General features: G+C 68.1%; 57 protein-coding genes (2 of these 57 running past the window's edge). 26 read left to right on the top strand and 31 right to left on the bottom strand.

Going from position 1 to position 54,534, the window contains the following annotated elements; genetic code table 11:
- From pabB to AB4Y92_RS13025, 11 genes are all read right to left on the bottom strand, one after another.
- Window positions 1–1,690, bottom strand: partial view of an aminodeoxychorismate synthase component I gene (gene pabB, locus AB4Y92_RS13075; RefSeq protein WP_441820041.1) — the 5' portion only. 419 nt of this gene lie to the left of the window's left edge; the window shows 1,690 of its 2,109 coding nt (coding positions 1–1,690); its start codon is at window positions 1,688–1,690; the stop codon falls past the left edge of the window.
- A gap of 40 nt (window positions 1,691–1,730) precedes the next feature.
- On the bottom strand, window positions 1,731–2,465 hold the full coding sequence (locus AB4Y92_RS13070) for a 4'-phosphopantetheinyl transferase family protein (protein WP_441820040.1): 735 nt from the start codon (window positions 2,463–2,465) through the stop codon (window positions 1,731–1,733).
- 203 nt (window positions 2,466–2,668) lie between these two features.
- A complete protein-coding gene (locus AB4Y92_RS13065) occupies window positions 2,669–4,312 on the bottom strand; it encodes a M4 family metallopeptidase (protein ID WP_441820039.1) in 1,644 nt (547 codons plus the stop codon).
- A complete protein-coding gene (locus tag AB4Y92_RS13060) occupies window positions 4,273–4,554 on the bottom strand; it encodes a hypothetical protein (protein WP_441820038.1) in 282 nt (93 codons plus the stop codon). Before AB4Y92_RS13060 ends, AB4Y92_RS13065 begins: the two co-directional genes overlap by 40 nt.
- 139 nt (window positions 4,555–4,693) lie before the next feature.
- A complete protein-coding gene (locus AB4Y92_RS13055; protein WP_441820037.1) occupies window positions 4,694–5,881 on the bottom strand; it encodes a glutathionylspermidine synthase family protein in 1,188 nt (395 codons plus the stop codon).
- Between the two features lie 70 nt (window positions 5,882–5,951).
- Window positions 5,952–6,590: a DUF1190 domain-containing protein gene (locus AB4Y92_RS13050; protein WP_441820036.1), complete on the bottom strand. Its 639-nt coding sequence runs from the start codon at window positions 6,588–6,590 to the stop codon at window positions 5,952–5,954.
- 8 nt (window positions 6,591–6,598) lie between these two features.
- Window positions 6,599–7,006, bottom strand: coding sequence for a DUF350 domain-containing protein (locus tag AB4Y92_RS13045; protein WP_441820035.1), 408 nt, complete (start codon window positions 7,004–7,006; stop codon window positions 6,599–6,601).
- Between the two features lie 44 nt (window positions 7,007–7,050).
- Entirely contained in the window at window positions 7,051–7,716 is a 666-nt protein-coding gene (locus AB4Y92_RS13040) for a DUF2491 family protein (RefSeq protein ID WP_441820034.1), read from the bottom strand.
- A gap of 34 nt (window positions 7,717–7,750) precedes the next feature.
- Entirely contained in the window at window positions 7,751–8,800 is a 1,050-nt protein-coding gene (locus AB4Y92_RS13035; protein WP_441820033.1) for a potassium channel family protein, read from the bottom strand.
- 283 nt (window positions 8,801–9,083) lie between these two features.
- The gene (locus tag AB4Y92_RS13030; protein WP_441820032.1) at window positions 9,084–9,851 is read right to left on the bottom strand and encodes a PspA/IM30 family protein; all 768 of its coding nucleotides are present in this window, start codon (window positions 9,849–9,851) and stop codon (window positions 9,084–9,086) included.
- Window positions 9,848–10,264 carry a YjfI family protein gene (locus tag AB4Y92_RS13025; protein WP_057945106.1) on the bottom strand — a complete coding sequence of 139 codons (417 nt, stop codon included), beginning with the start codon at window positions 10,262–10,264 and terminating at the stop codon, window positions 9,848–9,850. The genes AB4Y92_RS13030 and AB4Y92_RS13025 overlap by 4 nt, the downstream gene beginning before the upstream one ends.
- A gap of 472 nt (window positions 10,265–10,736) precedes the next feature.
- Between AB4Y92_RS13025 and AB4Y92_RS13020 the strand changes: the two genes are divergently transcribed.
- Together AB4Y92_RS13020 and AB4Y92_RS13015 are read left to right on the top strand one after the other, a co-directional pair.
- On the top strand, window positions 10,737–11,252 hold the full coding sequence (locus AB4Y92_RS13020) for a c-type cytochrome (protein WP_441820031.1): 516 nt from the start codon (window positions 10,737–10,739) through the stop codon (window positions 11,250–11,252).
- A gap of 323 nt (window positions 11,253–11,575) precedes the next feature.
- Entirely contained in the window at window positions 11,576–13,420 is a 1,845-nt protein-coding gene (locus AB4Y92_RS13015) for an ExeM/NucH family extracellular endonuclease (RefSeq protein WP_441820030.1), read from the top strand.
- Here the strand turns inward: AB4Y92_RS13015 and AB4Y92_RS13010 are convergent.
- The 4 genes from AB4Y92_RS13010 to AB4Y92_RS12995 are packed head-to-tail and all read right to left on the bottom strand — an operon-like array spanning window position 13,378 to window position 13,941.
- Complete coding sequence (locus AB4Y92_RS13010; RefSeq protein WP_441820029.1) at window positions 13,378–13,569, bottom strand: DUF6053 domain-containing protein; 192 nt, start codon at window positions 13,567–13,569, stop codon at window positions 13,378–13,380. The two genes, AB4Y92_RS13015 and AB4Y92_RS13010, sit on opposite strands and share 43 nt — an antisense overlap.
- Before the next feature lie 17 nt (window positions 13,570–13,586).
- Window positions 13,587–13,694, bottom strand: coding sequence for a DUF6053 domain-containing protein (locus AB4Y92_RS13005; protein ID WP_441820028.1), 108 nt, complete (start codon window positions 13,692–13,694; stop codon window positions 13,587–13,589).
- Between the two features lie 17 nt (window positions 13,695–13,711).
- Entirely contained in the window at window positions 13,712–13,819 is a 108-nt protein-coding gene (locus AB4Y92_RS13000) for a DUF6053 domain-containing protein (RefSeq protein ID WP_441820027.1), read from the bottom strand.
- Complete coding sequence (locus tag AB4Y92_RS12995; protein ID WP_441820026.1) at window positions 13,771–13,941, bottom strand: DUF6053 domain-containing protein; 171 nt, start codon at window positions 13,939–13,941, stop codon at window positions 13,771–13,773. The genes AB4Y92_RS13000 and AB4Y92_RS12995 overlap by 49 nt, the downstream gene beginning before the upstream one ends.
- On the opposite strand from AB4Y92_RS12995, the gene AB4Y92_RS12990 reads away from it, so the two are divergent.
- The 7 genes from AB4Y92_RS12990 to AB4Y92_RS12960 all read left to right on the top strand — a co-directional run bounded on the left by AB4Y92_RS12990 (window position 13,868) and on the right by AB4Y92_RS12960 (window position 19,309).
- A complete protein-coding gene (locus AB4Y92_RS12990; protein ID WP_441820025.1) occupies window positions 13,868–14,041 on the top strand; it encodes a DUF6053 domain-containing protein in 174 nt (57 codons plus the stop codon). The genes AB4Y92_RS12995 and AB4Y92_RS12990 overlap by 74 nt on opposite strands.
- On the top strand, window positions 14,038–14,712 hold the full coding sequence (locus AB4Y92_RS12985; RefSeq protein ID WP_057945108.1) for an alpha/beta hydrolase: 675 nt from the start codon (window positions 14,038–14,040) through the stop codon (window positions 14,710–14,712). The genes AB4Y92_RS12990 and AB4Y92_RS12985 overlap by 4 nt, the downstream gene beginning before the upstream one ends.
- 13 nt (window positions 14,713–14,725) lie before the next feature.
- A complete protein-coding gene (locus AB4Y92_RS12980) occupies window positions 14,726–15,790 on the top strand; it encodes a lysozyme inhibitor LprI family protein (RefSeq protein ID WP_441820024.1) in 1,065 nt (354 codons plus the stop codon).
- A 23-nt stretch (window positions 15,791–15,813) separates the two neighbouring features.
- Window positions 15,814–16,896, top strand: a complete 1,083-nt coding sequence (zapE, locus tag AB4Y92_RS12975; protein ID WP_441820104.1) for a cell division protein ZapE — start codon at window positions 15,814–15,816, stop codon at window positions 16,894–16,896.
- Window positions 16,897–17,429: 533 nt separating this feature from the next.
- Window positions 17,430–17,813: an HU family DNA-binding protein gene (locus AB4Y92_RS12970; protein ID WP_057945111.1), complete on the top strand. Its 384-nt coding sequence runs from the start codon at window positions 17,430–17,432 to the stop codon at window positions 17,811–17,813.
- A 289-nt stretch (window positions 17,814–18,102) separates the two neighbouring features.
- Complete coding sequence (locus tag AB4Y92_RS12965; protein WP_441820023.1) at window positions 18,103–18,381, top strand: hypothetical protein; 279 nt, start codon at window positions 18,103–18,105, stop codon at window positions 18,379–18,381.
- Between the two features lie 118 nt (window positions 18,382–18,499).
- Window positions 18,500–19,309, top strand: coding sequence for an aminoglycoside phosphotransferase family protein (locus tag AB4Y92_RS12960; RefSeq protein ID WP_441820022.1), 810 nt, complete (start codon window positions 18,500–18,502; stop codon window positions 19,307–19,309).
- A gap of 289 nt (window positions 19,310–19,598) precedes the next feature.
- Here AB4Y92_RS12960 and AB4Y92_RS12955 read toward each other — a convergent pair whose 3' ends face one another.
- The 3 genes from AB4Y92_RS12955 to AB4Y92_RS12945 are packed head-to-tail and all read right to left on the bottom strand — an operon-like array spanning window position 19,599 to window position 23,987.
- Entirely contained in the window at window positions 19,599–20,993 is a 1,395-nt protein-coding gene (locus AB4Y92_RS12955; protein ID WP_441820021.1) for an efflux transporter outer membrane subunit, read from the bottom strand.
- Window positions 20,990–22,207 (bottom strand): HlyD family secretion protein, encoded by a 1,218-nt coding sequence (locus tag AB4Y92_RS12950; protein WP_441820020.1) that lies wholly within the window; start codon window positions 22,205–22,207, stop codon window positions 20,990–20,992. The genes AB4Y92_RS12955 and AB4Y92_RS12950 overlap by 4 nt, the downstream gene beginning before the upstream one ends.
- 16 nt (window positions 22,208–22,223) lie before the next feature.
- On the bottom strand, window positions 22,224–23,987 hold the full coding sequence (locus AB4Y92_RS12945) for an MFS transporter (protein ID WP_441820019.1): 1,764 nt from the start codon (window positions 23,985–23,987) through the stop codon (window positions 22,224–22,226).
- 235 nt (window positions 23,988–24,222) lie between these two features.
- Between AB4Y92_RS12945 and AB4Y92_RS12940 the strand changes: the two genes are divergently transcribed.
- Window positions 24,223–24,819, top strand: a complete 597-nt coding sequence (locus AB4Y92_RS12940) for a DUF2569 family protein (protein WP_441820018.1) — start codon at window positions 24,223–24,225, stop codon at window positions 24,817–24,819.
- Between the two features lie 108 nt (window positions 24,820–24,927).
- Here the strand turns inward: AB4Y92_RS12940 and AB4Y92_RS12935 are convergent, their stop codons facing one another.
- Window positions 24,928–26,259 (bottom strand): APC family permease, encoded by a 1,332-nt coding sequence (locus AB4Y92_RS12935; protein ID WP_441820017.1) that lies wholly within the window; start codon window positions 26,257–26,259, stop codon window positions 24,928–24,930.
- A 279-nt stretch (window positions 26,260–26,538) separates the two neighbouring features.
- Window positions 26,539–27,432: a LysR substrate-binding domain-containing protein gene (locus AB4Y92_RS12930; protein ID WP_441820016.1), complete on the bottom strand. Its 894-nt coding sequence runs from the start codon at window positions 27,430–27,432 to the stop codon at window positions 26,539–26,541.
- 176 nt (window positions 27,433–27,608) lie between these two features.
- Between AB4Y92_RS12930 and AB4Y92_RS12925 the strand changes: the two genes are divergently transcribed.
- The 6 genes from AB4Y92_RS12925 to AB4Y92_RS12900 all read left to right on the top strand — a co-directional run bounded on the left by AB4Y92_RS12925 (window position 27,609) and on the right by AB4Y92_RS12900 (window position 33,950).
- Window positions 27,609–28,610, top strand: coding sequence for an aldo/keto reductase (locus AB4Y92_RS12925; RefSeq protein ID WP_441820015.1), 1,002 nt, complete (start codon window positions 27,609–27,611; stop codon window positions 28,608–28,610).
- A gap of 353 nt (window positions 28,611–28,963) precedes the next feature.
- A complete protein-coding gene (locus AB4Y92_RS12920; protein WP_441820014.1) occupies window positions 28,964–30,289 on the top strand; it encodes an amidohydrolase in 1,326 nt (441 codons plus the stop codon).
- A gap of 188 nt (window positions 30,290–30,477) precedes the next feature.
- Window positions 30,478–31,812 carry a M20 family metallopeptidase gene (locus AB4Y92_RS12915; protein ID WP_441820013.1) on the top strand — a complete coding sequence of 445 codons (1,335 nt, stop codon included), beginning with the start codon at window positions 30,478–30,480 and terminating at the stop codon, window positions 31,810–31,812.
- 290 nt (window positions 31,813–32,102) lie between these two features.
- Window positions 32,103–32,915 carry an NADPH-dependent 7-cyano-7-deazaguanine reductase QueF gene (queF, locus tag AB4Y92_RS12910; RefSeq protein WP_441820012.1) on the top strand — a complete coding sequence of 271 codons (813 nt, stop codon included), beginning with the start codon at window positions 32,103–32,105 and terminating at the stop codon, window positions 32,913–32,915.
- 157 nt (window positions 32,916–33,072) lie between these two features.
- A complete protein-coding gene (locus AB4Y92_RS12905) occupies window positions 33,073–33,381 on the top strand; it encodes a LysM peptidoglycan-binding domain-containing protein (protein WP_215055200.1) in 309 nt (102 codons plus the stop codon).
- A gap of 50 nt (window positions 33,382–33,431) precedes the next feature.
- Entirely contained in the window at window positions 33,432–33,950 is a 519-nt protein-coding gene (locus AB4Y92_RS12900) for a hypothetical protein (RefSeq protein WP_441820011.1), read from the top strand.
- A gap of 292 nt (window positions 33,951–34,242) precedes the next feature.
- Here AB4Y92_RS12900 and AB4Y92_RS12895 read toward each other — a convergent pair whose 3' ends face one another.
- Window positions 34,243–34,641: a YchJ family protein gene (locus AB4Y92_RS12895; protein WP_441820010.1), complete on the bottom strand. Its 399-nt coding sequence runs from the start codon at window positions 34,639–34,641 to the stop codon at window positions 34,243–34,245.
- A gap of 70 nt (window positions 34,642–34,711) precedes the next feature.
- On the opposite strand from AB4Y92_RS12895, the gene AB4Y92_RS12890 reads away from it, so the two are divergent.
- The 3 genes from AB4Y92_RS12890 to AB4Y92_RS12880 all read left to right on the top strand — a co-directional run bounded on the left by AB4Y92_RS12890 (window position 34,712) and on the right by AB4Y92_RS12880 (window position 36,380).
- Window positions 34,712–35,419: a UPF0149 family protein gene (locus AB4Y92_RS12890; protein WP_441820009.1), complete on the top strand. Its 708-nt coding sequence runs from the start codon at window positions 34,712–34,714 to the stop codon at window positions 35,417–35,419.
- A gap of 164 nt (window positions 35,420–35,583) precedes the next feature.
- Entirely contained in the window at window positions 35,584–35,925 is a 342-nt protein-coding gene (locus tag AB4Y92_RS12885) for a hypothetical protein (protein ID WP_441820008.1), read from the top strand.
- Between the two features lie 80 nt (window positions 35,926–36,005).
- On the top strand, window positions 36,006–36,380 hold the full coding sequence (locus AB4Y92_RS12880) for a YkgJ family cysteine cluster protein (protein WP_441820007.1): 375 nt from the start codon (window positions 36,006–36,008) through the stop codon (window positions 36,378–36,380).
- A gap of 64 nt (window positions 36,381–36,444) precedes the next feature.
- Here AB4Y92_RS12880 and AB4Y92_RS12875 read toward each other — a convergent pair whose 3' ends face one another.
- Together AB4Y92_RS12875 and AB4Y92_RS12870 are read right to left on the bottom strand one after the other, a co-directional pair.
- Window positions 36,445–36,828, bottom strand: coding sequence for a DUF4288 domain-containing protein (locus AB4Y92_RS12875; protein ID WP_441820006.1), 384 nt, complete (start codon window positions 36,826–36,828; stop codon window positions 36,445–36,447).
- 95 nt (window positions 36,829–36,923) lie between these two features.
- Window positions 36,924–37,490: a hypothetical protein gene (locus AB4Y92_RS12870; protein WP_441820005.1), complete on the bottom strand. Its 567-nt coding sequence runs from the start codon at window positions 37,488–37,490 to the stop codon at window positions 36,924–36,926.
- Window positions 37,491–37,742: 252 nt separating this feature from the next.
- Between AB4Y92_RS12870 and icd the strand changes: the two genes are divergently transcribed.
- On the top strand, window positions 37,743–39,071 hold the full coding sequence (gene icd, locus AB4Y92_RS12865; protein ID WP_441820004.1) for an isocitrate dehydrogenase (NADP(+)): 1,329 nt from the start codon (window positions 37,743–37,745) through the stop codon (window positions 39,069–39,071).
- A gap of 99 nt (window positions 39,072–39,170) precedes the next feature.
- On the opposite strand, the gene AB4Y92_RS12860 is transcribed toward icd, so the two are convergent.
- Window positions 39,171–39,470, bottom strand: coding sequence for a hypothetical protein (locus AB4Y92_RS12860; RefSeq protein ID WP_441820003.1), 300 nt, complete (start codon window positions 39,468–39,470; stop codon window positions 39,171–39,173).
- 90 nt (window positions 39,471–39,560) lie between these two features.
- Window positions 39,561–40,577 (bottom strand): DUF4344 domain-containing metallopeptidase, encoded by a 1,017-nt coding sequence (locus AB4Y92_RS12855; protein ID WP_441820002.1) that lies wholly within the window; start codon window positions 40,575–40,577, stop codon window positions 39,561–39,563.
- A 269-nt stretch (window positions 40,578–40,846) separates the two neighbouring features.
- Here AB4Y92_RS12855 and aceK point away from each other — a divergent pair, with 269 nt between their 5' ends.
- Window positions 40,847–42,577, top strand: coding sequence for a bifunctional isocitrate dehydrogenase kinase/phosphatase (gene aceK / locus AB4Y92_RS12850; RefSeq protein ID WP_441820001.1), 1,731 nt, complete (start codon window positions 40,847–40,849; stop codon window positions 42,575–42,577).
- 334 nt (window positions 42,578–42,911) lie between these two features.
- Here aceK and AB4Y92_RS12845 read toward each other — a convergent pair whose 3' ends face one another.
- Window positions 42,912–43,163 (bottom strand): hypothetical protein, encoded by a 252-nt coding sequence (locus tag AB4Y92_RS12845; RefSeq protein WP_441820000.1) that lies wholly within the window; start codon window positions 43,161–43,163, stop codon window positions 42,912–42,914.
- A 187-nt stretch (window positions 43,164–43,350) separates the two neighbouring features.
- On the opposite strand from AB4Y92_RS12845, the gene AB4Y92_RS12840 reads away from it, so the two are divergent.
- The 3 genes from AB4Y92_RS12840 (at window position 43,351) to AB4Y92_RS12830 (ending at window position 46,060) form a co-directional block, all read left to right on the top strand.
- Complete coding sequence (locus AB4Y92_RS12840; RefSeq protein ID WP_441819999.1) at window positions 43,351–44,340, top strand: LysR substrate-binding domain-containing protein; 990 nt, start codon at window positions 43,351–43,353, stop codon at window positions 44,338–44,340.
- Between the two features lie 91 nt (window positions 44,341–44,431).
- A complete protein-coding gene (locus AB4Y92_RS12835) occupies window positions 44,432–45,370 on the top strand; it encodes a class I SAM-dependent methyltransferase (protein ID WP_441819998.1) in 939 nt (312 codons plus the stop codon).
- A gap of 156 nt (window positions 45,371–45,526) precedes the next feature.
- Complete coding sequence (locus AB4Y92_RS12830; RefSeq protein WP_441819997.1) at window positions 45,527–46,060, top strand: pseudouridine synthase; 534 nt, start codon at window positions 45,527–45,529, stop codon at window positions 46,058–46,060.
- A gap of 40 nt (window positions 46,061–46,100) precedes the next feature.
- Here the strand turns inward: AB4Y92_RS12830 and AB4Y92_RS12825 are convergent, their stop codons facing one another.
- Window positions 46,101–46,259 carry a hypothetical protein gene (locus AB4Y92_RS12825; protein WP_441819996.1) on the bottom strand — a complete coding sequence of 53 codons (159 nt, stop codon included), beginning with the start codon at window positions 46,257–46,259 and terminating at the stop codon, window positions 46,101–46,103.
- A gap of 156 nt (window positions 46,260–46,415) precedes the next feature.
- Here AB4Y92_RS12825 and AB4Y92_RS12820 point away from each other — a divergent pair, with 156 nt between their 5' ends.
- Window positions 46,416–48,179, top strand: a complete 1,764-nt coding sequence (locus AB4Y92_RS12820; RefSeq protein WP_441819995.1) for a hypothetical protein — start codon at window positions 46,416–46,418, stop codon at window positions 48,177–48,179.
- 63 nt (window positions 48,180–48,242) lie between these two features.
- Here AB4Y92_RS12820 and AB4Y92_RS12815 read toward each other — a convergent pair whose 3' ends face one another.
- Window positions 48,243–49,202 (bottom strand): DMT family transporter, encoded by a 960-nt coding sequence (locus tag AB4Y92_RS12815; protein WP_441819994.1) that lies wholly within the window; start codon window positions 49,200–49,202, stop codon window positions 48,243–48,245.
- Window positions 49,203–49,346: 144 nt separating this feature from the next.
- A complete protein-coding gene (locus tag AB4Y92_RS12810; protein WP_441819993.1) occupies window positions 49,347–50,303 on the bottom strand; it encodes an aldo/keto reductase in 957 nt (318 codons plus the stop codon).
- 254 nt (window positions 50,304–50,557) lie between these two features.
- On the opposite strand from AB4Y92_RS12810, the gene AB4Y92_RS12805 reads away from it, so the two are divergent.
- Entirely contained in the window at window positions 50,558–51,658 is a 1,101-nt protein-coding gene (locus AB4Y92_RS12805) for a hybrid sensor histidine kinase/response regulator (protein WP_441819992.1), read from the top strand.
- A gap of 235 nt (window positions 51,659–51,893) precedes the next feature.
- Here the strand turns inward: AB4Y92_RS12805 and AB4Y92_RS12800 are convergent, their stop codons facing one another.
- On the bottom strand, window positions 51,894–52,259 hold the full coding sequence (locus AB4Y92_RS12800) for a hypothetical protein (RefSeq protein WP_441819991.1): 366 nt from the start codon (window positions 52,257–52,259) through the stop codon (window positions 51,894–51,896).
- 221 nt (window positions 52,260–52,480) lie between these two features.
- Window positions 52,481–54,534, bottom strand: partial view of an ATP-dependent helicase HrpB gene (gene hrpB / locus AB4Y92_RS12795; protein WP_441819990.1) — the 3' portion only. It continues 493 nt past the right edge of the window; 2,054 of the gene's 2,547 nt are visible here — the last part of the coding sequence; its start codon lies beyond the right edge, outside the window; it ends in the stop codon at window positions 52,481–52,483.

The raw sequence follows: 54,534 nt of genomic DNA, 5'->3' as shown, positions 1-54,534 counted from the left end.
CCAGCTGGTGCACGGTGCGGTAACTCTCGATCTCGCGCAGCTTGGGCACCTCGACGGTCGCGGGCACGGCGACGCGGTTGAGGTCGTTGCGCATCAGATCGACGATCATCAGGTTCTCGGCGCGATCCTTGTCCGAATTGGCCAGACGCTGCGCGTACTGCGCGTCGCGCTGCGGGTCCTTGGAGCGGCGGATCGTGCCCTTGATCGGCTTGGTCTGGATGCGGCCGTCGCGGTTCACGCGCAGGAAGCGCTCCGGCGAAGTGCTCAGCACGTGGCTGTCGCCGCAGCGTAGGTAGGCGCCGAACGGCGCCGCGTTGCCGCGCCGCATCTGCCGGTACAAGGCCAGCGGATCGAGCGCGGCGCGGAAACGGAAATGGTTGGTCAGGCAGACCTGATACGACTCGCCATCGACGATGGCGCGGCGGCAGGCGTCGATGGCGGCCAGATAATCCTCGCGGCCCAGATCCATCTCGACATCCAGGCTGCGCAGCGGCGCGGCGTCGCCGGCGGCCGGCGCCGGCGCGGGATGCATCGACTCGATCCGCGCGCAGGTCGCGTCGAGCCATTGCCGCGCCGCGTCTTCTTGTCCGTCCTCGGCGATGGCGACCGCCCAGGCGCGGCGCGCGGCGTGATCGAAGGCGACGAAGCGCCGCACCCGCATCCACACCGCGTCGGGCAGACTCGTGCCGGCGCCGCGGTCGCCGTCGAACAGCGCTTTCATCTCGTAACCAAAGTAGCCGACGAACCCGCCCCTGAAATCGAACGGCAGCGTCTCGCCGCCGATCACCCGGTCGCCTTCCAACTCGCCTTCAAGCAATGCCAGCAACGCCTGCCCCGCCGACATCGCCGCATCGTCGTCGGCGATGCGATAGCGATGCAGTTCGCCGTCCTCGACCGCGCCCATGAACGAACAGGCGGCGGCGTCCTCGGCGATCTGGCTGTCGAGCCAGAAGCTGTTGCGCGCCTGCGCGTACACGCCGCTGAACACCGCTACCGGATCGATCGCGCCGGCCAGCGGCCGCTGCAACACGCGCAGGCGCGGCGGCGGTGGTGCGATCGGCGCGGGCGGCGGCGCGGGCGCGCTCATGCTGACGAAGGCGCGGCCGTGATGGCGCTTGGCCAGATCGCGGAAATTCGCGATCAGGTCGATGCCGTGTTCGGTCAGGATCGACTCGGGATGGAACTGCACGCCCCACTGCGGCCGCTGGCGATGGCGCAGCGCCATGATCAGGCCGTCGTCGCTGTGCGCGGTGGCGAGCAACGGCGACGGCAAGGGCGCGGCGGCGATCAGCGAGTGATAGCGCACCACCTGCAACGGCGACGGCAAACCCGCGAACAGGTCGCTGCCGTCGTGCGCGACCGCGGCGCTGCGGCCGTGCACCGGCTCGGGCGCGTGGGCGATGCGGCCGCCGTAGGCGTGGGCGATGCCCTGGAAACCCAGGCACACGCCCAGCAAGGGCAGCGCCGAGCGTTCGATGGCCTGGCGCGAGACGTGGAAATCCGCGTCGCGGGTGACGCTGCCCGGGCCGGGCGAGATCACGATGCAGTCGTAGCGCGCATCGGCTTGCAGCTCGTCCCAGCCATAGTCGTCGTTGCGCACCACGCGCGGCGCATCGCCGAACGCCCGGCCGATCTGGTCGGCGAGGTTCCAGGTGAAGGAGTCGTGGTTGTCGATCAACAGGCAGCGCATGATCGGCCTATTGTCGTACAAACCTCCGCCCGCGCGGCGCTCAGGCCGGCGGCCGCAGCACGCAGGCGATGCTGCGCACGCCGTTGTCGTCTTCGCGGCGGTAATCGACGGTGAAACCCTGGCCGGCGCGCACGCCCGGCGCCAGGGTCTGCGCCGCGGCGAACTCCAGGCGCTGCGGATCGACCCGGGTCAGACGCATGGCCTCGAAGCCGAAGAAGCTGCGGACCTGGGCGAACAACGCCTTGTACAGGCTTTCCTTGGCCGAGAACACCGCCGCCAGGCCGAACGGGAAATCCTCGAAGCCGGCGCGGATCAGCGCTTCTTCGTCGGCATCGACGACCACGCCGCGGATCTCCGCGGCCAGTTCCGGGCCGATGCCGCGTTCGATGTCGATGCCCAGCCCGATCACGTCCGGGTCCAGCGTGGCGACGCAGACGGCGCGTTCGCCGGCATGCGAGATCGAGGCCATCGCGCCGGCCGGCCACAACGGCTCGCGCGCCGCGCCGATGGCGATCTGCGTCGGCGCCATGCCCAGCCGCTGCAGCACGCGCTGCGCGCAGACCCGGCCGGCGAGGTATTCGCCGCGGCGCTTGTTCACCGCGCGCGCCAGCTGCGGCGGAAAGTCCACGCCGTGGCGCCGGTACAGTTCGTCGCGGTAGGCGCCCAGGTCGAAACGGCAGGCGTGGCCGGCCAGCGCCTTGCCGTGGCTGTGCGCGTCGAAGTCGCTGGCGTGGCTGAGGAAGCCGTCGGTGGTTAAAAGATCGGCGTCGGCCATGACCGGTTCCTTCGGTAACTGATGCGTCGTCGGCGCGCAGGATCGCACAGGCGCTGGCGGGATACACCCGCGATGGCGCGCAAGTGCGAGCGCGTTGCAGGAATGCACGCGCGGCCAACATCGGCAAGCAACGCTGCTGCGCCGCGCAAACACGAACGGCCCGCTGAGCGGGCCGTTCGCTTACAACCGTTGCCGACCGACGGTCAGTTGACCTTGACCGCGCTCCAGGCGCGCGCCACCGCCGCCTGCTCGGCGGAACCGGCGCCGTACAGCTCGGCCGCCGCCGCCAGTGTCGCCGCGCGGGCCTGCGGATAGGTCGTGTTGCTGGTGAACTTGGTGGTCAATGCGCGATACCAGATCTTGCCGACCTTGTCGCGGCCGATGCCGGTCACGCCGGTATCGCCGTTGCAGACCAACTGGGCCGGCGTCAGGCCTGTGCCCGCCGGAGCGACAGCCCCCTCGGCCGCCAAATAGAAAAACCGATTGCCCACGCCCGAGGTGTAGTGAGGATTATGAATTCCGTCGGATAAAGACGCATCGAAGCCGCCGGGGATATAGCAATTGAACGACTTGCCGTCGGCGGCCTGGTTGTACGTGTCGCGGAAGGCGCCGCCGTCGGTGCGCATCTTCTCGCCGATGCGGTAGTCGGCCGGATCGTTGGCGTTGTTGGCGTAGAACTCGACCAGGGTACCGAAGATGTCCGAGGTCGTTTCGTTGAGGCCGCCAGCGTCGCCCGAGTAGGCCAGCCCGGCGGTGGCAGCAGTCACGCCATGGGCCATTTCGTGGCCGGCCACGTCGATGCCGACGACCGGGCTGTAGCCGCGCGCAGCATCGCCGTCGCCGTAGAACATCGACTTGACCAGCGCCACGTAGGCGGCATTCGCGCCGGTGATCGCGCCGCTCTTGGTCTTGAAATTGGTGTGCGCATAGCTCTTCACGCCCTTGCCGTCGCCAGCCAGGCCGCTGCGCCCGTGCACGTTCTTGAAATAGTCCCAGGTCACGCCGACACCGTAATGGATGTCGGCCGCGACGGTCGCGCGATCGCCGGTCGTGTGGTTGCCCCAGACGTTGTCGGTGTCGCTCATCAAGGTGGCGCTGCCGGTCGTCGATAAGATGTCGAACAAGCCCGACACGACCCCGCCCTTGGCGTCGTAGACGCTACCACTGCCGCGGGTGGTGTCGATCAGGTCGTACTTGGTCTCGCTCTTCTTATCGGTGGAGATGCTCAGATCGCCGTAGTAGAGCGATTTGCCGACGCCGGTCGCGGCGGCGGTCTGGATCAGATCCTGCACGTCGAGCACTTTGCCGCTGATGGCGTCGATGTAATACGACATCAGGCCCGAGTGGTTGTCGCCGGCCTCGCCCTGCAGCGTTACTTCATAGGCCAGCACCGGCTTGGCGCCGCGCGCGTAGACCACCAGATCGTTGCCGCGTACCTGTTCAATGCGATCGCCGAAACGTGCGCCGGCCTCGACCGCGGCCTCATCCTTGCCCAGACGCGCGGCCAGCGACGGACGCAGCTTGCTGCGCAGAGTCAACAGCACCGAATGCAACTGGCCGCGCTGCGATTTCACCACCACATCGCCGCCGACCACGCGCAGGCCGCGATAGGTCCGATCGAAACGCACATGCTCGGAGCCGTCCTTATCGACGACCGCATCGCGCGCTTCGAAAGCGTCTTCGCTATTGCCTTGTAACGCGCTCAGATGGCCGGCGATCAGGCCGCGCGCCTGCTTCACCGCCAGCGCCTTGCCGGTATCGGCCGCATGCGCGGCCGAAGCGGTCAATGCCGCGGCCAGGGCCAGGCTCAGTACTGCGCACTTGGGCAGATCGGATTGGAATGACATACGTGACTTCCCCTCAATAATTGAATCGAAATGCCGGAGTATCCGGCGACGGGCAGCGACGGTGGCGACGACGCTGGCCGCATCTTCGATCCGATCCGCGAGGCGGCGAGCATCGCGGCAAGCGGAAATTGCACGGTAAAACGTGCGCTCAAGCGGAATTTCGCGATCTCCACGACGATGTGTAGATCGAATGCATAAAAAGGATGCTTTCCGCGCTGCGGCGCAAGCGTGATCCGTTTCACGCCATGCGTGAGCGCACGCGAATCGTGCTGCGATTCGCGTGCTCGGCCGCGATCGGACGCCGGTTCGACGGGCCGCGCCCGACGGCATGGATCGTCAGCGCGCGAGCAGCGTCGCCGCCGCTCACCTTCGGCAGCGCGATCAGTCTTCGACGATCGCGTGCGGCACGAAGCGCGAGGTGTCCTGGGTGATCAGGCCCGCGTCTTCGCGAATGCCCATGCCGGCGGCGTTGTCGGCGACCACCCAACTGCCGATCAGCGGATAGTTGGCGGCGCCGTCGGCGCCGTCGAAACGCGGCAGCGGGTGCAGGGCCTGGCGAATGGTCGGGCCGCCGGCGTAGGGGCCGTCGCTGCTCAAACGCTGTCCATTGGCATCGACCAGCTCGATGTTGGCGCCTTCGCGCGAGAACAGCGGCTTGCGCACCCAGCCCGCGCTCAACTCGGCCGGAGTTTCCTCATCGAAATACGCTTCGAGCAGATTGCGATGGCCGCGATGGCGTTCCCACAGCAACGGCAGCACGCCCTTGTTGCTCAGGATCGCCTTCCACGCCGGCTCGATCAGCTGCACTTGCGAGGCGGCGAGCTTGGCGCCGTATTCTTCCACGAACATCCATTCCAGCGGATACAGCTTGAACAGCGTGCGGATCACCCGGTCTTCGTCGTCGGTGAACCAGCCTTCGGCGCTCATGCCGATGCCTTCGATGCTCAGCTCCAGCGTGTTGACGCCGGCCTGCTCGGCGCAGTCGCGCAGATAACGCACCGTGCCCTGATCCTCGACCGAGTCCTCGACCGCGGCGAAATGCACCGGCGTGGCGATGCGCTTGTCCAGCGCCAGGGCGCCGAAGGTTTCGATCAGCAGTTCCTGGATGCGGTTGTACTGGTCGCTGCCCTCCGTCAGCACGCCGCGCTGGATGTTCTGCTCCAGCCACAACCACTGGAAATACGCCGCTTCGTACAGCGAAGTGGGCGTGTCGTAATTGAGTTCGTACAACTTGGCCGGGCCGACGCCGTCGTAGGCCAGGTCCATGCGCCCGTACAGATGCGGCTCGCCACGGCGCCACGAATCGGCGATCCAGTCCCAATGCGTGGCGGGAATCGCCAGCCGGGTCAGCAGTTCTTCCGAGCCGACCACTTCATCGACCAGCGCCATCGACATGTCGTGCAGCTCCTGGGTCGGCTGCTCGATGTCGTCTTCGATCTGGCGCAGGCCGAAGGCGTAGTAAGCGCGCTCGTCCCAGTACGGCGCGCCGTCGATGGTGTGGAAATGGAAACCCAGCGACTGGGCTTGTTCGCGCCAGTCGGGGCGTTCGTTCGCGGCGATGCGTTTCATGCGATTCCGATGATGAGGGCCGCAGCGATTGCGGCCCGCGAGAGAACGAGGCGAAACCCGGCGGGCGCGATCAACCGCCCCAACCGCCGCCGCCGCGGCCTGAGCCGCTGCTGTGGCTGCCGCCGAAACCGCCGCGCGCCGCCGCGCTGGAGCCGAAGCCCGAGCGCGAAACGGTGACCGCGCGCGCCGGCAGCGCGGTGTTGCCGGCGGATTTGCCGTAGACCGTGCCGCTGGAGTTGCTGACTTGCTTTCCGTCCGGGCGCAGATAGCCGCCGCTGCGGTAATCGCGGTACAGCGGCGAAACGCCGCCGATTTGGTAGTAGTTGCGGCCGCCGTTCATCGCCTGCGACAGCGCGTAGCCGACCAGGAAGCCGGTCATCGGCGGCATGAAGCTGTGCTGGCTGCCGTTGGCGTATTGCGCCGGCACCGGTTGGCAGGCGCCGAACTGCTGGTTGCACTCCTGCTCGCTTTCGAAGCGCGGCGCGAGCTTTTCGTGCTCGACCAGCGCCTGCGAATAGGCTTTCTCGCACTGTTCGCGCGAGATCTCGGTCTGCACCGCGCATTCTTCGCGCGAGGTCAGGATCTTGCCGCTGGGGTCGTCGTCGCAACCGCTCAGCACGGCCGGCACCGCCACCGCCATCAGCACCAGCTTGAGATTGCGCGAGCGCTTGCCGCGCGCGCCGTCCTTAGTTTTGGAAGTCGTGGTCATGGCATCGCTCACGGCGTCATGGCGGCGGCGTTGATCAGGCCGACGCTGATCGACACGCCGGCCGAGAAGATGCCGGCGGCGGTCTGGTTGTTGGTGATCTGCTGCGACAGCTTCGGCGCGACCAGGCGCGCGAGCAGGAAGGCGAACAGCTGCACTACCACCGACACCGCGCCCCAGATCGCCGCGTCGAACAGGCTCACCGAGTTGGAGATCGCCGAATGCAGCGGCAGCGCCAGGCCGATCAGGGTGCCGGAGAACGCGGTGGCCGCGGCGGTGTTGCCTTCGCGGATCAGGCTCAGCTCGCGATGCGGGGTGATCATCAACACCGCCACCGCGGCGAGGACCAGCACGCCGATGCCGGTGCCGGCGTAGGCGAGGAAGTTGAGAAAGCTGTGGGCGTTGATCGGGGCGTCCATGGAAGATCCTTGCGTGGTGATGCGGTGGCGGCGCGTCGATGCGCTCAGGTGATGTCCAGATCGGCGGTGTTCAGATCCAGGCCGATGGCATAGGTGATCACGAATTCGCTCGGGCCGTAGTCTTCCGCGGTGACCAGCAGGAATTCCTCGCGATCCAGCTCGGGCACTTCGCGCCGGTAGAGCATGGCGTAGTGGGTCAGATCGTCGTCGCGGCGCGGCGGATCGTGGCGGTACAGCACTTCGTCGTAGACCACCGGCGGCACCTTGGCCGCCGCGCTCTGGTCGCCGAATTCGCGGTACCAGGTGCGGCCGGCGTATTCGATCGAATCCGCGCCCAGGTGCGGGTGTTCGTGGATGAAGCGCTTGAACTCGGCCTGGTTGGCCGGATTCACGGTCTGCTGGAAGACGAAGGCCTTGATGCCCTCGACCTGGCCGCTGGCGGTGCTGACCTGCAGGTAGGCGTCGTCGTCCAGGTAAAAACGGTGCAGGGCGTGGCCGCCGCGCAGATCAATGTAACCGTAGCAGGGAATGCCCTGGTGACCTTCGGGCAGGCGCATCGTCCAGGCCTGCGGATGGGCGCGGAACATCATCGTGTCGAAGGCCACGCGGCCGTTGATGCGCAAGCCCAGCGGCAGTTCGTGGGCGAACGGCATCTGCGCTGTCTCGGGCGGTTTTTCGCCGCCGCCGAATAGTCCCTTCAACCAACTCATCGTCTCGTGCCTCGCTGCGGGCGCCGGGCCCGGATCACCGCGCCGCGAGCGAAGCCCACGGCACGCGCGCGCTGTCGATGCGCGCGTCGGCAAGGTAATACAACAAAGTGCCCGGCGCGATCTCGACATGATCGGGCGGATTGAGTACCGGCGCGGCGCTGCGGCCGTCGCGATAGCCGATCCACAACGCCGACTGAGCGCGGAACGCGCCGGCCAGCTTGGCCGCCAGCACCGGCGCGGCAGCGGCCGGAACCTGCAGGCTGAACTGGGTCGGGCCACCGGCGCCGAGCCATTCGCCGGCCACCAGCGAACTGCCGGCGTCCTGCGCGGCGCGCGCGATCACGTCCACGTGCAGCGGCCGCGTGCATTCCACGTGCGGGTAGTGGCTGCGCACCAGTTGCGCGACCGCGGCGGATTCGAAATGCGCGACCACGTGCGCTTCGTGCGGATGCGCCATCACCGCGAACACCGCGGCGAGCGAGCGGTCGTCGTGGTCGGTGTGCACGATCACTCGCGCGGCGCGGCTGAGCGCAGCGCGTTCGTACTCGTTGCAATCGGCGTAGGAGGCCGCGGCGACGAAGCGGATCTGATCGGGCAGCGGATTCTCGGCCAGGCCTTCGGCGACCAGCACGATGCCTTCGTCGTCGGTGTGGGTGTCGGCCAGCAGCAGTTGCACCAGCCGTTCGGACTCGCGGCCGTGCCAGCCGATCAGCACGGTGTGGCCGTGCATGTCTTCGTAGCTCATCTTGCCCACCTGATGGCGCTTCCAGAAATTGAGCAGGCTCGCGCTGGTCTTGGCCAGCACCGAGGCGAACAGGGCGATCGCGCCGGGCATCACGAACAAGGCCGCAGCCCAGCGTCCGGCCGCGCTGCCCGGCGAGAGATCGCCGTAACCGATGGTGCTGGCCGTGGTCACGTAGTAGTAGACGAACGAATCCCAGCCCAGCAGTTTTTCTTCCCCGGCCCAGGCCATCAGCAGCCAGGTGCCGGCCATGTGCAGCGCCAGCGCGGCGGCGACCACGCCCCAACTGACCCGGCGCAGATGGCCGCGCAGGGTGCGGAAGAGTTTGCCGATTACGATCATTTCGGTGGGTGGGCCTGGTTACGTCCGTGTGCGGCGGGGTGGCGCTGGTGCTTGGTGCGTAGTGCTTGCTGTCGCTGAGGCTCGGGATCGCTGCTGATTGCCGCGGTGACGCGGACATCCGGACGCGTCGCAAACCCTCGAGACCGTCATTCCCGCGAACGCGGGAATCCAGTGACTTCCGGGCCGGCGCGATCAAAGTCGCTGGATTCCCGCGTTCGCGGGAATGACGAGCAAAAGAGGAAGCGATCGGCATCAAGCCGATCGCTCCGCCTCGCCAACGCCATCAATCCTTGCGCTCGACCTTATCGGTTTCCTTCACTTCCACCGCCGGCAGCGCCAGGGTGTTGTCGTGGGTCAACTGCTGCACCGGCTTTTCGCGGAAGCGCTCCAGGATGTTGTCCACGCTGGTCGATTCCGGCAGCAGGCCGGCGTTGGCCAGACGGGCGTTGAGGTCGCCGTCGCCGCTCTCGGCTTCCAGCTGCGCCGCCGCCTGCAGGCGCGCGCCGCGCTCGGCCTGGCGGGTCTGGATGCGCTCGAGCGAATCCAGCGCGGTGGTGACCTTGCCGGTGGCGCCGGAATGACGCGCGGCGACCGCGGTCTGGGCGCGCTGCACCGCTTCGGTGGCCTTGACCGTATCGACCTGCTGCTTCACCCGCGCCAGCTTGCGCTCGGTGGTGGTGATCGCGGTCTTGAGCTGGCTGATGCTGGCATCAAAGCTGTTGATCGCCTGCTCGTCGTTCTTCAGGTCGGTCTCGACCGTGGCCAGGCGCTCGGCGACTTCGCGCGCGAGCTGCTCGTTGCCCTGGCGCAGGGCGCCGGCGATGTAGGTTTCGTACTCGGCCTTCTTCGCGAAGCGGTCCTTGCTGCGGTTGGCCTGCAGCTGGCGCTGGGCCATGACCTTGGTCAGTTCTTCCTTCGAACGCACCAGCTCGTTGCCGGCGTCGCGGATTTCCTGGTCGAGGATCTTCAGCGCGTTGGCGTCCACGACGGCCTGGCCGGCCTCGTGGGCGGTGCCGCGGAACAGGGTCAGGATTTTCTGCAGCAGGCTCATGCGGTCACCAGATAGGACTTGAGGGCTTCCACCGCGTCGATCGCGTTGTCGGCCAGGGTGCGGATTTCCAGTTCGATCTGCTCGGCGCTGGAGTCGGGCGCCATTTCGCCGAAGACGATGTAGACATCGCGTTCGTTGATGGTGGTCAGGCCCAGGTTGGACAGCGGGTTGATCGGGTTCAGGCGCAGGCAGGCTTCGTTGAAGCCGGCCGCGTCGCGGACCTGCGCGGCCTCGACCAGGGGGGTGGAGACGAAGATCTCGCGATCGGTCAGGGCGATAGTGATGCCCAGGTCGCCGCTGTCGGGCAGGGTCACCTGGATCGCGCCGTCGGCGGTCGGCACTTCTTCGACATTATCGGCGCCGAAGGAGACGGCGAGGCGGGTCAGCAGTTCTTGCGTGGTCCAGCGGGACATAGGGCGGTCCTTGAGGGTGAAGGCTGACAGGCGCGGGAGCGTCCGGATCGCAGGGGCGCGCGGGCGCGGGCGGGGGCCCGTCCTTGGCGCTGCGATCATCGTCCGTGACCGTGCTCATGGATCGCAACGGTTATAGGGGCGCGCGCGGACCGGCGCAAGGCGTATAGGTCGGAAGTCAGGGGTCGGCGTTCACCGCGCAAATGCAGGCGCAGGGCGCATTCGCGGTGCCGGCGGCCGATCATGCCCGGCCGCGGACCTGGGATCTGGCCCCAGCCCGCGCGGCGCGCGCTTGAGCTAAACTGTCTGGCGGAACTACCCGACCGGCATTCCCGGCCCGCGATCGCTGCCCTGGCGCAGACGATTGGCGGGTCCGTTATTCGGCGGGTCCGTGCAGCGGTCGCGCCGATCCCCGGTGGCGGCCTCGTCGATGGCTCTATGCGTCCCGGTCCGGGGCGCACGCAATAGGTGGATCGTGCGCAATTACGACCTCGAATTCCTGAAGAAATTCTCGATGGTGATCGGCTTTCTGATGCTGGTGACCCTCGGCCTGATGATCGCGGCCTACTTCGTCCACCACCAGTTGCCGCAGGAAGTCGATCCGCGCGCGGCGCAGCGCACCGACAACCGCATCGGTCCGGTCGGCGCGGTCTACGCCGGCGCGACCGGCGCGGCCTCGCAGCAGGCGGCGGTCGCCGCGGCGGCGGCCAAGGCGGCCTCGCAGGTCGCTTACGGCGGCACGCTCGACGGCAAGGTCATCTTCGACAGCCTGTGCGCGGGCTGCCACAAGTCCGGCGCCGGCGGCGCCCCGACCCTGGACGCTTCGCATTGGGCGGCGCGCATTTCCAAGGGCAAGGACACCTTGCACAAGCACGCCGTGGAAGGCTTCACCGGCACCAGCGGCGTGATGCCGCCCAAGGGCGGCAACCCGGCCCTGACCAACGAACAGGTCGCCGCGACTGTCGATTGGATGCTGGGCAATATCAAGTAAGCGCGGGGTATCGCGCTGACGGAACGCCGCCTTCGGGCGGCGTTTTTGTTTGTGGGGTGTGCTGTTCCCCCCTTTGAAAAAGGGGGGTAGGGGGGATTCGCTGTTGCTGTTGCTTCTAAGACCTTAAAGCGCAGAGCAAAAGCAAATCCCCCCTGCCCCCCTTTTCCAAAGGGGGGAACAGCTCTCTTCTTGGTGGGAACAGCACTTTCAAAGGGGAGCAGCCCTCTTCGGGGGAAACAGCCCTTCCCGCCAGACGGCACACGACGCCACGCAACACCGCTGCGGATAATGGCCGCACTCTTCACCGCCCTGCCGAGCACGCCATGACGCGATTCCGCCCCGCCCTCGCCTTCGCGCCCTGCCTGCTGCTGGCCGCCTGCGCCACCGCACCGCTGGCCGGCCGATCGGGCGCGAACGCATCGGCGCCGGGCGTGACCGCGATCGGCGCGGCACGCGCCGGCCTGGGCAAGGACGCGCGCCACGTCACCATCGCCGGCATCGTCACCGCCGCCTTGCCCGGTAAGGACCAAGCCCCCGGCTGGCTGATCCAGGACGCCGGCGACGGCGATTCGGCCACTTCCGACGCGATCTGGGTCACCGGCGCCGCCGCGGCGGGACTCGCGCCCGGCCAGACCGTGCAAGTCAGCGGCCGCATCTACGAAGCCACGCTCGAACCCGACCGCAAAGGCCGCGCCCGCTCGCTGACCGCGATCGACGCCGAACGCATCGCTCCGATGAGCTCGCGCGCGCAGCGCAAGTCGCTGGCCTCGATCCAGCCGGTCGCGATCGAGCGCGCCCCCGCCGACTGGCGCGCGTTGCAAGGCATGCGCGTGCGCATCGCCGCGCCGCTGACCCTGGGCGAGCGCGATCCCGAGCAACGCACCCTCGCGGTGTCCTTCGACGGCCGGCTGTGGCAGCCCTCCGAACTCGCCGCGCCCGGCAGCGAGCAAGCGCGCGCGATCGCCGCCGACAACGAACGCCGCCGCCTGCTGCTGACCGGCGACGCCGCGATCCTGCCCGTCGCCGCCTTCGCCGCGCGCAGCGGCAGCCGCCTGGACGCGGTGGAAGGCGTGGCGGTGCCGGTCGCCGGCCACGACGGTATCCGCCTGAGCGCCGCCCCCGACCTGCACGCCGCGCCGCGGCCGCCGGTGCCGCAGGTTGCCGGCGACTTGCGCATCTCCGCCTTCAATCTGGAGAACCTGTTCAACGGCGACGGCCGCGGCGGCGGGTTCCCGACCCCGCGCGGCGCGCGCACCCCGGCCGAGTATCAGGCGCAGCAAGCCAAATTGGTCGAGACCATTCACGCGCTCAATCCCGATGTCGCCGCATTGATGGAATTGGAGAACGACGGCTACGGCCCCGACTCGACCCTGGCCGAGCTTGTCGCCGCGCTGGACCGCGCCGACGCGGCCAGCGGCGGCCCGCAGGATTGGCGCTACGCGGCGCCGTGCCGGCAGACCTGCCCGCCGCGCGCGGCGGGTGCGTGCAAGGACGCCTGCGCGGCTTCGACGCGCGGACCGGGCGAGGATCAGATCCGCGTGGGCCTGATCTATCGCGGCCAGCGCGTGGCCGCGCGCGGCCCGGCGGCGACCTTGCAGCAAGGCCCGTTCGGGCCGCTGGCGCGGGTGCCGATGGCGCAGGCGTTCAACGCCATCGGCGCCGACCGCAAGCCCGGGCCGGCGTTCGTGGTGGTGGCCAATCACTACAAGTCCAAGGGCTGCGGCAAGAACGCCAGCGGCGCCGACAAGGACCAGGGCGACGGCGCCTCGTGCTGGAACGCGGCGCGCAGCGAATCGTCGCGGCGCCTGGACGCCTGGCTCAAGACCGATCCCACCGGCAGCGGCGGCGAGCTGACGATGATCGTCGGCGACCTCAACGCCCATGCGCAGGAACAACCGCTGCGCGAGTTGTATGCCGACGGCTGGCAGGACGCGTTCGCCGTGGCCAAGGTCGAATCGCCCTACAGCTACGTCTACGACGGTGAACTGGGCCGTCTGGACCACGCCCTGCTCTCGCCGGCGCTGGCCGCGCGGCTGCGCGGCGCGGTGGAGTGGCACACCAACGCCGACGAACCCGAGAGCGCCGGTTACCGCAACGGCGGCGCCGGCCCGTGGCGCAGCTCCGATCACGACCCGGTGCTGCTGGGCTTCGACCTGATGCCGCGCTGAGGGGGTTCAAGCGTGTCGCGGCAGGAGGCTTTTGCGGGAAGGCCCGCTTTTGTGGGAGGGCCTTCAGGCCCGATGCCTTTCGCTCCGACACGGTGAAACTTCACCGCGACCTGCAACAAAAGCATCGGGGCTAAAGCTCCCTCCCACAAAAGACTTCGTGGCCGCGTCAGGCTTTTGTGGGAGGGCCTTCAGGCCCGACGCCTTCCGCTCCGACACGGTGAAACTTCATCGCGACCTGTGACAAAAGCATCGGGGCTAAAGCTCCCTCCCACAAAAGACTTCGTGGCCGCGTCAAGCTTTTGTGGGAGGGCCTTCAGGCCCGATGCCTTTCGCTCCGCCACGACGAAACTTCACCGCGACCTGCAACAAAAGCATCGGGGCTGAAGCTCCCTCCCACAAAAGACTTCGGGGCCACGGCCAGCTTTTGTGGGAGGGCCTTCAGGCCCGATGCCTTCCGCTCCGACACAACGGAACTTCACCGCGACCTGTAACAGAAGCATCGGGGCTGAAGCCCCTCCCACAAAAGCTCCCCCGCCCGCTAAAGCCCGCGTAACCGCCAGGCACGCGCAACACACCGTCATAACACCGCTCTCACCCCGCCACGTATCATGCGCGGCATGAGCACCCCCGCCTTTCCCAGCGACGCGTCCACCGCGCTGACGCTGCCCGGCCCCGCCGGCGCGATCGAGATGATCGTCGAGGCCGCCGAAGCGCCGCCGCGCCCGATCGTCGCCATCGTCTGCCACCCGCTGCCGACCGAGGGCGGGACCATGCACAACAAAGTCGTGACCATGGCCGCGCGCGCGCTGCGCGAGTCGGGCGCGGCGACGGTGCGCTTCAACTTCCGCGGCACCGGCGCCTCCGAGGGCGAGTTCGACCAGGGCGAAGGCGAATGCGACGACCTGCGCGCGGTCGCCGCCTGGGTCCGCGCGACGCGTCCGGACGCGCAGCTGTGGCTGGCCGGTTTCAGCTTCGGCGCCTATGTCTCGCTGCGCATGGCCGACGAACTGCGGCCCAAGCTGCTGATCTCGATCGCGCCGCCGGCCGGACGCTGGGACTTCGACCGCATCGCCCCGCCGCAGGGGTATCCGTGGATCGTTATCCAGGGCGAGGCGGACGAAATCGTCGATCCCGAGGCGGTCTACGCCTGGATCGGCGGCCTGCGCCAGCCGCCCGAACTGGTGCGCATGCCCGACACCTCGCATTTCTTCCATCGCCGGCTGATCGACCTGCGCGGTGCGATCAAGAACTCCGTGCGCCCCCATCTTCCGCCGGAAACCGCTCCGGCCTGACAGGATTTTCCCGATGCGCCCCGCCCCGAGCTTTGCGCTGCTGTACGCCTGCGCCTGCCTCACCGCGCTCGCCTGGTCGGCCCGCGCCGACGCGGCCGGCATCGATTGCGCCAAGGCCAAAAGCAAGAACGAGAAAGCCATCTGCGCCGACCCGGTGCTGAGCGGCCGCGACGGCGAACTCGCCCAGGCCTACCGCGCCGCGCTCAAGGCCAGCCAGTACGGCGGCGAGCTCAAGAAAGACCAGCTGGCCTGGATCAAGGAACGCGACCGCTGCGACGGCCAGGTGCCGTGCCTGCGCCGCGCCTATGTCGAGCGCCTGACCGAACTCAAGCCCGGCGCCATCAGCGGCAAGTTCGACTGGAACGGCGACTGGACCCGCGTCGATGGCAGCTCCTCGCTGTCGCTCAAGGCGGCCGGCAAGGACAAGTTCGAAATGGAACTGCAGGCCAGCAACGGCGCCAACACCGGCCTGCTGTCGGGCCGCGCGCGCGCCAACGGCGCCAATGAAATGGTCTACAAGGGCAGCGACGCCAACGCCAAGTGCGAGCTGACCTTCCACCGCTTCCACCGCCAGATCCAGATCGAGCAGCAGCACACCGGCAACGATTGCGGCGCCGGCCTGGGCGTGCATTTCAGCGGCCGCTACCTGCCCGGCCTGGGCGAAGCGGTGGCGACCACGCAGTGGAACCTGGTCGATCTGGGCGTGGTGCTCAAGCCGGAAAACGACCAGAGCCTGCGCAAATTGCTCGGCGACGACTACGCCGCGCTGGTCGAGCGCCTGGACGTGATCGACACCCGCGCCGACCAGGAAGGCCTCAACGCCACCGTCACCAACGGCTACGTGCGCGGCCTGGCCAACGCCATGCGCGCGCTGCTGATGCAGACCGCCGACGGAAAATTCTGGGTCGCGATCCGCGCCGACAACAAGCAGGACAAGCCCGAGCTGCGCTACTACAGCAACGATCCGGCCTGGGCGGCGAAACTGCCCACGACCATCGACAGCTGGTCCGATGGCTACCAGGAGCACGTGCCGGTGCGGCTGATGTCGGCCGGCGGCCGCATGCTGAGCCAACCGTGAGCGCAGCCCCGCAGCACGCCGTCATGACGCCCTCGCAGGCCTATGCCGCCGGCGTCGCGCGCGGCGACTGGAGCGAGGATCCGGCGCAGCATCCGGCCCTGCGCGAACTCGACCGCATCCATGCCGGCGTGCTCGATCCGCCCTCGCAGGGCTTGTTCGACCGCCTGCGCGGCAAGCCGCGCGAAGGCGTGCCCGGGCTGTATCTGTGGGGCGGCGTCGGCCGCGGCAAGACCTTCCTGATCGACCTGTTCTACGAACAGCTGCCGATCGCCGAGAAGCGCCGCACTCACTTCCACCGCTTCATGCGCGAGGTCCACGCGCAACTGCGCGCGCACGCCGGCGAGAGCGATCCGCTGGCCAAGATCGTGCGCCAATGGCGCGATCAGCTGCGCGTGCTGGTGCTGGACGAATTCTTCGTGATCGACATCGGCGATGCGATGCTGCTCGGGCGCCTGCTCGACCGCCTGTTCGCCGAAGGCGTGACCCTGGTGACCACCTCCAACACCGCGCCGCCCAATCTGTACGCCGAAGGCCTGCAGCGCGACCGCTTCAAGCCGGCGATCGAGCTGATCCAGCGCCACTGCGCGGTGCTGCTGCTCGACAGCGCGCAGGACTACCGGCTGCGCGCGCTGACCCGCTCGCCGGTCTATCGCGCGCCGCTGGACGCCGAGTCCGAGGCCTGGCTGAGCGGACGCTGGAAGGAACTGGCCGCCGGCTGCACGCCGGAAACCGGGCCGCTGCGCATCGACGGACGCGATATCCCGGTGCGCGCGCTGGCCGACGGCCATGCCTGGTTCGACTTCGCCGCGCTGTGCGAAGGCCCGCGCGCGGCCGGCGACTACATCGAGATCGCGACCGAATATCACACCGTGCTGCTCGGCGGCATTCCGATTTTCCCCGGCGGCGTCCACGACGACGCGGCGCGGCGCTTCATCAATCTGATCGACGAGTTCTACGACCGCCACGTCAATCTGGTGTGCACCGCGGCCGACGCGCCGACCGGTCTGTACCAGGGCCACCGCCTGAGCGGCGCGTTCGAGCGCACCGCCTCGCGCCTGATCGAGATGCAATCGGCCGAATACCTGGCGCTGGAACACCGCGGCTGAGCGCCGCCGCTCGCCCTCGCGGCGGCGGCGAAGCCAGCGCGCGCCATAGCGAATCCGCCCGCGGCGTATGCGCCGCGTGATGACGCAGCGGACGCCCACCACGGTCTTTATCCACAGACAGGCACATTCGTGCCGCGCATCGCAGCCCCGATCGGCCGCCGCTCGCAGATACGCGCGTCCGACAGGCCGCACCGCGACTGAATGCCCGCGACCGGCATCGGCGCGGCGCGCGAACGAGCGCCCGGGCGCGCGCAAACTCGCGCTGCGCCGCCGCAGGAATCGCAATCGGCCTTGTTTTTCAGGGATTTTTTCCATTCTCGCCACAGCCGCGCCGGTGCATCATTCGGCGAAAAAACCCTGCCGCAGCGGGGATTTCCACAGCGCCGCGCCGACGAACGGACGCGGGCGGGCGAAAAACACGCATGTTTTTGCGTCAAAACTCTTGGCGGCGCGTCGAGCTTGCCCTACATTCCGCCTTGCCGAGGGGTTATCCAGGCAACCCATCCATCCAACGAGTGCTACCGGAAAAAACTATGGCTACGAAAAAAACCGCTGCAAAGAAGAAGGCCGCTCCGAAGGCCGCCGCCAAGCCGGCTGCTGCGAAGCCCATCAAGGAAGTGTTGAGCAAGTCGGGTCTGGTTGCGCACCTGGCCGAGACCACCGGCGTGGTCGCCAAGGACATCCGCTCGGTGCTCGCCGCGCTTGAAGGCGCCGTGCACGCGTCGATCAACAAGAAGGGCGCCGGCGCGTTCACCCTGCCGGGCCTGCTGAAGATCACCGCCGTCAGCGTCGCTGCCAAGCCCAAGCGCAAGGGCATCAACCCGTTCACCAAGGAAGAGCAGTGGTTCGCCGCCAAGCCGGCCACGGTGAAGGTCAAGGTCCGTCCGCTCAAGAAGTTGAAGGACGCCGCGGCCTGATGACCGCCGATGCGGCGTGGCCTGGCCCGCCGCATCATCGCTGCAGCGGACGCCGCCTTCGGGCGGCGTTCTGTTTTTCGGGCGCCGCGATCGCAGCGGCCGACCGCACGCGTAGCGGCTGAGAATCGGGCCGATCCGCGCCGGACCCCGCGCCGCGTTTGTCCGGATCGGTGCGCAGACTTTGCACGAAATATGAATGCGTCATCCGGCCGCGCGGCCCCGCCTTCCGGCCTGGTTTGCGCCGCCGCGGTGCGTGGCATAGTGCGCGTTATTGTCGTGGAGCATCGTCGTGGATCCGATCAGCCTGGAAGACTTGGCCCTGCTGGATGTCCTGCAACGCATCGACCAGGGGCAGGCCCCCGGCCGGCATGCATCGGACCTGCGCGATCGCCTGATCGACGCCGCGCTGGCCCAGCTCGACGAAGACGGCGACACGCTGTCGCTGACCGATGCCGGCGTGGAGCGCTGCAAATCCCTGCGCCATCGCGTCGCCGCCGACGCCGAGGCCGCGCAGGTGATCAAGGAGCGCGAAGAATCGGCGGCGGCGCAGGAAACCGAGACCGACTGAGCCCGCGCTCGCGCCGGCGCGCGAAGCTACACAAAGAAACATCCGGCCGGCATCGGCGCGCTTGCCTTGCGCGCGCGCGTCCCGACATCGACAGGCATCGCCCTCGCGCCGGACCTGCATGACGCCCTTCGATCGCCACCTCTCGCTTTGGAATCTGCGCGCCGACGGCGCGCCGATCCGCACCCACAGCAGCGACCTGCTGCCGGTCCGCCACGGCGCGCAGCCGGCCATGTTGAAGATCCCGCGCGACGCCGAAGAAAAATTCGGCGGCATGATGATGCAGTGGTGGAACGGCGACGGCGCCGCGCGCGTGTACGCGCACGACGAGGAGGCCTTGCTGCTCGAACGCGCCTGCGGCCCGCGATCGCTCGCGCACATGGCGCGCAACGGCCGCGACGACGAGGCCACGCGCATCCTGTGCGAAACCATGGAACGGCTGCATGCGCCGCGCGCCGCGCCGGCACCGGCCGATCTGGTGCCGCTGCGGACTTGGTTCGCCGATCTGGAAACTCATGCGCGCAGCCACGGCGGCGTGCTGGCGCGCAGTTGGGAGATCGCGCAGGAACTGCTGGCGCAACCGCGCGAAGTGATGCCGCTGCACGCCGACATCCATCATGAAAACGTGCTGGACGCCGGCGCCGAGCGCGGCTGGATCGCGATCGATCCCAAGCGCGTGATCGGCGAGCGCGGCTTCGACTTCGCCAATCTGTTCACCGATCCGGATGAAGAAACCGCGCTGGCGCAGGGCACGTTCGAACGCCGGCTGGCGCTGGTGGTGGAACACGGCCGGATCGAGCGGCGCCGCCTGTTGCAGTGGATCGTCGCGTTTCAGGGCCTGTCGGCGGCGTGGTTCATCATCGACGACGATGAGTGCGAGAAGGAGTTCGAGATTATCGGCAGGGCGTTGGCGGAATTGGATCGGAGTTGAGGTTGCCGCGCATATCCGTTTTCGCTCTGGCTCCTGATTTTGCTCCCTCTCCCGCTTGCGGGGTGAGCAGACGCTGCTTGCGAGCCATGGCTCGCGCGTCTGCGAACGCCCAAACGCAAAGCGTTTGGGCCGGGGTGGGTTGGGGTGAGGGTCGTCAGCCCCTACGCAAACTCGGCAACCGACTGTCCGTGAGAGTCGCTGTGCATCAGTCGCGCGGTGAGTTGGTCGCTTCGCGCGCCCTCACCCCAGCCCTCTCCCGCAAGCGGGAGAGGGAGTTCAACGCAACGACTCATCGAACCGCGGTCCCCTCCCAACCGCCGCCCAGCGCCTTGTACAAGTTCACCTCGGCCGTCAACGCATCGCCCTGCAACTGCAACACCGTCAGCTCGGCATTGAACAAATTGCGCTGCGCATCGAGCTCTTCCAGATACGAGGCATACCCCTCGTTGTAGCGGTTGCGCGCGATCCGCAGCGCTTCGGCCAGGGCCTGCTGTTGTTGCTGGGCCTGATCGCGCTGCTCGTGCAGATAGCCGATCGCCGCGAGCGCGTCTTCGACTTCGGAAAACGCCGTCAGCACGGTCTTCTGATAGCCGAGTACGGCCTGATCGCGGCGCGCGGCGCTGGCCTGGGCTTGCGCGCGCAAACGGCCGTGGTTGAACAGCGGCGCCAGCACGCTGCCGCCGACGCTCCACACGCGGATCGGATCGCCGTGCAGCAGGCTCGATTCCAGGCTGCCCAGCGATCCGGTCAAACGCAGCGACGGCAGCAGCTGCGCGCGCGCGGCGGCGAGGGTGGCGTCGCTGGCGGCGATCTGCGCTTCGGCCTGGGCGATGTCGGGGCGGCGGCGCAGCAGTTGCGAGGGCATGCCGGCCGCGGGCAAGGCGGGCGCGGCGATGTCCACCAGCGCCTTGCCGCGCGTGATGGCCTGCGGCGCGCGGCCCAGCAGCACCGACAGCGCGTCTTCCTGGCGCCGGATCGCCAGCTGCAACTGCGGCACGACCTGGGCGGTGGCGCGGTACTCGGCCTGGGCCTGGGCCAGTTCCAGGCGCGAGGTGTAACCGGTGTCGAAACGGCGCTTGGCCAGCTTGAGCGCGTTCTCGCGCGACACCAGGGTGCGTTGCGCGACCTCCAGCCGGGCGTCGCTGGTGCGCAGGCCCAGATAGGCCGAGGCGACCGCGGCGGCGATGCTCAGCCGCACGCTGTCGGCGCCGGTTTCGCTCGCCAGCAGGTTGGCGCGCGCCGCATCCGTCAGTGCGCTGAGCCGGCCCCACAGATCGACTTCGTACGCGGCCTGGAACTGCGGCTGGCTGACATTGGAAATATTGGCGCGGCCGGTGGCGGCGCTGACGCTGCGCGAACGCGTGGCGCTCACGCCCAGGTCCAGAGTCGGCCACTGCGCCGCGCCCTGCGCGTCCAGCAGCGCGCGCGCTTCGGCCACGCGCGAGACGGCCAGGCGCAGGTCGGTGTTGTGCACGAGCGCGGTGTCGACGAGTTCGGCCAGCACCGGATCGTTGTAACCGCGCCACCAGTCGCGCTGCACCGCCACGCCGGCGCCGGGCGCGTCGCGCCAGGCCGGCGGCGGCGCGGCCACCTCAGGCGGCGGCGCGATGCTGACGCAGGCGGCGAGCAGGCTCGCCGCGAGCGCCAACGCGGAGATTCGGAATGCGGCGCGCGATGGCTTCATCGACGCGGATTCCCGTCGCCCGGATCGGCGGGCGGCGCGGGCGCGGCATCGGGCGGCGTCTGCGCTTTCGGCGCGTCCGACGCGCCAGTGGCTACCGCCGGCACCGCCGCATCGCGCGCCGCGTTCGCCGCGGCCGCCTGTTCGTCGCGGCGCACCGCTTCTTCGTCGATCTTGCTGGCAGTATCGACCGTGGCTTCCACCGACATGCCCGGACGCAGGCGCGCGGCCAGTTCCTGATCGGGATCGATCGAAATTCGCACCGGCAGCCGCTGCGCGACCTTGGTGAAGTTGCCGGTGGCGTTGTCGGTCTTGATCACGCTGAATTCCGAACCGGTGGCCGGCGACAGGCGTTCGACGTGGCCGCGCAGGGTCGCGCCGTCGAGCGCGTCGATGCGGAACGAGGCCGACTGGCCGGGACGGATGCGCGCGGTCTGCGATTCCTTGAAGTTCGCCACCACCCACACCCGCTGCGGCACCAGTTGCATCAGCTGCGTGCCCGGGGTGACGTACTGGCCCAGGCGCACGCCGATCTCGCCGAGCTGGCCGTCCTGCGGCGCGTGGATGCGGGTGTTGGCCAGATCGATCTCGGCCAGGCGCAAGGCGGCTTCGGCGTTGGCGACCGCGGCGGTGAGCGCATCGCGGTTGACGATCACCGAGCGCACGTCCTCGTCGGCCGAGCGCCGCGCCGCCTGGGCCTGGCCCAGGCCGGCTTCGGCCTGACGCAGGGTCGCCAAGGTCTGATCGCGTTCGCGCTGCGACAACGAGCCGTCGCCGACCAGCGCGCTGGCGCGGCGCATGTCGGCCTGGGCGCGGGCGAGGTTGGCCTGCGCGGCCTTGAGCTGCGCCTCGACGTTGGCCACCGCGGCTTCGCGCACGCGCCGGGCCTGGGTCGAGTTGGACAGGTTGGCCTGCTGCGCGGCCAGATTGGCGCGGGCCTGATCGACGCGCTGGCGATAGTTGCGATCGTCCAGTTCGACCAGCACCTGCCCGGCCTTGACCCGCATGTAGTCCTGCACGCGGACCTGGGCGACATAGCCATCGACCTTGGGCGCGACCACGGTGACGCTGCCGCGCACGTAGGCGTTCTCGGTGGTCTGGCGCGCGCTGGAGAACGGCCACAGCCGCCAGGCGTAGAGAATCAGCAGCACGCCGACGACGGCGATCGCGATCACCGGGATCGTGGCTTTGGACTGGAAGGGCGTCTTCAAGGGCATTGGGGCGTCCTTCGGATCAGGAAGCGGGCGCGGCGGGAAGCGCCGGCATCGATGGGGCTGGCGAGGATTGAAGCGGAGCGGCCGTCACAGGCGTGTCGCGAGGCGGATCGGCCGGCGGCGGTGGAGCCGGCGGCCCGAACGGCCCGGGCACTTGCGCGGCGAAACTCACCACGGTGTGGCCGCGCCGCCACAGATGCCATTTCAGCAACAGCACCCAGACCAGCACCACCACCGCCAGCCACGCCACCGACAGGAACACGTCGTTGTAGGCCAGCACCCACGACTCGCGCGTGACCTGCTGGCTCAGCGAGGTCAGCGCCTGATTGCCGCGCGCGGCCGGATCGCCGACCACGCGCGCGACCGCGCCGCCGAGCTGCTGGGTCCGCAGCACCACCTGCGGATCGCCGAGGGTCAGCTGCTGCATCAGATGCTGGTAATGCGCGGTCTGGCGCTGGGCCAGGTAGGTGCCGAGCACGGCCGAGCCGAGCAGGCCGCCGAGCGCGTTGGTGGTGCTGAACAAGACGATGAAAGTAACCAGATTGCGCACGCCGTCGGCGACCACGCGCACCAGCGCGAGCAGGATCGAACTGGCCAGGAACATCGACGCGGCCATCGCGATCAAGGTCTGGGTGATGTAGAAGTTCGCCGGTCGGGTCAGATTGGTCGCGTGCGAATCGATGTAGGCGCACACGCCGACGATCGCCACCGCGATCAGCCCGAGCATGTCGAAACGCTGCCTGGGCAAGAACGGCAGCGTCACCACGAAGCCGGCGACGGTGCCGATCAGCACCAGCCAGAACATCGTATGCATCTGGTCGTTGAGCAGGCCCAGCACGTTGAGCAGGCCGACCGCGCCGACCGATTGCTCCGACAGCACCATGCGCGAGAGCACGATCGCCAGCCCCAGCCGCACCATGTAGCCGCCGTGCAGCAGCCAGCGGATGTTGACCATCGGCCTGGAGCGGTTCATCTCGATCACCACGAACGCGCCCGCGCACAGCACCGCCACCACCAGGCAATGGCCCAGCCACGGCGTGTCCAGCCACCAGCGCAACCGGCCCTGGGTAAGCACCACGCACACCAGCGCGATGGCGCTGGCGTACAGCGGGAAACTGGCGATGTCCCAGCGATCGAACATGTTCTGGCGCGGCACCGGCGTCACCCGCAGCAGATTGATCGCGGCCAGGCAGGCCAGCGCCAGCCCGAGTTCGAACATCACGATGCCGTGCCACTGCGCGTTGAGCAGCAGGGTCTCAGCGACGATCCGCGAGATCGGCGCGCCGGTCTGCAGCGCGGCGAAGCCGAACATCAGGCCGACGATCTTCTTCGGCCCGGCGAACACTTCCGCCATGTACAGGATCGTCAGCGAGCTCAACGGCGCGGCGGCGATGCCGAGCGCGGCGCGCGCGGCGATGGCCGAGTCCAGATCGTTGGCGAGCAGGTGCACCACCGCGGCGACCACGAACAGGCCGATGCCCAGATCGGCGAACAGGCGCAGACCGTAGTGCAGGCGGAACTTGGTCAGCAGCAGGCTGGCGGGGATGTTGGTGGCGAAGTACGCGGTCAGCAGCCACGTCGCCTCGGCGCTGGTGGCGCCGAGCGCGCCCTGCACCTGCTGCAGGTTGGACGCGACCAGGTTCATGCCCAGGCTTTGGGTGAGGCCCAGCAGCAGCGAGATCGAGACGAAACCGGCGATGCGCCAGCGCGACATCGGCGTGGGCGCGAGCGGCGGCGCGGCGGGCGCTTGAACGGTCGGTTCGGTGGCGGCGGTGCTGGCCATGATCGAGGCGCGTGGCTCCCGCTGTTCCCTTGCAGGCCCTAGTAGGCAACAAGCGGCGGCCCGGGATCAAGCACGGACTGGGCGGATCGCCATTCTTTTCGCGCCGATTCGCATCCTGGAGCGCACAGCGGGATGTGACAGCGCAGGCGGAACGGCTATCGTGCGCGAGTCGTGTTCGCGCCCGGTTTCAAGCGGGCAAGCCGTGCAGCCGCACGACACCACCAGGGGCCCGGGCATGACCAGCGAAGATCCGTACCGTCCACCGGAACCGCCGCCGCGCGGCCCATTGCGACTGGGCGATGCACCGTTGACGTTCTCCGGCCCGAGCAGCGAACGCAACTCCGGCCCCAAAGGCTTGGGCGGCTGGTTGATCGTGGTCGCGATCGTCTTGTGCTGGTCGCTCCTGCGCACGGGAGCGGCCCTGAACAACACCGCATCGATCTTGTCTCTGGGCACCACATCGTTCGGATCGATGTTCGACCTGAGCGACCCGATGCGCGCGTCGCTGACCTTCGTATTCTCCTCCAAAGGCGTGTTGCTGCTGTTGAATCTGATCGCGCTGGTCTTGTTCTTCGCCAAGTCGCGCTGGTTCCCGCGGGTGTTCATCGCCTGGTGGGTCGGCAATGCCGTGGCGGCGACCATCGCCGTGCTGCTGGTCCGCCACATGGTGGCGACACGCCTGCTGGAAACAGAGGGGTATTTGCTCCGGTCCACGCTGATCGACATGGTGTGCGCGCTGTTGTTCGGCGCATTCTGGATCTCCTACACCCTTATGTCGAAGCGCATGAAGAACACATTCGGCGGCGGTCCCAAGCCTGACCGGGCGCGCTGATCCGGCCGCGGGTCACGACGCCTGTAACTCATCAAACGGCATGAACTGCGCGAACTGCGAGTGCGACCTCACAATGGCGAGGTTGCGGCCACGTCGCGGCCGCAGCTCCTACCGGTGGCGACGTCGCAAGGTCAGCACGCCGTACAAGGCCACCAGCACGATCAGCGACACCACGATCGCCGCCCATTGCGCCGGCGTCATCGTCGCCAGGATCGCGACCATGATCGCCACCGCCAGCAACGGCATCGGCCAGCTGCCGCCGGGCAGGCGGAACGGTTCGCCGGCGCCGCGCAGGTCCAGCGCCTGCGCGCGCCACGCCGCCACCGAGACCGCCGCGAACAACAGGCAGATCGCGCCGCCGGAGATCAGCGCCAGGGTTTCGAAGTTGCCGATCAACGCCAGCGCCAAGGCGATGCCGGCGTGCGCGGCCAGGGCCACCCGCGGCACGTGATAGCGCGCATCGACGCGGCCGAAGGCCTGCGGCAGATAGCCGTCGCGGCCCAGCGCGAACAACAGGCGCGAGGACGAGAACAGATTGCCCATCAGGAACCCGGTCATCGACACGCCGGCGGTGATCAGCAACAGACCGTGCGCGGGCGACCAGATCGCGCCGGCGGCGTCGGCGACCGGCGCGGTGCTGGCGTCCAGGCGCGGGCCGAGCAATCCCTGGCAGGCGATCTGGATGCCGATGTACAGCAACACCACCACCACGATCGCCGACAGCGTCGCGCGCGGCACGTGGCGCGAGGGATCGCGCACCTCGCCGGTCGGTACCAGCGCGGTCTCCATGCCGGAGTAGGCGAACACCACCAGCACCATCGACGGCCCCAGCGCGCTCCACGGCGGCAATTGCGCGAAACCGACATAGCTCCAGTCCACGAACAGCAGCCCCACGCTGGCGAGCAGGAACAGCGGCGTGAGCTTCAGCGTGGCCAGCAGCACGATCATGCGCGCGCCGAGCTTGACCCCGAAGGCGTTGAGGGCGAACAGCAGCGCATAAGTCGCGGCGATGAAGAGCGCGCGCGGCAGCGGTTCGCGCAGCGCGTTGCAGGCGTTGCCGGCCTGTTCGGCCAGGGCCGCGGCCACGCCCGCGCTTGAGGACGTATTGCAGATCCACATCAGCGCGCCGGCCAGGAATCCCGCGAACGGCCCGAACGCCGCGCCGACGAAGGTGTACGGCCCGCCGGTCGCCGAAGCGCGGCTGCCGACGGCGGAGAAGCACAGCGCGATGGGCACGATCGCGATCGCCCCGGCCACGAACACCAGCGGCGCGCTCGCGCCCATGCGGCTCATCAGCAGGGCCGGCAGCATGAAGATGCCGGCGCCGACGATGATGTTGATGATCGACGCGGCGAGCTGGAACGGCCCCAGCGCGCGCACCAGGGCGGCTTCGCCCTGCAGGGCCGAAGGCGAGGCAGACGGAACGGGCGATGCGGTCATGGCGACTTCCCGGCGGATCGGCCGCAGCCTCGCATGGCGGCTGGGGAAAGGCGAGGTGAGGTGCAGCAAAGGCGACGAGGGTCGCAGTCACCGGTGTTGTTGCCGTTGCCTTTGCTGTTGTTGTTCCCCCCCTTTGAAAAAGGGGGGCAGGGGGGATTCGCTTTTGCTTTAAAAAAACTCCGCCGAACTTCGCTGTCCGCCGCAGTCAAAAGCAAATCCCCCCTCCCCCCCCTTTTTCAAAGGGGGGAACTGTTTCGCGGGGGCTGGGCGTTCGTCCCATCACATCCCCTCGCGCATGAAATCCACGAACACCCGCAACTTCGTCGGCAACTGCTTGCGCGCCGGGTAATAGATGTAGAACCCCGGAAACGGCGGCTGATAGTCGCCCAGCACCTCGACCAGCCGCCCCGCGCGCACATCCTCGCGCGCGATCGGCTCGAACAACTGCGCCATCCCCAGGCCCGCGCGCGCGGCGCTGAGGATCATCATGCCGTCGTTGAAGATCAGCCGCCCTTCCACATCCACTTCGAAATCGCGGCCGTCGCGGCCGAACTCCCACGGATACAGGCGCCGGCTGCCCGGCAGGCGCAGGCGGATGCATTCGTGGCCGACCAACTCCTGCGGCGTGCGCGGCTTGTCGCGATGCTCGAAGTACCCCGGCGTCGCCACGATCACCTGCCGCTGCATGCCGCCGACCGGCAGCGCGATCATGTCGCGCGCCAGGCATTCGCCGAGCCGGATGCCGGCATCGAAACCGCCGGCGACCAGATCGGCCAGCGTGTCGTCGGCGAACAACTCCACTTCCAGCTCGGGATAGCGCGCGAGAAACTCCGGCAGCCGCGGCTCGACCAGCACCTTCGCCGCGGTGCGCCCGACATTGATGCGCAGCCGGCCGGTGGGACGATGACGGACCGCGTCGAGGTCGTCGAACGCGGCCTCGATCTGCGCCAGCCCCGGGCCGATCTGATCGAGGAAGCGCGCGCCGTGCTCGGTCAGGCTGACCTGACGGGTGGTGCGGTTGAGCAGGCGCACGCCGAGCTTGCTCTCCAGGCCGCGGACGGTCTGCGACAGCGCCGACGGCGAGATCTCCAGCTCGGCCGCGGCCCGGGTGAAGCTGCCGAAATGGGCGACGCGGGCGAACGCCAGAACAGCAGGCAGAGGATGGGCGGCCATGAAGCCTCCGAAGCCAGGACAGTCGGCCCCATTATGAAGCAAACCTTCATAAGTCATTCGGACAACGCCGGTTTTTCGATCAATCTCGCGAGCCTAGAGTTCACACCACGCCCCACCGGGCGCCGCGGCCCCTCCCCCCACGGCCGCGCACTGCCTTCCGATCAGGAGACCCCACCATGAGCACTCTTCCGACCCGCCGCCTCGGCCGCAACGGCCCCGCCGTCTCCGCCCTGGGCCTGGGCTGCATGGGCATGAGCTTCGCCTACGGCGCCGCGGACGAAACCGAATCGCTGGCCACCCTGGACCGCGCGCTGGAACTGGGCGTGAGCTTCCTGGACACCGCGGACATCTATGGCCCGTACACCAACGAGGAACTGCTGGGCCGCGCGCTCAAGGGCCGCCGCGAGCAGGTGTTCCTGGCGACCAAGTTCGGCATCGTGTTCGATCCGGCCAATCCGGCCGCGCGCGGCGTCAACGGCCGTCCCGAGTACGTGCGCAATTCGATCGAAGGCAGCCTGAAGCGCCTGGGCACCGATCACGTCGATCTGTACTACGCGCACCGCGTGGACGCCTCGGTGCCGATCGAAGAGACCGTCGGCGCGATGGCCGAACTGGTGCGCCAAGGCAAGGTGCGTTACCTGGGCCTGTCCGAGCCGTCGGCGCAGACCCTGGAGCGCGCGCACGCCGTGCATCCGATCACCGCGGTGCAGAGCGAGTACTCGCTGTGGACGCGCGATCCCGAGCACAACGGCGTATTCGAAGTCTGCGAGCGCCTGGGCATCGGCTTCGTTCCCTACAGCCCGCTGGGCCGCGGCTTCCTCACCGGCAACATCACCAGCGCCAGCGAACTGCAGAGCGACGATTTCCGCCTGAGCACGCCGCGGTTCCAGGGCGACAACTTCGCCAAGAACCTGGCGCTGGCCGAGCAGGTCAAGCGCATCGCCGCCGACAAGGGCTGCACGCCGGCGCAACTGGCCTTGGCCTGGGTGCTGGCGCAGGGCGAGCATCTGGTGCCGATCCCGGGCACCAAGCGGCGCAAGTACCTGGAAGACAACGTCGGCGCGCTGACGGTATCGCTGTCGGCGGCGGAACTGGCGCAGTTGGACACGCTGTTCGCTCCGGAAGCCATCGCCGGCGATCGTTACACCGCAGTGGGCATGGCGTTGATCGGACGCTGATCGCCGCTCGACGGGCCGGAGCGCTTGCGCTCCGGCCCGTTGTTTTTTCAGTCGAAAACAAGCACGTCAAATTGCCCCCTTTAAAAAAGGGGGCGGCGCCCAGCGCCACCACGAAGTCCAACGATGCAAACAGCGCGGGGGATTTGCTTTGCTTGCGGTGAAGCGAAGAGCAAATCCCCCCTGCCCCCCTTTTTCAAAGGGGGGAACAGCAACTGCGGTGACCGGGCGTACCAGGCATCGAAGCTCCGTTGGATGCGCAACCCTGCGTTGCATGCACTCATGCCGCCTGGAGATATCGCCCCGCACCGATACGTCTTAGCATCGACTGCCTTGTTCACTGCACGGAGTCCGCGATGCCCCGGTTCGATCGTCTGCCGCTCTCGCGGTCCGTGCTGGCCCTGTGCCTGGCCGCCGTGTTGCCCGCGGCCGCGTCGGCGCAAGCCGTCGATCCGGCCCGCACCGCCCAGGCCGCGCAACAGGTGCAGCCGCAGGTCGTGGCCTGGCGCCGCGATATCCACCAGCATCCCGAGCTCGGCCAACATGAGGTGCGCACCGCCAAGCTGATCGCCGACCAGTTGCGCAAACTCGGCCTGCAGCCGCGCACCGGCATCGCCCACACCGGCGTGACCGCGGTGCTCAAGGGCGGCAAGCCGGGGCCGAAAATCGCCATCCGCGCCGATATGGACGCACTGCCGGTGACCGAACCGGCCGGGCTGGCGTTCGCGTCCAAAGTCACCGCCGACTACCGCGGCCAGCCGGTCGGCGTCATGCACGCCTGCGGCCACGACGCCCATGTGGCGATCCTGCTCGGAGTGGCGACGGCGCTGGCGGCGCAGAAGGATCAGCTGCCGGGCGAGGTGATGTTCGTGTTCCAGCCGGCCGAGGAAGGCCCGCCGACGGCGGGCGAGCCGTTCGGCGCCAAGCTGATGCTCGATGAAGGCGTGTTCAAGGATTTCAAACCCGAAGCCGTGTTCGGTCTGCACGTATGGGCCGGCTTGAACGTGGGCCAGGTCGGTTATCGCAGCGGGCCGATGCTGGCCAGCGCCGACGAATGGAGCCTGACCGTGCGCGGCAAGCAGACGCACGGTTCGCGGCCGTGGGACGGCGTGGACCCGATCACCGTCGGCGCGCAGATCCTGCTCGCCAGCCAGAGCCTGATCGCGCGCCAGGTCAACATCGCCGCGACGCCGGTGGTGCTGACCGCCGGCCAGTTCAACAGCGGCGTGCGTTTCAACATCATTCCCGACCAAGCCCGGCTGGTCGGCACCCTGCGCACCTTCGATGCCGGCGTGCGCGAGGACGTGATCGCGCGCCTGCGCCGCACCGCCGACGACTACGCGCACGCGGCCGGCGCCACCGCCGAATTGCAGGTGGTCAACAACGCGCCGGCCACCGTCAACGACCCGGCGCTGACCCGGCGCGTGCTGCCCTCGCTGCAGCGCGCGGCCGGCGAGAGCAACGTCGCCGAGTCCGGACTGGTGACGGTGGCCGAGGACTTCTCGCAGTTCGCCAACACCGTGCCGGGCTTCTATTTCTTCGTCGGCTCCACCGCGAAGGGAACCGACGCGGCCAAGGCGCCGATCAATCATTCGCCGAACTTCATGCTCGACGAAGGCGCGCTGGAAGTCGGCACCCAGACCATGCTGCAGGTCGCGCTGGATTACCTGCACGGGCCTTGAGGCAGGGGCGAAACCGCGCCGGGACGCGTCAGGCACACCGCGAACGGCGCGGCAGATCGTGCGAACGGCGCAATGGAGGCCTCGCGTGTCCGCGCCCCGGTCGCGAGCCCCTGAAGCCGACCAACGTCGCGCATCCCATCCCGCCGCCATCGGCTAGCATCGGACCTTTCCCGCCCGGAGTCCCGTCGATGAAGCGTCCGCTGTCCGTCGCGTTGCGTTGCGCCCTGAGTTTCAGCGTCCTCGCCGCCCTGCCGCTGGCCGCCGCCGCGCAATCGGGCGAACGCCCCGAGGTCGCCTCGGCCGCCGCCAAGGTCAAGGCCGACGTGGTCACCTGGCGCCGCGACTTCCACGAGCATCCGGAGCTGTCCAACCGCGAGGAACGCACCTCGGCCAAGGTCGTCGAGCATCTGCGCAAGCTCGGCCTGAAGCCGCGCACCGGCATCGCCCGCCACGGCGTGGTCGCGATCATCGAAGGCGGCAAGCCCGGCCCGAAGATCGCCCTGCGCGCCGACATGGACGCGCTGCCGGTGACCGAGCAGGTCGATCTGCCGTTCGCGTCCAAGGCCACCGCGACCTTCCGCGGCGAAACCGTCGGCGTCATGCACGCCTGCGGCCACGACGCCCACACCAGCATCCTGCTCGGCATCGCCGATGCGCTGGTGGCGATGAAGAAGGACCTGCCGGGCCAGGTGATGCTGGTGTTCCAGCCGGCCGAGGAAGGCGCGCCGGCCAACGAGGAAGGCGGCGCCTCGCTGATGCTCAAGGACGGTCTGTTCAAGGACTACAAGCCCGAGGCCATGTTCGGCCTGCACGTGTTCTCGACCTTGCCGGCCGGCCAGCTCGGCGTGCGCCAGGGGCCGCTGATGGCGGCGTCGGACCGTTTCAGCATCAAGATCAAGGGCCGCCAGACCCACGGCTCGGCGCCGTGGGCCGGCGTGGACCCGATCGTCGCCGCGGCCGACGTGATCGGCAGCGCGCAGACCATCGTCAGCCGCCGCACCAACATCGCCAAGCTGCCGGCGGTGGTGACCTTCGGCGCGATCAAGGGCGGCATCCGCTACAACATCATTCCCGACGAGGTGGAGATGGTCGGCACCATCCGCACCTTCGATGAAGGCATGCGTCAGGCGATCTTCAAGGATCTCAAGAACGTCGCCGAGCACGTCAGCCTCGCCCACGGCGCCCACGCCGAAAGCCAGGTGCCCGATCAGGACGGCAATCCGGTCACCTACAACGACCCGGCGCTGACCGCGCGCATGCTGCCCAGCCTCAAGGCCGTGGCCGGCGACAAGAACGTGATCGAGATGCCGCTGGTGATGGGTGCGGAGGATTTCTCCTACTACGCCAAGGAAGTCCCGGCGATGTTCTTCTTCGTCGGCGCGACCGAGCCGGGCGTGGATCCGTCCACGGCGCCGAGCAATCATTCGCCCAAGTTCAAGCTCGATGAGAGCTCGCTGGATCTGGGGTTGCGGGCGATGCTGCAGGTGACGTTGGATTATTTGAATGGGGCCAAGGCGGGTTGAGAGGCGGCGGGCCTAACGCCCTGAAACGCTCGCGAACACGAACCGTTGCCCCCTTTGTAGAGAGGGCGCGCAGCGATCGGAACGCAAAAGCAAATCCCCCCTAGCCCCCCCCTTTTTCAAAGGGGGGAACAGGTCGGCAGCAGCGGGGGAATCGTCGGCGGACACGAACCATTGCCCCCTTTGGAAAAGGGGGCGAGCGCCCGGCGAAACCGGGTCGGCTGAACTTAGATCGGAGCGCGGGGGATTTGCTCTTGCCGATACCCCCAACCCGAAGCAGCTAAAATCGCCCCATGACCACGCATGACCTCCCCCTCGGCCGCCACGTCGATTACCCGCGCGAGTACGACGCCTCGCTGCTGTTCCCGATCGCCCGCTCCCTCGGCCGCGCCCACATCGGCCTGAGCGACGATGCCCTGCCGTTCACCGGTTTCGACCGCTGGAACGCCTACGAGCTCAGCTGGCTCGACGCCCGCGGCAAGCCGCGCGTGGCCACCGCCACGGTGACGGTGCCGGCCGGCTCGCCGCATTTGATCGAGTCCAAGTCGCTCAAGCTCTACCTCAACTCGTTCAACTCGACCCGCTTCGACAGCGATGACATCGTGCGCGCGACCATCGCCGCCGACCTGTCCGCGGCCGCCGGGGCCCCAGTCGAGGTCGCTTTCGGCCTGCCGTCCATCGGAAATAACGACGGCGCCGAATCGATCGACGAGCTCGACGTGGCGATCGACGACTACGGCCCGCCCAACGCCGGCCACCTGCGGGCCGACCCCGGCGCGATCGTCGAAGAAACCCTGACCAGCGCCCTGCTCAAATCCAACTGCCCGGTCACCGGCCAGCCCGACTGGGCCCGCGTGATCGTCGCCTACCGCGGCCCGCGCCTGGATCGCGCCGCGCTGCTGCGCTATCTCATCTCGTTCCGCGATCACGCCGAATTCCACGAACAATGCGTCGAACGCATCCATTCCGACCTGCAAACACACGCCCAGCCGCAATGGCTGTCGGTGGAAGCGCGCTACACCCGGCGCGGCGGTCTGGACATCAATCCGTGGCGCGGCAGCCACGGCCTGGCACCGCCGCCGGCGGGTCGCGACGAACGGCAGTAATCGCCCTCGCACAAGCCCTACACACGGCTTATGCCAGGGAGCGGTTCACGGAATTCGCTCATTCAGTTTCGTCATGAAAGTTCACGCGGGCGCTATGTCTTTTTAACAAGCGCCATGTCATGTTCCTTTCCGCCACTTCGGCAGGAGCCCTCAACCCATGACTACCCCGGACAAGAAAGCCGATTTTTCCGATGTGCAAGGCGGAGCGTCGAGCACTGACGAGATCAAAGAGAAAGCCGACTTCAGCGACGTGCAAGGCGGCGTGAGCTCGACCGACGAAATTACCGGCGGTGGCGAGCAGACCTACACGGTCGAGAAGGGCGACACGCTTTCGCATATCGCCAAGCAGTTCTACGGCAAGTCGAGCAAGTGGAACGCGATCTTCGAAGCCAATCGCGACCAGCTCGACGACCCCGACAAGATCCAGCCCGGCCAGGTTCTCAAGATTCCCGCCGCCAGCGACTGATCGCGCGCGCGTTTCAACATCACCTACTTCGCCTTTTCAGGAGATCCACCATGCTGATCCGCAATCGCACGCATTACGCCGTCGCCGCCGCCCTGGTCGCCGCGCTGGCGCTGGCCGGCTGCAAGAAGAAGGAAGAGCCGGCTCCCACGCCGCCGCCCGCCGCTGAAACCCCGGCTCCGGCGCCCGCTCCGGCCGAGCCCGCTCCGGCGCCCGCCGCGACCGCGACCGCGACCGTCGCCAGCGTGGACCTGGGCAGCGCGATCGGCGCCGACAAGAAGGTCTCCGCGGCCGCCGCCTCGTTCAAGCCGAAGGATACGGTCTACGCCTCGGTCTCCACCAGCACCTCCGATCCGGCCGCGACCGTCGCGACCAAGCTCGGCGCCAAGTGGACCTTCCAGGACGGCCAGACCGTTCACGAAGACCCGGCCGCCGACGTGCAGGCCACCAACGGCGGCGTGACCGAGTTCCACATCAACAGCCCGAAGGGCTTCCCGGAAGGCAAGTACAAGGTCGAAATCACTCAGGACGGCAACGTCGTCCAGACGAAGGAATTCGACGTCAAGAAGTAAGGCTCTCTCCGCCACTATGGGCGGGCAAGCCCAGGGCGCGGCTACATGCCGCGCCCTTTTTTTTTCTGCGTTTTGGGCCCCGAAACGCCGCGCAGCACCCACGCACACCCCGCCCCCCAAAGCAGTTCCCCCTTTGAAAAAGGGGGCAGGGGGGATTTAGCTTTTGCTCTTACCGCGCCGCAAAGCAAATCCCCCGCGCTCCGCTTAACCCCGCGAAACGAAACCCGCGCCGGGCGCTTGCCCCCTTTTTCAAAGGGGGCAATGGTTCGCGTCTCCGCCGACCCCACCCATGTCACGCCCCCGACGGAAACTCCCCGTCCACATACAACCACCGCCCCGCGACCCGCGCGAACCGGCTGACCTCATGCAACCGCACCGCCGAACCGCCGCCGACGCGGTAGCGCGCGACGAACTCGACCACCGCGGCATCGCCCTCGGGCCGGTGCCGCTTCACCTGCAACCCCAGCCAGCGCACCGCCGGGTCGAAATCCAGCTGCGCCGGGCAGGTATCGGGATGCCAGCTGGCCCGCAGATAGTCCGCATCGCCCAGGACATAGGCGCTGTAGCGCGAGCGCATCAGGGCCTCGGCCGACTCTGCCGGCGCCCCGCCATGCAGCCGCCCGCAACAGGCGGCGTAGCGGCGCGACGGGTCGCAGGGGCAGGCGGCGGGCGGATCGGTTCGGGCGCTCATGACGTATTTTCAGCGCAGACACGCCGCTGCGACTACCATGCGCGTCCCCACCCGTTGCCCGAGTCCTGCCATGAAAGCGCCCGCCTACCTCGACGACGACCAGATCGAACGCCTGGCCGACCTGCTCGACCAACGCGCCGTGCCGTACAAGGGCTTCAACCTGGAAGCGCTGGACGGCTACCTGTCGGCCCTGGCGGTCGGCCCGGAGCAGCCCGCGCCCGAGCAATGGCAGCCGCCGGTCTGGGGCGGCAAGGAGCCGCGCTGGAACGACGAGGCCGAAGCCGCGCAGGTGCAGGCGCTGCTGCTGGGCCACTGGAACATGGTCAGCGCGCGCGTGCGCTACAGCGACGGCGACCTGCCCGACCACCTCGCCCCGCTGCTGTGGCTGCCGGAAGAACCCGACAACGAACAACCGGACGAACTCGACGTCGGCCGCGACTGGGCCTTCGGCTTCTTCCGCGGCGTGGAGTTGAACGAGGCGGCCTGGGACAAGTGGCTGGACGACAACGACTGGATCGACGAAATCTTCGGCCTGTTCGACCGCCTCGCCAGCGGCGAAGTGCTGGCCGAAGACCCGACCGCGCCGGCCACGCCGATCAGCTACCGCGAGCGCCTGGAAATCGTCGCCAGCCTGCCCGGGATGCTGGCCGACCTGCACCACCACCGCATCGAAGCGCTGACCCCGCGCGAACCGCTGCGCCGCGCCGAGACGCCCGATCGCAACGAGCCGTGTCCTTGCGGCAGCGGTAAGAAGTACAAGAAGTGCCACGGGGCGTAAGTGTCGGCAGGCGATACCGGTAGCCGCTTCACGAGGCACATGGGCCCGAAGTTCTAGGGCTCGCGGCGCGTCGTGATCCGGTGCGTGACTAGTCCGCGGCCACCGGCGCTATTTCCATCGCGTATCGTGCGCAGCGAATGCCCCGCCCGCGCAGGATCGCCCGCATGCAAGAGCCGCAGTTCGGTTCCCGATACTCCCTGTCCGACCTGCAGCCCGTGTGGCCGGTGATGCTGGCGGTGCTGTTGGCCGAGCTCATCGGCGCGGCGATCGGTTACTACGCCTTATCGGCGCCGCATCCCATCCTGCGGCTGTGGCTGGGCGCCGCGCTGGCCGCGCTTCCCGGTTACGCGCTCGGCCTGATTCTGCAGCGCAAGCTGCGACCGGATCGATTCAGAACCCACCGCCCGCTGATCCGCCGTCTGGGTGTGCTCGCCGCGCTGTTGACCCTGACGGCCGTGGGCATTCTCATCTGCGGCCTGGATGCTCTGTTGGCGCGGCCCGTTTGATGCGCGGCACCGCCCGCCCCGCGCTTGCTTCGCGCACAGGGGCCAATGAAACAATAACCACCCGTACCGTGCCCGACGCCATGTCGCCTCCGATCCACCCCTGCCTGAGCTGCGGCGCCTGCTGCGCTCACTTCCGCGTCGCCTTCCACTGGAGCGAAACCGACGCCTGCGAGGGCGGCATCACGCCGAGCGCGCTGACCGAAATCCTCGACCCGCATCGCGTGGTCATGCGCGGCACCTACGGCGGCACGGCCGTGCGCTGCGAACAACTGCGCGGCGACATCAGCGTGGACGCGCACTGCGGCGTCTACGCGCTGCGGCCGTCGCCGTGCCATGCGCTCAAACCGGCGTGGGAAGACGGCACCGCGAGCCCGCAGTGCGACAAGGCGCGGGTGGCGCATGGGATGGAACCGTTGACGCCCCAAGTGTGGGAGCACGGGGCCGCGACCGGCTGAGGCTTCGCGTCCGGGTTTCAGCGACGCCGGAGTCATGCCGCAAGCGAAGGCCGCACGATACGTTTCATCGAACCTGGATTTCACGAATCGCGGACAGTTCGCTCTCATCCGGCAGAAGTTGTGCGGCGCGCTCCATCGGCTGCTTGCGCACGACGATGTCGTACCAGACTTCGTCGTCGTCGCATTCCACACCGAGTCCGAGCAGATCCATCACGCCGACGAACTCGAAAAATACCGGGTTGCCGTCGCTGTTCAGATAGTCGTGTTGCGCTTTCCGGCCACGCCGCTTCGCCTCGGCCAAGGCTTTGCGAGCACCCGGCGCGCGAAACACAATGATGCGTTCCTCACAGGTACGCATGATCCCGGAATCGCCCTGGACGACTACCCGGAACTGGAACAGCAGTTTGGCCGAATACCTGGATTCGATCGATTCGTCGGCTTCGTTCACGGTCAACGTCCTTGTGCTATGCGGCCGTCCACTGCGGATGCTGATTGCCGTGGAACCCGAATTCGTACCAGCTCAATCGCGAATGCGTCGCCCACTTACGCGGGCGATGCATCCGTTGTCGCCGTCCATGCGCGCAGAAGCGGCTCGCGATAGTCCTGGTCCTTCTCGTTCCAATAAACATAGCCCGTGGGCAAGTCTACGTGGAAGAAGCTTTCGTAATAATCGTCCTCGTCGAAACCCTCATCCTGGTCGCGCCCGAACAGCTTCATCCTGACCGCGTGGGCTTCCAACGCCGTGTTTTCCTGCTGCAACGCAATCACGGTATAGCGCTCGCTCGGCGCGGCGATACGTTCGAACGGCTCCACGCCGTACAGCCTGGCCAACGCGCCGATCAGTCGGTCGCTGGCCGCGCCGATCGAGGACAGCACCAAACCATCGCGATAGACGTGCGAGGCGATCATCTTCATGTCCGAATCGAATCCCGGACCGATGGTCTTCACCAGCCTGGCATCGACGGCGACGATTTGATCGTCGTAGTTCGCCGACATACGAAAGTAGTAGTGCTGCTCGTCCGCGCGCAGATTCTCGATCTTGAACACGCAGTCGGCGAAATCGTCCTCGCAGAATTGATCGAGCACCGGCAAATCGGCTTGCGTATGCATCACGACGTTCCTGGGTCATGGGTTGGCGGCCAGCGGCGCGCCTCAAGCCGATCCGGCGAACGCCGCCGCCCGTACCGTGTCCGGCGCGGAATGCATCATTCCACAGCGCCGCCAAGCCTCCTACCACCTGGGTCTTTGCCTCGCCCCGCCCGAACCGCGACAATGGCGGGCCGGGTCGCAGCGCCATCGCGTCCCGCAAGGACCCTGCTCCGCCCCGTGCGCCCGCGCACGGAGGCCCCACTGGAGATCGTAATGACCGAGTTCGTAGCGACGCCGCCCGCAGGCGGCGCCAAGATCACCAAGACCCCGACCGGCCTGAATGTGCCGGATCGCCCGATCATCCCGTTCATCGAAGGCGACGGCACCGGCCCGGACATCTGGCGTGCTTCGGTGCGCGTGCTCGACGCCGCGGTCGCCAAGGCCTACGGCGGCAGCAAGAAGATCGAGTGGCTCGAGGTCTATGCCGGCGAGAAAGCCAACAACACCTACGGCACCTGGCTGCCGGACGGCACCGTCCAGGCGTGCCGCGATTACCTGGTCAGCATCAAGGGCCCGCTGACCACGCCGGTCGGCGGCGGCATCCGCTCACTCAACGTGGCGCTGCGCCAGATGCTGGACCTGTACGTGTGCCTGCGCCCGGTGCGCTGGTTCGAGGGCGTGCCCTCGCCGGTCAAGAAGCCGGGCGACGTGGACATGGTGATCTTCCGCGAGAACACCGAGGACATCTACGCCGGCATCGAATGGGCCGGCGGCAGCGCCGACTCGCAGAAGGTGCTGGACTTCCTGCAGAAGGAATTCCCGCAGGCGTTCGACAAGATCCGCTTCGGCACCGCGGAAAAGAACGCGGCGTGGCTGAAGGAAATGGAAGCCGTCGGCGCGCCGGCGCGCGAGCTGCCGGTCGAAGTCGGCATCGGCATCAAGCCGGTCAGCCGCCTGGGCACCGAGCGTCTGGTCCACAGCGCGATTTCCTACGCGATCGAGAACAAGCGCAAGTCGGTGACCCTGGTCCACAAGGGCAACATCATGAAGTACACCGAAGGTGGCTTCCGTGACTGGGGCTACCAGGTGGCGCGCGACTACTTCGGCGCGGTCGAGCTCGACGGCGGTCCGTGGCACGTGATTCCGGAAGGCAAGCCGGGCGCCGGCCTGATCATCAAGGACGCCATCGCCGACGCCTTCCTGCAGCAGATCCTGCTGCGTCCGAAGGAATACGACGTCTCGGCGACCTTGAACCTCAACGGCGACTACCTGTCCGACGCGCTCGCCGCGCAAGTCGGCGGCATCGGCATCGCGCCGGGCGCGAACATCAACTACGTGACCGGCCACGCCGTGTTCGAGGCGACCCACGGCACCGCGCCGAAGTACGCCGACCTGGACAAGGTCAACCCGGGCTCGGTGATCCTGTCGGGCGAGATGATGCTGCGTTACCTGGGCTGGACCGAAGCGGCCGATGCGATCATCGCCGCGATGGACAAGGCCATCGCCAGCAAGCGCGTGACCTACGATTTCGCCCGTCTGATGGACGGCGCGACCGAAGTCAAGTGTTCGGAGTTCGCCGACGAGATCATCAAGCACCTGTAAGCGGGCGCTGGACGATCGAAGTAGAACAAAGGGCGCTTCGGCGCCCTTTGTTTTTGCGGCGGTGCGGCGGCGTCAAGACGCGATCGACCCCGTCATCGGTCACATGGTGCGTTTGCACTGATCGAATTCGGCCTGCAAGGTCGATTTGAAAACCTCGTTACTGCCGGATTCCATTTCGGCATTGAGCCGGTTCATGTCGTGCTTGGCTGAAGCCGCATTGGCGAAGCACGGGCAGAACGACGCGATCTGCTGCGCGCTCAGGTTCGTCCGGTTTTGCAGGCGGCGCTCGCAGGCGCGCAGGAAGGTGGCTTTGGCGTCCTGAGCGGACGGCTGCGGCGGCTGGGAACACGCGGTGAGCGCAAGCGCCGCCGCTGCGAATACGATCGACCGATAGGTCATTTTCTACTCCAATGTCCGGGCCGCGGCGTCCGGATGCAGGCCGCGGCGCCGCGAAGCTTACGTCACCGATGCGATTCGGCGAAGCAACGCTCAGCGCGCATCGGCCGCGTTGCGGTTCTGAGCCTGCTTGCGCTCGATCTCCTCGATCCTGGCCCGTTCTTCCTCCGCGCTCATGCGGTGCCTGGGCGCGATGTGCGGCCCGATCAGGCGCATCCAGTTGCGAGTGATCTGCCGGCTTTCTTCCACGCAACGCAGCGCCCGCGCCTCGGGCAGGCGGCCGCTGGCGACGATGCTCGGGTACTTGTCCGGGTCGCTGCCGTAGACCATGCACTGCAGGTTGAAGAAACGCTGCGCGCCGACCGAGTGCTCGTCGGCGTAACGGGCCATGTCGTGCTGTCCGTCGTCGGTGATCAGGAAGAAATTCGACGCCAGCTGCAGCTTGCTCGCGATATCGCCCCGCGATTCGTCGGTGCTGACGAACGACAGCATCAGCGTGGTCGCCAGTTGATCCACCGCGTCTTCCTCGCGGCCGGTCGCAGGCAGATCGAGCAGATCGATCAGGGCATGGCCGGTTTCGTGCAACAGCAGGAAGCGCAGGTTCGCCAGCAGATAATCGAGCTGATCGCGGGCGCTGCCACCGTTGGCCTGGGCGATCGTCAGGCCCTGGCGCACCAGCAGTTCCAGCATTTCGTAGCACAGGACGATCTCGCCCTTGTCCCGGGCGTAGAAGATGTTGACCGTGTCGCATTGCGCGGCGACGTAGTTGATCGGACGCGGCAGCATCAGCCAGCCGTCGAGCTGGTCGATCTCGGGCAGTTGCCGCAGCACGTCGATCTTGCGCGCCATGTCGTACATCGCCAGCAAATCGGGATCGCGCGGCGGCAGGTAGTTGTAGGTGAAGTGGGTGCCGTCGGCTTGTTCGAACGGCAGCGGCGCCGCGACCGCGGCGATCGCGGTATCCGCTTTGGCGGCCTCGGCCGGCTTGGGCGAGGCCGCAACGGCTGCGGGCGGCGGCGCCTGGGCTCGTTGCCAGATCGTGTAGCCCCAGATCGAACAGACCGAGATCACGGCCGCGGCCAGAATGCCGATGATGATCTTCTGCAGCATGGGTTGGCTCTGGTCTGGACTGACGCGGGACAGCGGCCCCGGCTGCGAGCGCAAAGACACGCGCGACGACTGGCTTCGGCGATGCGGTCCGGGCAGTGGCTGCCGAACGTTTCCCCATCGGGCCGTTTCTGTCGGCGCTGGTTGCGTCCTTGCACCTTCGGCCGGATGGTAACGCGATAGTCGCGCGCGCGGCATCGTTTTGACGCATCGCCGCTACGCGACCGGCCGGACCCGCTGGACGCCCCGCGCCGCCGCCGTACACTGCGGCCATGTCCGCCGACTCCGCCGCCCTTGCGCAAGCCGTTGCCGTCGCCGGCCAGATCCGCGACGCCTTCGCCAACTACCACGCGCGCTTCGCCGCGATCACCCGCCGCGCGCAAGGCCGCTTCGAGCGCTGCGACTGGAACGGCGCGCGCGACGACGCGGTCGAACGCATCGAGCTGTACGACCGCTGCATCGCCGAAGCCAGCGATGCGCTGGAGGCGCGGCTGGGCGAGCAGGCGCGCGATCGCGCGTTCTGGTCGCAGGTGCACACCGCCTATGCGCAAGCGGTCGCGCCCTTGCTCGACGGCGAGTTGTACAAGACGTTCTTCAACACGCTTACCCGGCGTTTCTTCAAGACCCGCGGCGTCGATCCGGCGATGGAATTCGTCGCGCTCGACATCGAGCCCACCGACGCGATCACCCATCCGGTCGCGCGCCACAGCTATGCGGTGTCGGAAGACCGTCTGGTCGAGACCTTCATGCGGGTGCTCGACGATTATCCCTTCGCGGTGCCCTACGCCCATCGCACCCGCTGCGCGGCGGGGATCGCGGTGCGGCTGCAGGAGGACTTGCAGCATTGGGGGCCGCATCCGGTGCGCGCGGTGGAACTGCTCAACACCGTGTTCTATCGCGAGCAGCGCGCGTATCTGATCGGCCGCGTGTTCGGCGAACGCGCGTTCTCGCCGTGCGTGATCGCCCTGGTCAACGAGGACGGCGCGCTCAAGGTCGATGCGGTGCTGACCTTGCGCAGCGAAGTCGTGCAGTTGTTCAGTTACTCGCGCAGCTATTTCCATGCCGATCTGGGCACGGTCGGCGACGCGGTGGTGTTCCTGCGCACGCTGCTGCCGGGCAAGCCGATCGACGAGCTCTACACCGTGCTCGGCCGCGCCAAGCAGGGCAAGACCGAGCGTTACCGCACCTTCTTCCGCCAGTTCGCCGCCCAGCCCGGCGAGCGCCTGGTGCGCGCCGACGGTGAGCGCGGCATGGTCATGGCGGTGTTCACGCTGCCCAGTTACGCGCTGGTGTTCAAGATCATCCGCGATCGTTTCGCCTATCCGAAGGAAGTCGCGCGCGAAGAGGTCGAGGCCAAGTATTCGCTGGTGTTCCATCACGATCGCGTCGGCCGGCTGGTGGATGCGCAGCCGTTCCGGTTCCTGCGTTTTCCGCGTTCGCGATTCGAGCCGGATCTGCTCGATGAGTTGCTGAGCACCTGCGCGGGCAGCATCAGCCAGGACGGCGACGATCTGGTGCTGCACCTGTGTTATGTCGAGCGGCGTCTGCGGCCGTTGAATCTGTATGTGCGCGAGCAGCCGGCGGAAGCGGCGCGCGCGGCGGTGATCGATTACGGTCAGGCGATTCGCGATCTGGCGTTGAGCAATATTTTTCCGGGCGATTTGTTGCTGAAGAACTTCGGGGTTTCGCGGCATGGGCGCGCGATCTTCTACGACTACGACGAATTGTGTCTGGTCACCGATTGCCGCTTCCGCGCGATGCCGGCGCCGCGCAATCACGAGGAGGAGATGGAGTCGGGCGCGTGGTTCTACGCCCACGGCAACGATGTGTTTCCGGAGCAGTTCCCGCGCTTTCTGGGCTTGTCGCCGCCGCTGCTGGGCGCGTTGATGCACGCGCACGGCGACATCTTCCGCATGGAGTGGTGGCAGCAGGTGCAGGCGGGGCTGGCGAGCGGGCAGCGCAACGATGTGGCGCCGTATCCGTCGCAGCGGCGATTGCCTTGAGGGATGGGTTTTGGCCGCGCGGCGGGTGCGAGTCGGACCGGTCGTGTTCGGGATGCGCCGCTTCTTTTTTGCTCGTCATTCCCGCGAACGCGGGAATCCAGGGCCTTTCGTGCGAGAACGCGTGAAGTCACTGGATTCCCGCGTTCGCGGGAATGACGGCCTGGAGGGATGACGCTTAAGTCTCTGGATTCCCGCCTTCGCGGGAATGACGGTCTGGAGGGATGGTGCTGAAGGCCCCGGATTCCTGCCTTCGCGGGAATGACGGCCTGGAGGGACTGCGCTGAAGTCTCCTATGTTCCGCGTGTGCAGCGATGACTACCCGTATCGGTTTCGCTCAAACACACCCACGCGCGTCGCAATCCACCTCAACCTTCGCCGTCTCGCGTGGCCACAGCTGCAGCCAGGTGCGCCAGCCGCTGGCGCGAACGCGCGAGGCTTGAGCCCGGCTGGAAACGGCGCCGGCCGCGGCCCGCGCCGGAGCCTGCACCGGAGTCCGCGTCGCGACGGGGGCGGCGGTTTCGTCGTCGGCATCGCGCGGATCGACGAAATGGCCGTGCAGGAACATCAGATTCTTGTAGATATTCATGGCCTCATCTCCTTGCGAATCGGGCCGGGCCACGCAGAGGGGGCGGGCTGGCCTATTGAGTGATTCGCAAGTTACGCTCGCCAGATTCGGCAAAAAAGCGACACGTTTGCAAGCCAGGGTTGAATCAGGTTAAACACTGCTGTCGATCCGACTCCGTCCCGGTAGCCGCCGTCTTGGACCCTTCGCGATGAACCGACCGCCGCTGCACGCCCTGCTGGGCTTCGCCACCGCCGCGCGCACCAGCAACCTCACCCGCGCCGCCGAGCAGATGCACCTGACCGTCAGCGCGCTCAGCCACCAGATCCGCACCCTGGAAGAACGCCTGGGCCGGCGTTTGTTCGAGCGCGGGCCGCGCGGGGTCAGCCTGACCGCCGACGGCGAACGCCTGCTGTCGGTGGTCGCCCCGCACCTGGACGCGCTCGACCACGCCCTGCGCCCGTACAGCCCGCGCCGCGACGACGTGCTGACCCTGAGCCTGATGGCCTCGATGGCCTCGTCCTGGCTGGTGCCGCGGCTGGGCAGCTTCGTCGCCCTGTATCCGCAGCTGGAACTCAACCTGTTCTCCAGCGCGGCGCTGGTGGATTTCGATCGCGAGCCCGGCATCGACGCGGCCATGCGCGGCGGCTACGGCCGCTGGCCCGGGCTGGTCATCGAGCACCTGTTCGACGAAACCCTGGTGCCGGTCGCCAGCCCCGCCCTGGTCGAGCGCATGGGCGGGCTGCCGGCGCAGGACGACCTGCATCGCTGGCCGCTGCTCGGCGACCTGTCCACGTATTGGCAGGACTGGTTCGACCGCTACGGCGGCGGCAAGCGCCCGACCCGCTTCGTCGCCCACTTCGACGATTCCGAAACCATGCACCGCGCCGCGGTCGAAGGCCTGGGCGTGGCGCTGGGGCGGCTGGCGCGCACGCGCCTGCTGATCCGCAGCGGCCAGCTGGTGCCGCTGAGCCAGGGCCGGCTGAAGATCGACTGGGGCCATTACCTGGTCTATCCGCAGCGCTCGGTCGATCACGGCGGCCTGGAATCCTTCCGCACCTGGCTGCACCAGCAGGCGCGCGCCTACATCGACCAGATGGAATCGGATCTGGCCACGCGCGAGGTCGCCAGCACTGACGACGGCGCCTGCGGCCTGCCCGACGCGCCCGCCGCCGCCAAGCCGCGACGTAAGCGGCGCTGAATGCACCGCGACCGGCACAGCCGCGGCATCCCCCAAGCTGAACGCTTGCGGTAGGCTGACGCCCTCCCCGCATGCCTCCGGAGTTCGTTGCATGGAACGACAACGTCTTGCCCGACTGCTGCTCGCCGCGCTGCTGCCCAGCCTGGCCGTGGCCGCTTACGCACAGGAAAAAACCGAACCCGCCGACGCCGCCAAGCCGGCCGCCGAAGCAGCCGCCAAGCCCGCAGCCAAAGCCGCCAAGAGCACGAAGAAAGCCGCGCCCGCCGCGCGCGAAGCCGCCGGTTCCAGCGCGCTCAAGACCGTCATCGCCGGCAGCTGGCGCGACCCGAAGAACGTCGCCCGCGACGGCTACCGCCACCCGCTGGAAACGCTGACCTTCTTCGGCCTGCGTCCGGACCAGACCGTGGTCGAAATCACTCCGGGCGGCGGCTGGTACTCGGAAATCCTCGCCCCGTATCTGGCCGACAAGGGCCGTTACGTCGCCGCAGTGGTCGATCCCGACACCCAGACCGAGGACGGCTCGCGCAAGTACTACGCCAAGGCCAAGACCTCGCTGGAACAGAAGTTCGCCGCCTCGCCGGCGCAGTACGGCAAGGTCGGCGTCGCCGCCTACGACGCCTACAAGCCGGCCTTCGGCACGGCCGGCTCGGCCGACCTGGTGCTGACCTTCCGCAATGTGCACAACTGGCGTTCGGCCGGACAGGCCGAGGTGATGTTCAAGGGCTTCTATGAAGTGCTCAAGCCCGGCGGCGTGCTCGGCGTGGTCGAGCATCGCGCCAAGACCGACGTGCCGGCCGACGACAAGTCCGGCTATGTGGGCACCGCGCAAGTGATCGCGCTGGCCGAAGCGGCCGGCTTCAAGCTCGACGGCAAGAGCGAGATCAACGCCAACCCGCGCGACACCAAGGACTACCCGAACGGGGTGTGGACCTTGCCGCCGGTCAACAAGCACGACGCGGCCGACGACGCCAAGTACCAGGCCATCGGCGAAAGCGACCGCATGACCCTGCGCTTCCGCAAGCCGCGTTGATGCGATGAATTCCGCGAGGCGCCGGGCCCGCCCGGCGCTTCGTGGTTGCCGCGGCGGCCTATGCCGCATGCGAAGCGCCGAAGCCTTCGCACCTGAGTCGCGACGCGTAACGCCGGCCCCGCTTCACCCGCATCCGGAACCCGCCGCCGAGCGCACATGCTGATCGCCTTGAACAAGCCCTACGGCGTGCTGTCGCAGTTCACTGATCGCAGCGTCCCGCCCAAGCCGACCCTGGCCGGTTTCGGCCTGCCGAAGAACGTCTACGCCGCCGGCCGCCTGGATCACGACAGCGAAGGCCTGTTGCTGCTGACCGACGACGGCGATCTCGCCCATCGCCTCACCGATCCGAAGCACAAGCAGCCCAAGACCTATTGGGTGCAGGTCGAAGGCGAGCCGCGCGAAGACCAGTTGCAGGCGCTGCGTCGCGGCGTCGAGCTCAACGACGGCCCCACCCTGCCCGCCCAGGCCGAGCGCATCGACCCGCCGGCGCTGTGGCCGCGCGATCCGCCGGTGCGCTTTCGCAAGACCGTGCCCGACGCCTGGCTGGCGATCACCATCGCCGAAGGCCGCAACCGTCAGGTCCGGCGCATGACCGCGGCGGTCGGACTGCCGACCCTGCGCCTGGTGCGCGCGGCGGTCGGGCCGTACCGGCTGGACGATCTGCAACCGGGGCAATGGCGGCCGCTTTGATCCGGCCGCGGCGCGCACGCCGGCCCGTTTCGTCGTCGGCTCACGCCATCGCCGGACGCACCGCGCCGGACGGATTGATGCACGGCTGAAACACGCCGCCACCCGCCCGCATCGCGGCATTCGCGCCGTGCTCGACGCCGCCCTCGATCGCGGCGAAACCGACTTGCGCCGGTCTGCACGCGCCATCTGCGACGCCCATCGCAGGAGCGCCGCCAATCGCCGCCGTCTTTGAGAAACCGTCCCGGTTTGATCCCGTACTGGCGCTGGCGGCTGCCGCGCGCGGGCTCTAGCGTCGTCGGTTAGCTACGCGCCTGGCGCTACGCCACCGCGGTCTGCTCATTGGAGGAGCCCGACCATGACCACCCTGCGTTCGCTTTCCCTCGGCATCAGCGCTGTCCTCAGTGTCGGCGCCGCCTATCTGCTGTTCCCCGCCACCGCCGACAGCGCCACCGTGCGCGCCGCCGCCGAAGAGCCGTCCGACTTCGAGCGCATCCCGCCGGTGGTCGAAGACATCCACATCACCGCCACCGGCCAGGAGCCGGACGCCAACGCCCTGCTGCAGCTGACCTACGCCAAGGGCCAGGACCTGCCGGCCGAGCTCACTTTCAACGTCGGCGACAAGCCGGTGCTGCTCAAGCGCGACGACAAGGACCCGCAGCTGTACGCGGCCACGATCGGGTTCGACTTCGACGGCTTCGTCAAGGAACAGGAGCAGCGGCAGAAACTGGCCGAGCAAAAGGCGACGGTGCCGCTGTTCGACGGCCGCGAGTTCCTCGGCGAGGAAACCGTGCAGTTCCTGGAGCCGGCCAAGCTGCGCGAGCAGATCGCCTCGCGCGTCGCCATCCGCATTCCCGGCGTGGTGCTGCCGTGGCCGTCGCTGGTGGTGCGCCCGGAGCGCTCGCTGATGGTCACCGATCCGCTGGTGGTCGAAGATCCGATCCGCACCTTCGACGCCTGCACCAACACCGGCAATCCGAACGGCGCGTGGACCTTCAACCGGCTCATGACCAACATGGCCAACCAGCCGCTCACCGGCGTGGACCCGTCCGACTTCGTCGAAAACTGGATGCGCACCTGGGGCACCTCGACCACCATCAACACCTTCCCGGTGCCGGCGCGCTCGCCGGTGATCACGCAAGTGCTCAACACCTGGCCGCGCCTGTCCAACGGCAAGCTCAACCTGGCGCTTTCGCCGATGCGCCTGCTGGCCATCGTCAACCGCGTCGATCTGCGCACCAACACCGCTTACGGCGGCGGCAGCGCCGGCGAAGGTCGCTTCGTGTTCGGCGTGATCCGCCGTAGCAGCACCGGCACCTGCACCGTGCACCGCTTCACCGTGATCCTGGAATACGGGGTGCCGATCAGCACCTGCCCGGCGGTGCGCAGCTACGCCCAGCAATGGGGCAACCTCGGCACCCTGGTGCTGGGCTCGCCGACCTACAACGCGTCGCTGCAGGCCATCACCGACCAGTTCACCAACGCCAACGCCGCGCCGAACAAGCCCAACCGCAGCGCGATCAACCAGATCCGCACCAACGAGTTCCTGCAGAACCCGTGGGAACTGCGCGAGTTCAACATCCTGCGCGGCAACACCCAGTTGTCGATCGTGCCGGCCAAGCAGACCCCGCACCACACCCACAACAACACCGCGCTGCTGGCCAATTACATCAACACCAACCAGGCGCAGATCCTGGCCGGAACCTACAGCGTGCCGCTGAGCTATCTGGGCACCCCGTTCCTGACCGGATCGGTGCTCAATCCCAGCCCGCAGCAGGCGTGGCGCGCGCCAGGCATCGTCAACAACAACGCCCGCAACAAGTTCTCGCTCAACACCTGCGACGCCTGCCACGGCCGCGAAACCCTGACCACCAGCTTCCTGCACGTGGCGCCGCGCGCGTCCGGCGCACAGGCGGCGTTGTCGCGGTTCCTGCTCGGCAACGGCACGCTGGCGGCCCCGACCACCTTCACCATGGCCGATCCGATCGTCGCCGCCACGCCGCGCACCTACGGCGATCTGCTACGCCGCCAGGGCGACCTGTCCACCTTGCAAAGCAGCCTGTGCCGGACCAGCGGCGTGTTCCAGGAAGCCAACTTCCAGCCGCTGCTGGCGACCGACTGAGCCGTACCGATCCAGGGGGATCCGAGGCAGACGCCTGCGGGCGTCTGCCTTTTTTGTCGCGGATTATTTCGAAGGCAGCGGCACCGAGTTCGCGCCCGGCCGGCTCAGCAGCACCACGCCGCCCAGCACCACGGCGGTACCGATCAATTGAATGAGGGTGATCTTTTCCCCGAGCACCCAGGCGCCCAGGAACACCAGCGACACCGGCCCGATCACCGAGAACTGCGCGGCGGTGCCGGCGCCCAGTCGCGCCACCGCGGCCATGGTGAAGGTGACCGGCAGGAACGTGCAGAACACCGCGTTGGCCGCGGCCAGCGCGTACACCTGCCAGGGCAGGCCGAACAAGGCGGCCGGATCGCGCGCGATCAGGTAATGGGTCATCACCGCCGCGGTGGAGACGATCATCGCGTAGGCGACCAGCTGCATCGTGCCCAGGCGCTTGATCAACTCGCCCGACATCGCCAGGTACAGCGCGTAGCTGATCGCCGCGCCCAGCACCAGCGCGCTGCCGAACAGGACGTGATCGCCCTGCACGCGCAGGTTCTCGACCATCACCAGCACCACGCCGGCGTAGCTCACCGCCAGCGCGATCCACTCTTTCCCCGCGACCTTGCGCTTGAACGCGAACAAGCCGATCAGCAGCACGATGGTCGGATTGAGAAACAGGATCAGCCGCTCCAGCGACACCGGCACGTACTCCAGGCCCCAGAAATCGAGCAGGCTCGACAGGTAATAGCCCAGCACGCCGAGGATCACGATCCAGCCCAGATCGCGCCGCGACGGCAGCGCCTTGCGGGCGCGGGCGCGATGGGTCTCGCGGATGCCCAGCGCGGCGAACAAGGGCAGCGAAAACGCCATGCGCAAGGCCAACACCTGCAGCGAGTCCACGCCATAGCGGTATTGCAGCTTGGCCAGGATCGCCTTGGCCGAAAACAGGATCGCGCCGGACGCGGCCATCGCCATGCCGGCGCGGCGGGCGTTGGATGCGGTGGCGGAAGCGGGAGCGGAGGTCGCGACGTTCATGGCGATGGCGGATTCTGGGATGCACAGCCTAGGCGGTGCGGTTGCACGGATACAGGGGCAGTTGACGGCGGAATCGACCCGTACAGAACTTGCGGGTCGGTGCGCGCGGTTCGAGGCATTGGCGCCGGCATTGGAAACCGGCGCTCACCCACCCGCGCTGGCCGCATCGAGCGCGGCGATCTCATCGGCCGACAAGCTCAGCCGCGCCGCGGCGATCAGTTCCTGCAACTGCGCCACGCTGGTGGCGCTGGCGATCGGCGCGGTGATCGACGGCCGCGCGATCAGCCACGCCAGCGCGACCTGCGCCGGCGTCGCGCCGCGATGGCCGGCGGCGACGGCGTCCAGCGCGGCGAGGATGCGCAGCCCGCGCGCGTCGAGGTACTTGCCGACCGCGCCGCCGCGCGCGCGGCTCTTGCCCAGATCGGCGCGGCTGCGGTACTTGCCGGTGAGAAAGCCGCTGGCCAGCGAGTAATAGTTGATGACGCCCAGGCCGCGTTCGCGCGCCAGCGGCTCCAACTGCGCCTCGAAGCCGGCGCGGTCGTAGAGGTTGTATTCCGGTTGCAGGGTTTCGTAGCGCGGCAAGCCGTGGCGCTCGGACAGGTCCAGGGCCTGGGCCAGGCGCGCGGCGGAGTAGTTGGAGGCGCCGATCGCGCGCACCTTGCCTTGTTCGATCAGCCGCGCGAACGCACCCAGCGTGTCTTCCAGCGGCACCGAGGCATCGTCTTCGTGCGCCTGGTACAGATCGATGACGTCGGCGCCGAGCCGGCGCAGCGAGTCCTCGACCGCCGCCTGGATATTGGCCGGGGCCAGACCGCGGCGCGGCCCCCACTTGGCAACCTTGGTCGCGATGACGATGCGCTCGCGGCGTCCGCCGCCCTGGGCCAGCCAGCGCCCGATCAGGGTCTCCGATTCGCCGCCCTGGTTGCCCGGCACCCAGGCCGAGTACACATCGGCGGTATCGACCAGCGAAAACCCGGCCTCGGTGAAGGCGTCGAGCAGGGCGAAGCTGGCGGCCTGATCGGCGCTCCAGCCGAACACGTTGCCTCCGAAGGCCAGCGGCGCCACGTACAGGGAGGAACGACCGAGGGGACGCGGATTCATTGCGGTTTCCTTAATGCCGGGGTGGTCATGATGCGCCGCCGCAAAAGCTCCAGTCACACCGAAACTGCAACGTTGCCTTGCTGACTGCGGCAGGTCGTCGCACAGGCGTGAACGATTCAGCTTTTTCGGAGACCATCCCGCCTTTGCGTGAAGGTTTCTGTTAACTTTCCACACGATTTCCACGCGGTTCACGTATGCGAAATTGACGTGAAATTCGTAGCGATCCAGCGCCTCAACGGGGACCTACAGGACGTATGAGTACACCCGCGACATCCACCGGCCGCATCCTCGTCGTCGACGATCAGGCCGCAAATCTCCGCGTGGTGACTGCCCTATTGTCCCGCCAGGGCTACGAAGTGGTGTCCGCTTCGACCGGCGACGAGGCCCTGGAGCTGTACGCCGCCGCGCCGCCGGACCTGATCCTGCTCGATGTGATGATGCCCGGCATGGACGGCTTCGAAGTCATGGCCGCGCTGCGCGCCGGCTCGCCGCTGCGGGTGCCGGTGGTGTTCGTCACCGCCGCCCACGACCGCGACCTGTTGCTGCGCGCCTTCGACGCCGGCGTGGTCGATTACGTCACCAAGCCGTTCCTGCCGGAAGAACTGCTGGCGCGGGTCAACGCCCACGTCGGCCTGAAGCTGACCCGCGACCGCCTGGAGCGGGTCGCGCGCGAACGCGAGGAACTGGTCAACCTGGTCGCGCACGATCTGAAGAACCCGCTGACCAGCGTGCTGTTCGCCAGCGACCTGTTGATCAACAACGGCTGCAAGCCCGAGCGCATACCGCGCTATCTGCAGATGATCCACGAAAGCGCCGACGACGCGCTGGGCTATATCCGCCATTACCTGGAAAGCCAGGCCGGCACGCGCGAGCGCGCCGAGCAGACCGGCCGCGCCGATCTGGCCGATACCCTGGTGTGGCTGGTGCGCCGCTACGAAATGCAGCTGGACGCGCGCGGCATTCGCGTGGAAGTGCAGCCGCCGGCCAACGGCGCGGCGCAGGTCGCGATGGATCCGCGCGTGCTGCGCCAGGTCAGCGAGAACCTGGTCACCAACGCGATGAAGTACGCACCCAACAGCGATCTGCTGCTGGCCGCGCGTAACAGCGCGCCGGGCTTCTGGCAGCTGATCGTCGCCGACCGCGGCCCGGGCATTCCGCTCGCGCGCCAACGCGAGCTGTTCAAGCCGTTCATGCGCCTGCACGACGCCGATGTGGACGACGGCCTGTCCAACGGCCTGGGCCTGTCGCTGGCCAAGCAGATCGTGGTCAATGCAGGCGGCCAGCTGTGGTACGAGGAACGCAAGCAGGGCGGCTCGCGTTTCATCATCGAATTGCCGGAGGCTGCGCGCGAGTAAAGCCATCGCGTCGTGCGGTGGCGGAGCGTCCGCGCGGATCGATCGACTATCAAGCCGGCCTTGCGCCGGCTTTTTGTTGGCCGCGTCGAGGCGCGGATTGTTCGCGGCGAACCGTCGTCCGCGCGGAAAAACAAAAGGCCGACGCATGCGTCGGCCTTCGTGTATGCGATCGCCGCGACGGCATGCGCCGGCGCGGTGCGCGGACGGTCCCGCTAAGGGCCCGTCCGGCGCCGGATCACTCCGTCGATTCGTCGCCGCCGTTGCGGCTGGCGCGGCGGCGGCGCGGTTCGGCACGCTCGGCGCGGCGCGCGTCGATACGGCGCGCGCTGCCTTCGATGGCTTCGCCGCCTTCGGCCTGGATGCGGGCCTTGCGGCGCGCGGCGGCGTACCACAGCAAACCGGCGCCGGCGACCGCGGCGACCGCGACCACCGGATTGCGGCGGATGAAACCGCCGGCAGTGCGCGCACCGGTCTTCAGCGCGCCGAACTTGGCGCCGGTTTCGAGCCATTGGCCGGCCTTGGGCGCGGCTTCCTTCAGATTGGCGCTGATCGCGTGCATCAGTTCCAGCGCGCGGTCGGGCAGGGATTCGAACTTGCTCATCGTGTCGGTCCTGGACAGGAGAAACGACCCCCAGTGTCGGGGCGCTACCGTTGAAATTCTGTGAGCGGCGGCGCGCAAGACCGGCTGGGGCCTGAATGCTTTGGAGCGAGGAACGAGTACGTAGGAGTGAGAAATGAGTGAAAGCCGGCCACGTAACGCGTGTGTGCCTGCGACGAGCTTTTTACTCGTTTCTCACTCCTACGTACTCGTTCCTCGCTTCATCAAGTCCCGCGCGGCTTGGCCCGATGCGTCGCAGTCGCCGTCCACGGATCGTCCGGCCACGGGTGGCGCGGATAACGTCCCTTCATTTCCTTCCTGACTTCAAGATAGCCGCGCTCCCAGAAGCCGCGCAGGTCCTGGGTGACCTGCAAGGGCCGGCCGGCCGGCGACAGCAGATGCAAGGTCAGCGGCACGCGGCCGTCGGCGATGCGCGGCGTGTCGGCCAGGCCGAACAATTCCTGCAGCTTCACCGCCAGCACCGGCGCCGACGCGCCGACATGCGGGTCGTGGCGTTCTTCTTCGAAGTGGTACTGGATCGCGCGCTCCTGCCCCGACGGCACGGCGATGCGGGTGGGCGCGAGGGTTTCGAGTTTCTGCCGCCAGGTCCAGTCCGCGAGCGAACGCAGCGCCTCGCCGAACGCGGCTTCGTCCAGCGCGTCGAGCCGGGTCTTGCCGCGCAGCGCCGGCTTGAGCCAGGCGTCGAGGCCGGCCAACAAGGCCTCGTCGCTCAGATCCGGCAGCGCGTGCTCGCCCTTGGCCAGCTCCGGCATCCATTCGCGCAGGCAACGAATGCGCGCGCGCCACTGGCGCAGCGATTCGGTCCACGGCAACGCGTCCAGACCGAGCTGGCGCACCGCATCGACCAGCGCATCGGCGTAGCGCGCCGGATCGGGTTTGGCCAGCGGCCGGCTGTCGAGCACGATGCGGTCGAAGCGGCGCTCGCGCACCGCGGCGATGCCGCGCGCGTTGGCGTCCCATAGCACCCGGTCTTCGCTGACGAAGCGTTGCGGGAATTCGCGTTCCAATCGCGCTTCGTCCAGCGGCGCGGCGCGCAGGATGCGGGCATCGCGCGGGTCGTCGCGCAGTTCGGCGATCACCAGCCACGGCTCGCCGTACACCGCGCTGTCGTCGAACAGTTTCGCGCTGCGACCGTTGGCGAGTTGGTAGCGATACGGGTCGCTGGGATGTTGGTGGGCGATGCGATCGGGAAACGCATGCAGCAGCAGATCGCCGAGCGCATGCGCGGGCACGCTGGCGGGCGGATTCGTCTCCACGCGCAAACGCCGGCGCCATTGCTTGGCGGCCTGATCGAGCACGGCCAGGGCCGAACGCGAGGCGTCGGCCGGCGCGCGCCCGCCGCGGAACGCGGCCAGGGCCTGCCATCGCGCAGCCAGCGCGTCGCCGCCGCTGCGCAGCGGATCGCGCGCTTCGATCAACGCGGCCAGATCGCAGGCCAGCGCGCGTTCGCGCGGATCGTTCGGCGCCAGCAGCATCGCCGCCAGGCGCGGGTGCGTGCCGAGCGCGAGCATGCGTTTGCCGAACGCGGTGATCGTCGCGCCCTGGGCGCCGCTGCCTTCCAGCGCGCCCAGGCGCAGCAGCAGTTCGCGCGCCGCGCCCATCGCCCCGCCCGGCGGCGGATCGACGAAACGCAGGCCGGCGTCGCCCCAGGCGGCGAGTTCCAGCACCAGCCCGGCCAGTTCGACCTGGGCGATTTCAGGACGGCGCTGCGGCTCCAGCCGCTGCGATTCCGGCCACAGCCGGTAGGCCCAACCCTCGGCGACGCGGCCGGCCCGGCCGGCGCGCTGATCGGCCGAGGCCTGGGCGATGGACACCACATCGAGGCGGGCGAAGCCGCTGTTGGGGTCGTAGCGCGGTTCGCGCGCCAGGCCCGAGTCGATGACGACGCGCACGCCCGGCAGGGTCACGCTGGATTCGGCGACGTTGGTCGCCAGCACCACGCGGCGGCGGCCGTCGGGATCGGGCTGCAGCACCCGGCTTTGTTGTTCGACCGGCAATTCGCCGTGCAGGCTCAGCACGTCGACGCCGCGCGCGGCCTCGCTGCCGGCCAGCGCGGCTTCGGCGCGGGCGATTTCGCGCTGGCCGGGCAGGAACGCCAGCACATCGCCGGGATGGCTGGTGAGCGCGTGCTCGACCGCGCGCTTGATCTGGTGTTCGAGCTTTTCCTCGCGCCGCGCCGGGAAGTGCGCGAGCGTCACCGGATAACTGCGGCCGGCGCTGCTCAGCCGCGGCGCATCGAGAAATTGCGCCAGCCGTT

It is taken from the genome of Lysobacter sp. TAB13 (assembly GCF_052113885.1).
GTDB lineage: Bacteria > Pseudomonadota > Gammaproteobacteria > Xanthomonadales > Xanthomonadaceae > Lysobacter > Lysobacter gummosus.
Note: the sequence above shows the minus strand (reverse complement) of the source record. Positions and strands in the feature narration are given on the sequence as shown.

What these genes read in the sequence shown, in the direction of transcription:
- AB4Y92_RS13040 (WP_441820034.1), bottom strand. Translation starts at nt 7,716, where the DNA reads ATGAGTTGGTTGAAGGGACTATTCGGCGGCGGCGAAAAACCGCCCGAG.
- AB4Y92_RS12905 (WP_215055200.1), top strand. Translation starts at nt 33,073, where the DNA reads ATGACTACCCCGGACAAGAAAGCCGATTTTTCCGATGTGCAAGGCGGA.
- AB4Y92_RS12860 (WP_441820003.1), bottom strand. Translation starts at nt 39,470, where the DNA reads ATGACCTATCGGTCGATCGTATTCGCAGCGGCGGCGCTTGCGCTCACC.
- AB4Y92_RS12815 (WP_441819994.1), bottom strand. Translation starts at nt 49,202, where the DNA reads ATGAACGTCGCGACCTCCGCTCCCGCTTCCGCCACCGCATCCAACGCC.
- AB4Y92_RS12890 (WP_441820009.1), top strand. Translation starts at nt 34,712, where the DNA reads ATGAAAGCGCCCGCCTACCTCGACGACGACCAGATCGAACGCCTGGCC.
- AB4Y92_RS12835 (WP_441819998.1), top strand. Translation starts at nt 44,432, where the DNA reads ATGGAACGACAACGTCTTGCCCGACTGCTGCTCGCCGCGCTGCTGCCC.
- AB4Y92_RS12920 (WP_441820014.1), top strand. Translation starts at nt 28,964, where the DNA reads ATGCCCCGGTTCGATCGTCTGCCGCTCTCGCGGTCCGTGCTGGCCCTG.
- zapE (WP_441820104.1), top strand. Translation starts at nt 15,814, where the DNA reads ATGACGCCCTCGCAGGCCTATGCCGCCGGCGTCGCGCGCGGCGACTGG.
- AB4Y92_RS12880 (WP_441820007.1), top strand. Translation starts at nt 36,006, where the DNA reads ATGTCGCCTCCGATCCACCCCTGCCTGAGCTGCGGCGCCTGCTGCGCT.
- AB4Y92_RS12940 (WP_441820018.1), top strand. Translation starts at nt 24,223, where the DNA reads ATGACCAGCGAAGATCCGTACCGTCCACCGGAACCGCCGCCGCGCGGC.
- AB4Y92_RS12800 (WP_441819991.1), bottom strand. Translation starts at nt 52,259, where the DNA reads ATGAGCAAGTTCGAATCCCTGCCCGACCGCGCGCTGGAACTGATGCAC.
- AB4Y92_RS13055 (WP_441820037.1), bottom strand. Translation starts at nt 5,881, where the DNA reads ATGAAACGCATCGCCGCGAACGAACGCCCCGACTGGCGCGAACAAGCC.
- AB4Y92_RS13030 (WP_441820032.1), bottom strand. Translation starts at nt 9,851, where the DNA reads ATGAGCCTGCTGCAGAAAATCCTGACCCTGTTCCGCGGCACCGCCCAC.
- AB4Y92_RS12935 (WP_441820017.1), bottom strand. Translation starts at nt 26,259, where the DNA reads ATGACCGCATCGCCCGTTCCGTCTGCCTCGCCTTCGGCCCTGCAGGGC.
- AB4Y92_RS12925 (WP_441820015.1), top strand. Translation starts at nt 27,609, where the DNA reads ATGAGCACTCTTCCGACCCGCCGCCTCGGCCGCAACGGCCCCGCCGTC.
- AB4Y92_RS12900 (WP_441820011.1), top strand. Translation starts at nt 33,432, where the DNA reads ATGCTGATCCGCAATCGCACGCATTACGCCGTCGCCGCCGCCCTGGTC.
- icd (WP_441820004.1), top strand. Translation starts at nt 37,743, where the DNA reads ATGACCGAGTTCGTAGCGACGCCGCCCGCAGGCGGCGCCAAGATCACC.
- AB4Y92_RS12870 (WP_441820005.1), bottom strand. Translation starts at nt 37,490, where the DNA reads ATGCATACGCAAGCCGATTTGCCGGTGCTCGATCAATTCTGCGAGGAC.
- AB4Y92_RS12945 (WP_441820019.1), bottom strand. Translation starts at nt 23,987, where the DNA reads ATGGCCAGCACCGCCGCCACCGAACCGACCGTTCAAGCGCCCGCCGCG.
- AB4Y92_RS12810 (WP_441819993.1), bottom strand. Translation starts at nt 50,303, where the DNA reads ATGAATCCGCGTCCCCTCGGTCGTTCCTCCCTGTACGTGGCGCCGCTG.
- AB4Y92_RS12895 (WP_441820010.1), bottom strand. Translation starts at nt 34,641, where the DNA reads ATGAGCGCCCGAACCGATCCGCCCGCCGCCTGCCCCTGCGACCCGTCG.
- AB4Y92_RS12845 (WP_441820000.1), bottom strand. Translation starts at nt 43,163, where the DNA reads ATGAATATCTACAAGAATCTGATGTTCCTGCACGGCCATTTCGTCGAT.
- AB4Y92_RS12805 (WP_441819992.1), top strand. Translation starts at nt 50,558, where the DNA reads ATGAGTACACCCGCGACATCCACCGGCCGCATCCTCGTCGTCGACGAT.
- AB4Y92_RS12950 (WP_441820020.1), bottom strand. Translation starts at nt 22,207, where the DNA reads ATGCCCTTGAAGACGCCCTTCCAGTCCAAAGCCACGATCCCGGTGATC.
- AB4Y92_RS13070 (WP_441820040.1), bottom strand. Translation starts at nt 2,465, where the DNA reads ATGGCCGACGCCGATCTTTTAACCACCGACGGCTTCCTCAGCCACGCC.
- queF (WP_441820012.1), top strand. Translation starts at nt 32,103, where the DNA reads ATGACCACGCATGACCTCCCCCTCGGCCGCCACGTCGATTACCCGCGC.
- AB4Y92_RS12820 (WP_441819995.1), top strand. Translation starts at nt 46,416, where the DNA reads ATGACCACCCTGCGTTCGCTTTCCCTCGGCATCAGCGCTGTCCTCAGT.
- AB4Y92_RS13035 (WP_441820033.1), bottom strand. Translation starts at nt 8,800, where the DNA reads ATGATCGTAATCGGCAAACTCTTCCGCACCCTGCGCGGCCATCTGCGC.
- AB4Y92_RS13045 (WP_441820035.1), bottom strand. Translation starts at nt 7,006, where the DNA reads ATGGACGCCCCGATCAACGCCCACAGCTTTCTCAACTTCCTCGCCTAC.
- AB4Y92_RS13050 (WP_441820036.1), bottom strand. Translation starts at nt 6,590, where the DNA reads ATGACCACGACTTCCAAAACTAAGGACGGCGCGCGCGGCAAGCGCTCG.
- AB4Y92_RS12825 (WP_441819996.1), bottom strand. Translation starts at nt 46,259, where the DNA reads ATGGGCGTCGCAGATGGCGCGTGCAGACCGGCGCAAGTCGGTTTCGCC.
- AB4Y92_RS12980 (WP_441820024.1), top strand. Translation starts at nt 14,726, where the DNA reads ATGCGCCCCGCCCCGAGCTTTGCGCTGCTGTACGCCTGCGCCTGCCTC.
- AB4Y92_RS12915 (WP_441820013.1), top strand. Translation starts at nt 30,478, where the DNA reads ATGAAGCGTCCGCTGTCCGTCGCGTTGCGTTGCGCCCTGAGTTTCAGC.
- AB4Y92_RS13065 (WP_441820039.1), bottom strand. Translation starts at nt 4,312, where the DNA reads ATGTCATTCCAATCCGATCTGCCCAAGTGCGCAGTACTGAGCCTGGCC.
- AB4Y92_RS12985 (WP_057945108.1), top strand. Translation starts at nt 14,038, where the DNA reads ATGAGCACCCCCGCCTTTCCCAGCGACGCGTCCACCGCGCTGACGCTG.
- AB4Y92_RS12885 (WP_441820008.1), top strand. Translation starts at nt 35,584, where the DNA reads ATGCAAGAGCCGCAGTTCGGTTCCCGATACTCCCTGTCCGACCTGCAG.
- AB4Y92_RS13015 (WP_441820030.1), top strand. Translation starts at nt 11,576, where the DNA reads ATGACGCGATTCCGCCCCGCCCTCGCCTTCGCGCCCTGCCTGCTGCTG.
- aceK (WP_441820001.1), top strand. Translation starts at nt 40,847, where the DNA reads ATGTCCGCCGACTCCGCCGCCCTTGCGCAAGCCGTTGCCGTCGCCGGC.
- AB4Y92_RS13025 (WP_057945106.1), bottom strand. Translation starts at nt 10,264, where the DNA reads ATGTCCCGCTGGACCACGCAAGAACTGCTGACCCGCCTCGCCGTCTCC.
- AB4Y92_RS12840 (WP_441819999.1), top strand. Translation starts at nt 43,351, where the DNA reads ATGAACCGACCGCCGCTGCACGCCCTGCTGGGCTTCGCCACCGCCGCG.
- AB4Y92_RS12970 (WP_057945111.1), top strand. Translation starts at nt 17,430, where the DNA reads ATGGCTACGAAAAAAACCGCTGCAAAGAAGAAGGCCGCTCCGAAGGCC.
- AB4Y92_RS12990 (WP_441820025.1), top strand. Translation starts at nt 13,868, where the DNA reads ATGCCTTCCGCTCCGACACAACGGAACTTCACCGCGACCTGTAACAGA.
- AB4Y92_RS12830 (WP_441819997.1), top strand. Translation starts at nt 45,527, where the DNA reads ATGCTGATCGCCTTGAACAAGCCCTACGGCGTGCTGTCGCAGTTCACT.
- AB4Y92_RS12930 (WP_441820016.1), bottom strand. Translation starts at nt 27,432, where the DNA reads ATGGCCGCCCATCCTCTGCCTGCTGTTCTGGCGTTCGCCCGCGTCGCC.
- AB4Y92_RS12960 (WP_441820022.1), top strand. Translation starts at nt 18,500, where the DNA reads ATGACGCCCTTCGATCGCCACCTCTCGCTTTGGAATCTGCGCGCCGAC.
- AB4Y92_RS12855 (WP_441820002.1), bottom strand. Translation starts at nt 40,577, where the DNA reads ATGCTGCAGAAGATCATCATCGGCATTCTGGCCGCGGCCGTGATCTCG.
- AB4Y92_RS12955 (WP_441820021.1), bottom strand. Translation starts at nt 20,993, where the DNA reads ATGAAGCCATCGCGCGCCGCATTCCGAATCTCCGCGTTGGCGCTCGCG.